Below are 57,671 nucleotides of genomic sequence, written 5' to 3' on the forward strand. Positions count from 1 at the left end.
TGAATCAGGACTATTACAGCGGTCAGAAGTATTGGCGCGACGAGTATCGCCTTAATGCTCTTATGAGTCGTTATCCAAAGCCGATAATCGCCTTTATGAACGGTATTGTTATGGGCGGGGGCGTTGGCATATCGGCGCACTGTTCGCATCGCATTGTTACAGAAAAAACAAAGATTGCATTGCCGGAATGTGGGATTGGTTTGGTTCCTGATGTCGGAACCACATCGCTGCTTACGCACGCACCGGGTTATCTTGGCGAATATCTTGGACTGACAGGCTATCGTATGAATGGCGCAGACGCGATTTACTGTGGATTTGCAGATTGGTTCGCACCAAGTGATACTCTTGCCGAGATCAAAAAGACACTTTGTGAAAGCGGTGAATTTGCCGACATTGAACGGTATTTCAAGAAATCCTCAAAGTCAGAATTGTCGTCAATTCAATCCGATATCAGCAAAGTGTTTTCGCGCGGTCGCCTAGAAGATGTGATGAGCGATCTGGCACAATCCCAAGCCGATTGGGCTGCTGATGCGCGTGAGAAAATTGAACGTGGTTCGCCGCTGTCCTGTCAGGTGACTTTCGAGCTTATTCGCCAGGCGCGCGATGAGCCGGGCATTGAAGAGGCGTTGAAACGCGAGTTCTGCTTTGTCTCGCGCGCAATGAAATGCGGTGACTTTCTGGAAGGCGTTCGTGCGGCAGTTATTGACAAGGACCGCAATCCGCAATGGCGCCACGCATCGATCAACGATGTTACATTAACACAGATACATTCAATGCTTCGAACGCCCGAAGGTGGCAGTTTAAAGCTATAAGGGAGGGAGTGATTATGCGCGTTGGTTTTATTGGTCTTGGTAATATGGGCGCTCCGATGGCGGCTAACCTCGCCAAGGCGGGGCATGACGTTTTTGGTCTTGATGCTGCAGGCGCTACCGCTGAGGGCGTAAAGCAGGTTGAGACCATTATTGATGCAGTAGTTGACATGGATTGCGTTATTACGATGCTGCCCAATGGACGTATTGTTAAAGAGGTGTGCGAGAAAGCCCTTGAACATATGGTGTCTTCAACTGTGCTGATTGATTGTTCAACCATTGATATTGAAAGCGCACGCGCTGTCCATGCGGCTTGTGCGTCGAAAGAAATCCTCAGTGTTGATGCGCCCGTATCCGGCGGTGTGGGCGGCGCTCAGGCCGGTAGCTTGACCTTTATGGCCGGTGGCAGTCAGGACGCTTTTGATAAAGCAAAAGCTCTGCTTGAGATAATGGGCGGGAAAATCGTTCATTGCGGTGAGGGCGGAGCCGGACAGGCGGCAAAAATTTGTAATAATATGATCCTCGGTATTTCGATGATCGGTGTATGCGAGGCATTCGCGCTGGGTGAAAAACTGTCGCTTGACCCTCAAAAATTATTTGATGTGGTCTCGACCTCTTCAGGTTCCTGCTGGTCTGTGAACACCTATTGTCCTGCACCCGGTGTTGGTCCTCAAAGTCCCGCCGACAATGATTATAAGCCGGGCTTTGCAGCCGAATTAATGCTCAAGGATTTGTTGCTGTCGCAATCTGCGGCCGAACTGGTAGATGCTGACACGCCAATGGGAGAGCGGGCCGCCGGCTTTTATCAGAAATTTGTCGATAATGACGGGACGGGCAAGGACTTTTCTGCCGCACTTGAATTCTTCAAATCTGCAGCGCGGGGAGATTCCAATGGCTGAACTCATAAAAATTAAACAGGATGGCCGTGTCGTTCTTGTCACTTTAAATCGCCCTGAAGCACTGAATGCGCTCAACAGTCAGGTGATGAACGAGCTTGCAACCGAGCTAAAGCCTTATGACAGAGACCCGAATGTGGGGTGTTTTGTTATCACTGGATCGCAAAAAGCATTCGCAGCCGGCGCAGATATCAAAGAGATGTCGGACAAAGACTATATGGATGTGTTCCATGAGGATTTCTTTTCAGGTTGGGATGCTTTTGCAAAGCTACGTACACCGAAAATCGCCGCAGTTTCCGGTTTCGCGCTCGGTGGTGGCTGCGAATTGGCGATGATGTGCGATATTATCTATTGCAGTGAAAGCGCAAAATTCGGACAGCCGGAAATCAAACTCGGCGTCATTCCCGGTATGGGAGGCTCGCAGCGTTTGACCAAGCTTGTCGGTAAAGTAAAATCTATGGATATGATTTTAACAGGCAAGATGATGAATGCTGCCGAAGCGCTGGAAGCCAATCTTGTTGCCCGTATTTTTCCTGATGATGCGCTTGTCCCTGAAACACTGAAAATTGCCGAAACCATTGCCGGTTTTGGCAAGGCATCCACATTGCTTGCTCGCGAAAGTGTGGAACGCGCGCTGGAAACATCATTGCAAGAAGGCATTCTGTTTGAGCGTCGTGTCTTCCATTCATTGTTTGCAACAGAAGATCAGGCTGAAGGCATGGCAGCCTTTACCGAAAAGCGCAAAGCTGCCTTTAAAGGGCGTTAGGAGATCACGATGACCGGTGTTGTTATTACGGGTGCAAAGCGCACGCCGATGGGCGGTTTTCAGGGTGCCCTTGGCAGTGTAAGCGCTCCCGATCTTGGCGGTGTTGCCATTGCCGCAGCGCTCAAAGAAAGCACGCTGTCACCGCAAAACATTGATGAAGTGCTGATGGGGATCGTGCTTCCTGCGGGGGTTGGTCAGGCTCCGGCGCGGCAAGCAAGTCTGGCTGCGAATGTGCCGATTAATATACCATGTACGGCAATCAGCAAAGTTTGCGGCTCTGGCATGAAATCTGTCACAACGGCATGCGACCAGATTGCTTCCGGTTCTGCAAAGACTGTGGTCGCAGGCGGTATGGAAAGCATGACAAGAGCGCCTTACCTGTCGCTGAACAGCCGCAGCGGTGTCCGTCTTGGTCATAGCCAGCTTATCGATCACATGTTTTTTGACGGGCTCGAAGATGCCTATGAGAAAGGCGCGCTAATGGGCAAGTTTGCCGAAATGTGCGCTTCCAAATATCAGTTGACACGTGAAGCGCAGGACGATTATGCGCTGGCATCTTTAAGCCGGGCGCAGGAAGCCCAAAGCACCGGTAAATTCACCAATGAAATTGCAAAAGTGGTTATTAAGTCACGTAGCGGCGAGATCGAATGCGTCGACGATGAACAGCCGCAAAAAGCCCGTCCGGAAAAAATACGGCAACTAAAACCTGCCTTTGCAAAAGATGGAACGGTGACCGCCGCGAACGCCTCGTCTATCTCTGATGGTGCGGCAGCGCTCGTTCTGGCAAGTACCGAGGAAGCAAAATCGCAAGGACTGGCCACACGGGCTCGTATCGTCGGTTATGCTTCCCATGCACGTGAACCGGAATGGTTTACAACAGCACCCGTCGGCGCAACTGAAGCGCTTTTGAAAAAAATCGGGTGGTCTGTTCAGGACGTGGACCTGTGGGAGGTTAACGAGGCCTTTGCTGTTGTGCCGATGGTCTTCATGCAGCACTTTTCGATAGAACATCAAAACATGAATGTGAACGGAGGAGCCTGTGCTTTGGGACATCCCATCGGTGCGTCAGGAGCGCGTATTATCGTTACACTTTTAAATGCACTTGAAGAGCGTGATTTAAAGCGCGGCATCGCATCGATTTGTATCGGTGGCGGCGAGGGAATGTCGATCGCGATCGAACGTTAGGGCGATGGCATTCAAAGAGCAGATCGCAACGCCCATTGATGCGGCAACAATTATATTGCTGCGTGACGGTGCTGGTGGGTTGGAAACCTATATGACTGTTCGTGCCGCCACGATGGATTTCCAACCTAATGCCTTGGTCTTTCCCGGTGGCAAAGTTTCACCAGGCGATATGGAAGTTTTGCCAGATGACCCGCTTGGTCACTTCAAAACAGCGGCGATACGCGAGACTTTTGAAGAGGTCGGTGTGTTACTTGCCAAAAGAGGTGGGCAGCACTTGTTAGAGCAGGATATTACGGCTCTTTCTACGTGGCGCAAACAGCTTGTCGCGCACGCTGCAAATATCGGTCAATTTGCCGCTGGTAGCGGTCTGGTTTTTGATTTTGAAGCACTGCATTTAATCTCGCGCTGGGTTACGCCAAAAGCTATGCCAAAGCGTTTCGATACCTATTTCTTTCTTGCCGAATTTCCGAAATATCAGGTTCCTGCGCCAGACAATTATGAGGCTGTTCAGGCAGGTTGGTTCACGCCAAACGAGGCTTTGGCAAAGAGCGCGCGGGGCGAGTACCTGCTGGTGCCACCGACGTATTGGACGCTGAAAGATTTGCTTGAATATAACTCAGTGAGTGAAGCTATTAGCGGTTTGGCGCGCGGCAGTGTTCAGCCCGTTGAGCCGGTTGTCGTCAAAAAAGATGGCAAAACCATCATTAAGGTGCCGGGCAGAAACGCCAGCTAAAGTCAGTTTACCCATTCAACATTGGCAACAAACATATAGCCGCCGCCATATACAGTCTTGATAAACTTGGGTGACTGCGTGCTTTCGCATAATTTCGAGCGTAAACGTGAGATACGCACATCAATCGACCTGTCAAAATTCTGGTCAGGATCGAGTTTTAAATTATCTAAAATTTGTGCGCGGGAAAATAGGCGGTTGGCCCCTTCGAGAAACATTTTCATAATGTCCATCTCTGCCATGCTCAATTGTGTGCTGGTTCCATCCTGATGCGCCAGCGTGTAATTGATCATATCAAGGGTCCAATTATCAAATTTTGCCTTAGATGGCTGGAGCGCTTGGTCGTTCGTACGGCGGGCTTTATTGATGCGGCGCATCACCGTGCGAACACGTGCAACCAGTTCTGCGGTCTCAAAGGGTTTGGAAATATAGTCGTCTGCGCCCATTTCCAGACCGACGATTTTATCGGTTAAAGCGCGCCTTCCAGAAATAATGATACTGGCAACATCGGCGTTGTCATTGAGTTTTTTGATGACATCCAGTCCGTTTTGATCGGGCAGGCCAAGGTCGACCAAACATAGGTCCGGCTTCATGCCATCAATGCCGTCATAAAACTCAGAGGCGCTTGCAAAGATTTTGCAATCAAATCCATAGTCATTCAATGCAACCTGAATGTTCGCGGCAATATCTTTATCGTCCTCGATGATTGCAATCTTACCTTCGGCGGGATTTGTCATTTTTCAACCATCAGCTAGCTTGTGAGAACTTTTATGAGTGTCTTCTTGAATACATCTTTATCAAACGGTTTGCGTAAAACCTCGTGATTTTCACGCGTAGACTGAACCAATTTATGTTGGCGCGGCAAACCGGTTATCAACAGGATTGCCAGTGTTGGATGATATTGCCTCCATTGAGCGGCCAAGTCGACACCTGTTAAATTTCCCGGCATGATAATGTCGCTGACCACACCGGTAATTTCACCAACTTGTTTGACGAGCGTCAATGCCTCCTCTGCACCATCTGCCTCCAGACAGGGCAATCCCAAATCGCCAAGATAATTGCGTATAAGTGTCCGCATTTCAGGGTCATCGTCAACAATAAGAATTAGCTGGCCTTCAGCATCAAACGGAATTTGATCATGGGCCGTCACCTTTTCGTCGTTGCGCTCCATCGGAATATACAGTTCGACTTGACCGCCGCCATTTTTCGCATTTTTGAGTTGCAGCCATCCGCCTGATTGCTCAAGAAAACCATGAACCATCGAAAGCCCCAAACCTGTTCCTTTGCCTTGAGGTTTGGTCGTGAAAAATGGCTCTGTGCCTTTTGTAATGGCATCTTCTGAAAAGCCATGTCCGGTATCTGTAACAGAAATCAGAATGCCGGATTGTAATTCTGGTGAGACCATCAATTGCGCCGCAACTGTGATAGTGCCTTCGCCATCGTGCGTTTCAATGGCATCGCGCGCGTTAAATAACAAATTGAGGAGCGCGTCTTGAAAGGCACCTTCATCAAGCTGCAGGACAATGTCTTCTGCTTCAATATCAAGCTCAATGGAAATTGAACTGGACAAAGAAGACGCAAATAGACGGATAAGATTGCGAAGCAATCTCGAAATATTTGTGGGTTTTGGCTCTAGTTTTTGGCTGAACACATAAGACATCAGATTGTCGATGATACGCGTCCCGCGCCGGGCGGCCTGTTCTGTCGAGTGTAAGAGCTCTTTAAGTGGCGCATCCAAATCTTTGCCCAAGCGCTCAAGATTGCCCAGAATAACAGTCAGAATGTTCGAAAAGTCATGAGCCAGACCGCTGGTCAGTTGGTTTGTCGTTTCCAGTCGCTTGGCGCGCAACTGAATCTCGGTGGCGGCCATCTCGGCCGAAACATTAAGCGACTGTACAAAAGCACCTTGTGCCTCTCCGGACTTTCCAAAATCCGGTGAGAATGTTGTGCGTACAGATTGTATCTCGCCTCTTACATTCTCGACTTCATAGCTGAACGTTACCGTTTTGCCCGCAAAGGATGCTTTGAGTTGCGGGATGATGAGATTGGCAATCCGCTTTGGAAACACTTGCGAAATTGTTTTGCCAACAAGGTCATGACGATCAATACCCATAACGCTGGAGAAACGGTTATTGGAAAACTGATAGGTAAAATTAGTGTCGATATAAGCGATATGTGCCGGTACAGCGCGCGTAATCGCCCGTATTCGGTTCTCTGAATCTTCAAGCTCCGATTTTGCTTTTAAGAGCGCTCTGTTGGTTGCTTCCAATTTGCGGTTTGTCTCGGAAAGCTGGCCTGTGCGGCGGAGCAGTTTATCGGACAGTTCGTCACTTCGTGCCCGCAATACCTGCTCGTTTCGCCAAGCTTCGGTAATATCGGAATAGATTGTAACCCAGCCACCATCGTCCAACGGGTGGCCTTCAACAGAAATTCTGCGATTGTTCGGACGCGAACGCTCGAAGTAGTGAGCCTCAAAACGGCTTGCGCGTTCCACACGGTCACGCGCCAGTTCAACAGGGTCGCCCGGTCCAAATTCACCGCGCCGCGCCAAAAATAAAGTTAGGTCTGCAAATGAAAGACCGGGAAAAATCATTCCTTCCGGCAAGTCAAACATTTCTATAAATCGTTGATTATAAACCAGCAATTTCATGTCGCGGTCAAAGATAGAGAGGGCTTGCTGAATAAGCTGTATACCCTGCTGAACGACAAGATTTTCAGCAGTTAAATTCCGTGCTTGTTTAGAATTATCAGCGTGCACGTGTGCGAAACTCCTTTGAGGCGACCTGCGTATGATGTCACACTTACATGGAAAATGCTCGATTTACAGAGCAGTTTTCGGGCTGCAACATTTCGTAATATTCGTGAAATTCTTATGCAATGTTAACTGCGTATTACAGGTTTAAGTTTGGGAGGACTTGGTCATATGCTCTTGCAGGTTGACAATATTTCTTTGTCATTTGGCGGTATTAAAGCGCTTCAAAATGTCAGCTTTTCAGTCGATGAAGCTGAGCTGTTTTCCATAATTGGCCCTAACGGGGCCGGCAAAACATCAATGCTCAATTGCATATCAGGACGTTACACGCCTGATGAAGGGTCAATCAAATTTGCGGGTGAAGAACTGCTCGGTCGCAAAACGAGCGAACGGCCTGAAATCGGCATCGGCCGCACATTTCAAAACCTTGCTCTTTTCGACCATATGACAGTTCTCGATAATATTATGGTCGGTCGTCACCACCTTCTGAAAAACAATTTTCTTACCGGTATGGCCTATTGGTTTGGCGCGCAAAAAGAAGAGTTGGAACATCGGCGCCATGTTGAGGATATTATTGATTTCCTTGAAATCCAGCATATTCGCAACGCGCAGGCAGGCACGCTTTCTTATGGATTGCGTAAGCGCGTAGAGCTTGCCCGGGCAATCGCTTTGGGCCCGAAACTTGTTCTTCTTGATGAGCCAATGGCTGGCATGAATATGGAAGAAAAAGAGGATATGGCGCGCTTTGTTGTAGACCTCAATCAGGAACTCGGCATGACTGTGATCATGATCGAGCATGACATGGGCGTTGTCATGGATATTTCTGACCGGGTTATGGTGCTCGATTTTGGCGCGAAAGTCTGTGATGGCTTGCCGGATGAGGTGATGGCCAATGATCACGTTCAAAAGGCTTATCTTGGCGCTGAATTTGATGACGACATCGAAGCCGATACACAAAAAGAGGTGGCATGATGAACGCAGTCGCTACCAAAAGAAACGGTCTTGATACACTTCCAAAATTACTTGCAGACAATGCAAAGCATTTTCCTTCTGAAACAGCTTTGCGCGAAAAGACTTTTGGCATTTGGGTGAGCCAGAGTTGGGGCGAATACAATACCAATGTACGGCGTATTGCTCTGGGGCTTACAAAGCTGGGCATCAAGAAAGGCGATGTTGTCGGCTTGATCGGCGACAACCGTCCCGACTGGGTTGCCGGCGAAATCGCTGCGCATGCATGCGGCGCTTATACTTTGGGTCTTTACCGTGATCTGATGGAGAAGGAGCTTGCCTATCTCGTCAATTATGCCGGCGCACGTTTTATCTTTGCTGAAGATGAAGAGCAGGTCGACAAGTTTTTGAACCTTGCGGGCGAGTGCCCGTCAATTGAAAAAATCATCTATGAAGATCCGCGTGGGATGCGCAAATATGATGATCCGCGCCTGCTGCCTTTGGAAGAACTGCGCGAGCTTGGTGATCAACTCCACGCAGAAGCTTCAGGCCGTTACGATGAAATGGTCGCGCAGACGAATGGTGATGATGTTGCAATTTTATGCGCAACATCGGGCACGACATCCAATCCTAAGCTGGCAATGCTGTCCGCACGCAGCGTAATTGATCACTGCCATGACTATTTGAGCGTCGATCCGAAAAGCCACATGGACGAATATGTATCCACACTGCCTATGCCTTGGATCATGGAGCAGATTTACGCTGTGGGAATGTCGCTCATTTCACGCATGAAGGTTAACTTCGTTGAATCGTCGGAAACATCGATGTCGGACCTGCGTGAAATTGGTCCAACCTTTGTGCTGTTTGCTCCACGTGTATGGGAAGACATTGTGGCAACCGTGCGCGCGCGCATGATGGATTCATCCTGGGTCAATCGCGTGCTTTATGATTACTTTTCAAAACGCGGCATCAGTAAGTTCGAAGCGGGTAAAAACTCCACACTGGCCAAAATTGGTTTGTTTAATGCGTTGAAAGACCGACTTGGATTAAGCCGCGTAACTTCGGCTGCAACGGGCGGTGCCGCGCTTGGCCCTGATACATTCAAATTCTTCCTTGCGATGGGTGTGCCTTTGCGCCAGCTTTATGGCCAGACTGAGCTTCTGGGTGCTTATACCATTCACAGGCAGGGCGATGTTGATTTCGATACCGTCGGCGTCCCGTTCACCGATGATATTAAAGTTGAGATCAAAGACCCCGATGCTGAAGGCATTGGTGAGATTGTCACCCGCCACAACAATATGTTTCTGGGATATTATAAAAATGAAGAAGCATCCAAGAAAGACATGGTCGATGGTTGGATGCAAACAGGGGACGCCGGTTATTTCAATGGCAACGGTCATCTTGTCGTAATCGACCGCATTGTCGACTTGGCCGAAATGAACAGCGGCTTGCGGTTCTCTCCGCAATTTATCGAAAATAAATTGAAGTTCTGCCCTTATATCGGCGAAGCGGTCATTCTTGGCGCAGGGCGCGATCATCTGGCTGCGATCGTTTGTATCCGCTACTCTATTCTGGCCAAATGGGCGGAAAAACGGCGTATATCTTTCACCACCTACACGGACCTTTCATCACGGCCTGAAGTGTATGAGTTGATCGAAAACGAAATCAACGAAATCAATAAGACACTTCCTGAAGCGCAGCAGATTAAAAAGTTTGTCTTGCTCTACAAAGAGCTTGATGCCGATGATGGCGAATTGACACGCACACGTAAGGTGCGCCGTTCTGTGGTTGCTGAAAAATACGCCGACATTATCGACACGATTTACTCGGACAAAGGCTATGTCGATATCGACACAATGATCACCTTCCAAGATGGCTCCCAGCAGCGCATCCAGACCAAAATAGCCGTTCGCGACTTGCCTGGTCAGGATGTGCCTGTCTTGCCCGTGGCAGCGGAATAGGAGAATGACATGAACTGGTTTCTGCTCACACAATTGCTGGCTAACGGATTGATCGTTGGCATGCTTTATGGCGTTGTCGCGATGTGTTTTGTGTTGATCTACAAGTCCACACAGGTCGTGAATTTCGCACAAGGTGAATTTCTGGTTTTAGGCGCTTGGGTATGTCTGGCGATGGTCGTTAAGGCCGGACTGCCATTTTACATCGCCTTTCCGTTCACACTCGTTTTCATGACGATTTTTGGCATCCTTATACAAACAGTAATTTTGCGCCCATTGATCGGCGAGCCGATCATCTCAATCATTATGGTGACTATCGCTCTTTCGATTATCATGCAATCGATCCTGAACTGGACTTTTGGTAATTCAAGCGCCAGCTTTCCGCAGATATTCCCGGTCGAGAACGTATCTTTATTCGGCTTGCAGGTTGAAACGGCCTATATCATGAGCTTGGTTCTTTCCGTCTTCGTGATGGCGCTGTTCTACGCATTTTTCCAATATTCAAAATATGGACTTGCGATGCGTGCAACGGCTTATGACCAGCAGGCTGCTCAAAGCCTTGGTGTGTCGGTCGGGCAGGTATTTGCAATGAGCTGGGCTATTTCAGCGGTGGTGTCCGGCATTGCCGGTATTATCATCGGCATTGTCAGCGGTGTATCCTCGTCGCTTGCTGTCATCGGCATCAAGGTGTTCCCCGCTGTCATTGTGGGCGGGCTCGATTCTATTGTCGGTGCGATTGTAGGCGGTGTCATTATCGGGCTGTTGGAAAATCTGGCCGAGTTTGTTGATGGCCAATATCTGCAATGGGGCAATCTCTACACGATTGCGCCGTTCTACGTCCTAATCATCATTCTGGTTATCAAGCCTTACGGTCTGTTTGGCACCCGCGACATTGAGAGGATCTGATCATGGCATCGACAGCACTTCGCCCGTGCGGTGATTTTCGGACAACATATAAAACCGACCAGTATTTATTCCAAACCAAGATGATCGGTTGGACTGCCGCTGCCGCCCTTCTTGTGTTGATTTTGGCACCGGTTCTCGCCAGCAGCTATGTCGTCAATTTGCTTATTCTTGTCGGTATTTCTGGCATCTCTGCACTGGGTCTGAATGTCCTTGTGGGCATGACCGGCCAGATCAGTTTGGGTCACGCGGCGTTTTACGGCTTTGGTGCATTTTCATCGGCCTATCTCGCCAATAATTATGGCGTGCCGGTGTTAATCGCCATTCCGGTTGCAGGTGTCATGACCGCAATTGTGGGCATGATATTCGGCTTGCCTGCAGCACGCATCAAGGGGCTGTATCTGGCGATCGCAACTCTGGCTTCACAGTTCATTCTGGTTGACTTCTTTGCGCGCGCGACTTGGTTCACCAATGGCTATGGTGTTGATGCGTCAAAGCCGGAATTCTTTGGCATTCCCCTCGATACCGATGAGAAATATTTCTACGTTGTGCTCGCTTGGGCTGTCATCTCCATGATCGCGGTGGCTAATCTAAAGCGCTCGCGTGACGGGCGTGCACTTGTTGCCGTGCGTGATCATTATTTGTCGGCTGAGATCATGGGCATCAATCTGACCAAATACCGTATTCTTGCCTTCGGTATCTCGTCATTTTTTGCCGGTGTCGCGGGCGCTCTATACGCGCACTACATTGAATTTGTGTCGGTTGAGACTTTCTCGATATCGCTTTCAATCAACTTTTTGGCGATGATTATTATCGGCGGATTGGGCTCGGTTCCCGGTGCTTTTCTGGGTGCCATGTTTATCGAGCTTCTGCCTCAGCTTGTTCAGCTTATCAGCGGATTTTTAATCACCATTGCGCCGACTGTCTTTGGGCTTATTGAAAATGGCAAAGCCTATATCGAGCAGATTACGGTGGGTACCGTCATCATTTTATTCTTGATTTTCGAGCCGGAGGGGATCGCACATCGCGTCGGCCAAACTCGTAAATCGATAAAGCTATATCCGTTCTCTTATTAAAACGGATTTCACCGGCGGCGACTTGGGAGAATTGTCGCCACCTAAATGCACAATGGGAGGATATCTTGAAAAAGTTTTCAATTATTATGGCTGGTCTTGCATCAGTAACAATGTTGGGTGGTATTACTGCTAACGCGCAGAGCGGTCCCGACAGCATCTTCGTGGGCAATCTGGTTGATTACACCGGACCGACAGCGTTCGTAAGTAAATTCTATGGACCAGGCATCAAAGACGCGGTTGAATATATCAACAAAAATGGCGGTATTGACGGAACTACTATTGAGCTTGATCAGATCGACTATGCTTACAAGGTGCCGCAAGCGATTGCGACATATAAGCGTTGGACATCAGACGGGAAAATGGTCGGTTTGCAAGGTTGGGGGACCGGCGATACCGAGGCATTGATTTCATTTGTCGCGAAAGACAAAATTCCAACATGGTCTGCATCTTATTCCGGGCATCTAACAGATCCGACCGGCATCAATCCGAAGACAAAAAAGCCTGCGCCTTATAACTTCTTCTATGGCCCAAGCTATTCGGATGCGTGCCGTGCGATGGTGCAGTGGGCCAAGGCTGACGCTGACGAAAAAGGACTGGAAAAGGCCAAGTTTGTTCACTTGGGCGACAACCATCCTTATCCAAATGCGCCCAAGGAAGCATGTGCAGAATATGCGGCAGAGCTTGGTCTTGAAGTGCTTAACCCAATCGTCGTCCCGATGGCACCGGGTGATTTTAAAGCACAATGTCTGACCATTAAGGACTCAGGCGCCAACTATGCTTTCGTAGCCAATTTGGGCGGCTCCGTCGTCTCATTGTTGAAGTCATGTAAAACTGTCGGTGCGGACGTTACTTACATGGCCAATATCTGGGGCGGCGATTACCTGACCATCGAGGCTTCAGGCGCTGTGGATTATATCTTTCCGACAGCCTCTCCATTCTGGGAAGCGGATGCACCGGGAATGGATTTGGTTAGAAAGATCTATGAGGAAGGCTCGTCCGACAAGTCGCAGAAGCCGACACACCACTACATTCGCGGCGTTTGCAGCGCTTTCTATATGAAAGAGGCAATGGAGTGGGCCAAGGCAAATGGCGGCCTTACCGGCGAAAACATCCGTGATGGCATGTACGCAAAAACTGACTGGGTTCCAGCCGGATTGGAAGGCGTATGTGAGCCGTCAACATGGACTGAAAAAGATCACCGCGGCACGACGACCGTCTCTGTGAACAAAGGTTCGCTGGTCGACGGCGAGGTGCAAATCGAGAAAATTTCCACGGTTGAGCTTCCACGCCGTGACGATTGGATTGGTTACTAAAACATCGATCTGCGGCCGGATATTCCGGCCGCAGCACTCTCTTACAACCCGGAGCAAGTGAAATGCTACAGGTCGCCACTGAGCCGAAGAAAGCAGTCGCCATGGAAAATGATACCTTATTGGCAGTCGACAACATTGAGGTTGTCTATAACGAATATGTGCTCGTGCTTCGTGGATTGAGCTTGGAAGTTCAGCGCGGCTCAATCACCGCCTTGCTTGGCGCTAATGGTGCCGGAAAATCGACCACGCTAAAGGCAATTAGTGGTTTGCTAAAGTCGGAAGACGGCAAAATTACACGCGGTGATATCAAGTTTGACGGCCAGATTATAAGCAATCAGGAACCTGACACGACTGTACGCTCCGGCATTTCTCAAGTCATGGAAGGGCGGCGCATTATTCAGGATATGACTGTGCTGGAAAATCTGAAGTTGGGCGCATTTACGCGCACGGACCGCGCCAATATCGCCGATGATATCGATCTTGTTTATTCTTACTTTCCGCGCTTGAAAGAGCGTACCGGTTTGGCCGGATATCTTTCCGGCGGCGAGCAGCAAATGTTGGCGATTGGCCGCGCGATGATGGCTCGCCCGAAACTCATTTTAATGGACGAACCGTCGATGGGTTTGTCGCCGCTTCTGGTCAAGGAAGTTTTTGGCATCATTAAAAAGCTGAACCGGGACTTCGGTGTCACGATATTGCTTGTCGAGCAAAATGCGGCAATGGCGCTTAGTTGCGCTTCGCATGGTTACATCATGGAAAACGGTAAGATCGTGCTTGATGGCACTGCAGCGGAATTGCGCGAAAACGAAGACATCAAAGAATTTTATCTCGGTGGTAGCGGCGAGCGCAAAAGCTTCAAAAATATCAAGTCGTTCAAACGCCGCAAGCGTTGGCTTTAAGGGGAAATCATGGAAACGTTCAGAAAAGTAGTGCCCATGGATGTGGAGACACATGACCCGCGCGAGTATCGCCCTCAAGAGGAAAGGCGTGCTGCGCAATTTAGTGCGCTTATAGCAAAATTAGCCAAGCTGGCTGATAATAATTATTATGCCCGCGCATATGGCGAAGAAGCTTCTCTGACAGGCTGGTCTGATTTGCAGAACCTCCCTATTTTAAGAAAAGAAGATTTGATTACGATCCAGCGTGACGATGCTCCTTTTGGCGGGATTGTCGCCAATGGTACTGTTGCTGATTATCTATTTGTTTCCCCTGGTCCAATACATGAGCCGGGCTTTATGAAGCCCGAATTTTGGCGCGCGTCACGTGCAATGATAGCAGCTGGCTTTAAGGCCGGTGACATTGTGCACAACACGTTCTCTTATCACCTAACTCCCGGAGCGTGGATTTTCGATTCCGGGGCCCGTTCAATCGGCTGCTCTGTGATACCGGCCGGTAACGCGCAGCTAGAGCAGCAAATTACTGCGATCTTTCAATATGGCGCTGTTGCATATGCCGGCACGCCGGACTTTTTGAAAACACTGCTTGAAGCCTGCCAGGCGGCTGATCGCGGTCCGGTGCCGATTAGAAAGGCTATCGTTAGCGGGGGCGCGCTAACACCGGGTTTGCGGGAGTTTTTCGATAAATCAAACGTCAGTGTGCGCCAATGTTATGCAACAGCAGAACTTGGTCTGATCGGCTATGAAGTCGATACCAGCGGTCAGCTGATTGTCGATGAAGATGTGATTGTGGAGATCGTTGACCCTGAAACAGGCGAAGCGATGCCATTCGGTGCGGTTGGAGAAGTCGTTGTAACGACATTGCGTGAGGATTATCCCCTTATTCGTTTTGGTACAGGCGATCTTTCCGCATTCGTGCAGCCAGAAGATCGAAGCGACGCAATTGGCGCAAGAACAGGGCCGGTTCTGGCCGGATGGCTGGGAAGAGCAGACCAGACCTCAAAAGTGAGGGGCATGTTTGTTCGCCCGACCCAATTGAATTATCTGTGCCAGTCGGTTGAGGGCCTGCAGCGGGTGAGATTGGTCATTGATCGTGATAATGAAAAAGATGACATCATGTTGTTCTGCGAACTGGAAAACCGCCTCACAGAGACAGCTGAAGCGGATGCAATCGAGACAATCTCGAATTTGTTCCGCGAGATTTGCCATGTGAAAACCAAAGTAACTTTAGTTGACCGCGGAACAATTGCCGACGATGGCAAATTCATCGTGGATATGCGCTAACACACAGCAAGCGTGCTATTGGCCAGCGCTGCAATTGCTTGACACATGTACAATTACGAATTAATTTAACGAACGTTCATTTAATTGTAGGTTTTACTATGGCGCGTAAGGTCGGCTCGGTTGGAAGCGTTACGGCAGAGGCTATACTCACTGAAGGCTGTAAGCTTTTTGCACGTTTTGGGTATGCGGCCGTGTCCATGCGCCAGATCGCTGCCGCGGTTGGTGTGCAGGCAAGCGCGATTTATCAGCATTACCCCAACAAGCAGGAAATTCTGGTCGCTATATTAAACGCGCATATGGATGCGTTGTTAAAGGCTTGGGACGATGAAGTGTGCGACGAGGATGCAGCGGCAGCGCTTGAGCGTTTTGTAAGGTTCCATATCCGCTACCATATTAGCAGGCCTGATGAAGTGTTTCTGTCCTATATGGAGCTTCGGTCGCTGGAGGATCAGGGATTTCGTATAATCGAGCGCAAGCGCCACACTTATGAAAGTGTTGCCAAAACAATTTTACGGCATGGCACGGAGGATGGTACTTTTAGCGTATCTGATCCGCATGTCGCGGCAATGGCAATACTGGCGATGTTGACGGGCGTTAACACTTGGTACCGCTCTGACGGACGGTTGTCACAACAAAAAATCGAAGAACTTTATATTGGCATGGTCATGGGGTCGGTTGGTTTGACTGCCGCACCAAAAGAATAACGGGAGAAGATGATGTTTAACCAGACAATGGATTTCGGCTTGGGTGAAGACATTGGTACGCTGCGCGATATGGTCCGGCGTTTCGCGCAGGACGAGATAGCACCGCGCGCGGCGCAAATAGATGCTTCCAATGAGTTTCCATCTGACTTGTGGGAAAAATTGGGGGCGCTTGGCCTTCATGGCATCACCGTGCCGGAAGAATATGGCGGCTCTGATATGGGCTATCTTGCACATGCGGTCGCCATTGAAGAGATCAGCCGAGCATCAGCTTCAGTTGGCCTGAGTTATGGCGCACATTCCAATCTCTGCATCAACCAGATTAACCGCTGGGGTACAGATGAGCAGAAGAAGAAATATTTGCCAAAGCTGATTTCAGGCGAACATGTCGGCTCACTGGCCATGTCCGAACCGGGCGCGGGTTCTGATGTTGTTTCAATGAAATTACGTGCTGAAAAGCGGAATGATAAGTTCATTCTCAACGGCAATAAAATGTGGATCACCAATGGTCCCGATGCCTCAACGCTCGTTGTGTATGCAAAAACCGATCCCGATGCGGGGCCAAAAGGCATAACAGCTTTCCTGATCGAGAAAGACATGGTCGGATTTTCAACTGCCCAGAAGCTCGACAAACTTGGAATGCGCGGTTCCAACACCTGCGAACTGGTGTTTGATGATTGCGAGGTACCGTTCGAAAATATTCTCGGAGAGGAAGGCAAGGGCGTTAATGTTTTGATGTCCGGACTTGACTATGAGCGCGTTGTGCTTGCTGCCGGACCGGTTGGCATTATGGCCGCTGCGCTGGATATTGTTATGCCTTATGTTCACGAACGTGAGCAGTTCGGAAAACCCATCGGTACTTTCCAGCTCATGCAAGGCAAGCTTGCTGATATGTACACGACAATGAATGCCTGCCGCGCCTATGTTTATGCGGTGGCACAAGGTTGCGACCGCGGCGAAACCAGCCGCAAGGATTCAGCGGGATGTATTCTTTACGCTGCTGAAAAAGCAACACAGGTCGCCCTTGAAGCAATCCAGTGTCTGGGCGGCAACGGTTATATCAATGAATATGCGACCGGCCGGTTATTGCGTGATGCAAAACTGTATGAAATCGGCGCAGGCACAAGCGAAATTCGCCGCATGTTGATTGGCCGCGAACTCTTTGCAGAAACGGCGTAATCATGGCCATTCTTTCATCCAAAGCAATGCCCAGCGAGGACAATGCAGCCGCCATGCAGGCGCAGTTTGATCTTGTGGCCAAAGAAGCTGCGCGCATCATCGAAGGTGGTCCTGCGCGCGCTAAAGAGCGGCATGTGAAGCGCGGCAAGCTTTTGCCGCGTGACCGTATTCAGGGTTTGTTGGATCCGGGATCGCCTTTTTTAGAAATCGGTTTGTTTGCAGCCAAAGATGTTTACACCGATGATATTCCGTCTGCGGGCGCCATTGCCGGTATCGGCAAAGTAGAAGGCCGCGACTGCATGATCGTCTGCAATGATGCGACGGTTAAGGGTGGCACATATTACCCATTAACGGTCAAGAAACATCTGCGCGCACAGGAGATAGCTGAAGAAAATCGCCTTCCATGTCTGTATCTGGTGGATAGCGGCGGCGCCAATCTGCCCAATCAGGATGAAGTGTTTCCGGACCGTGATCATTTCGGACGTATTTTTTACAATCAAGCGCGTATGAGCGCCAAAGGTATCGCACAAATTGCCGTGGTGATGGGTAATTGTACTGCTGGTGGTGCCTATGTTCCAGCGATGTGTGACGAGACAATAATGGTCAAAGAACAGGCCATGATTTTTCTTGCAGGCCCGCCGTTGGTTAAAGAGGCAACAGGTGAGGAGGTTGACGCTGAAACGCTCGGTGGTGCGGATACGCACACACGCCTTTCAGGTGTTGCAGACTATCTTGCCGAAGATGATGCCCATGCGTTGGCGCTGGCTCGTCAGATCGTGCGCACATTAAGCAAAGCACCGGCAACGAATGTGAACATCTCAAAAGCTAAAGCGCCTGATTTTCCGGCAGAAGACATAATGGGTCTTATCCCTGCGGACGCTAAACAACCCTATGATGTGCGCGACATCATTGCGCGTATTGTTGATGGCTCCGAATTTGATGAGTTCAAAGCCCGCTATGGCACCACGCTGGTAACCGGCTTTGCACATATTGAGGGCGTTCCGGTAGGCATTATCGCTAATAATGGTGCCCTATTTTCTGAAAGCTCTTTGAAGGGCGCACACTTTATTGAGCTCTGCTGCCAACGCAAAATACCGCTTCTGTTCCTCCAGAATATTACCGGCTTTATGGTTGGCTCAAAAGTAGAGGCAGGCGGTATCGCCAAAGACGGTGCAAAGCTCGTCAACGCGGTCTCAACGGCAAATGTCCCGAAGATAACCGTTATTATCGGTGGCTCCTACGGCGCAGGCAATTACGGTATGTGCGGACGGGCGTTCGGGCCGCGCTTTGTCTGGATGTGGCCGAACGCACGCATCTCGGTTATGGGCGGTGCGCAGGCGGCAGGTGTGCTGGCGACCGTCACTCGGGCGGGCAAGGAAGCGCGCGGTGAAAAGTGGAGCAGTCAGGAAGAGGTAGCATTCAAGCAGCCGATACTTGATCAGTTCGAAGAGCAGTCTCATCCCTTTTATGCGTCTGCCCGCCTTTGGGATGACGGTATTATTGACCCGCGAAAGACCCGTGATGTCGTCGCGCTAAGTTTGAAAGCGTGTCTGAATTCACCGGTAGAGGAGACAAGCTTCGGCTTGTTTAGAATGTAAGATGTTTTCTAAAATCCTTATTGCCAACCGTGGTGAAATTGCTTGCCGTGTTATGCAAACCGCATCGCAGATGGGCATTAAAACGGTCGCTGTTTACTCCGATGCGGATGCTGCTTCGCGCCATGTGGCTATGGCGGACGAGGCGGTGCATATTGGTCCTGCACCGGTTGGTGAAAGCTATCTGAAAGGCGATGTTATTATTGCGGCAGCGCTCAAAACCGGCGCGCAGGCAATCCATCCCGGCTACGGCTTTTTGTCCGAAAACCCAGATTTTGTAGAAGCTGTTGAAGCCGCTGGGCTGACATTTATCGGTCCAAGCGCGAAAGCCATTCGCGCAATGGGGCTGAAAGATGCGGCAAAAGCTTTAATGGTTAAGGCGGGCGTTCCGGTGGTGCCGGGCTATCATGGTGAAAATCAGGATGCCGCATTTCTCAAAGAACAAGCAGATGAAATTGGCTATCCGGTTTTAATCAAGGCACGTGCCGGCGGTGGCGGCAAAGGAATGCGCTTGGTTGAAAAACCGGCGGATTTTGCTTCGGCACTGGAAAGCGCTGCGCGGGAAGGAAAAAGCGCATTTGGAGACGCCGCGGTTCTCGTCGAAAAATTTATCACTTCACCGCGCCATATTGAAGTTCAGGTATTTGGCGACAGTCACGGCAATGTCGTGCATCTGTTCGAACGTGACTGTTCATTACAGCGTCGGCACCAAAAAGTTATTGAAGAAGCGCCTGCGCCGGGCATGAACGAAGAAGTGCGCGATGCAATGACCAGCGCAGCCGTCAAAGCTGCACAAGCAATCGATTATGTCGGTGCTGGTACAATTGAATTTATCGTTGATGGTTCGGGCGATCTTCGTGCCGATGGCTTCTGGTTTATGGAAATGAACACCCGTCTTCAGGTAGAGCATCCCGTAACAGAGGCGATTACCGGGCAGGATTTGGTGGCTGCTCAATTGTTGGTGGCTTCAGGCGAAACTTTGCCGTTCAAACAGGAAGACTTGTCGATTACCGGTCACGCATTTGAAGCGCGTTTATATGCCGAAGATGTTCCGGCGGGCTTCTTGCCTGCAACAGGTCACATTGCGCATCTGGCATTTTCAGATATGGCCCGCAACGATAGCGGTGTTCGTTCAGGTGACGATATCACACCCTATTATGATCCGATGATTGCCAAAGTCATCACACATGCGCCTAATCGTACTGAAGCGTTATCACGCCTGAATGCGGCACTTGGCGAAACACATGTAGCGGGCACTGTAACCAATCTTTCTTTCCTTCAGGCATTAGCGACCCATGAGGGCTTTAAAAAAGGAGAGGTCAATACAGGTCTTATTGCTGATGAGATAGACCAGTTGACTGTTCCTGCTTCTTTAACTGATGAAGTGGTTGCTATTGCTGCGCTCGCGGCTTTGAAGGTCAATCCGCAAAAAGATGGCTGGCGGCTATGGGGAGAAGCTTCACACGCTGTTTCTTTGCGCTATTCGGATGAAGTGCTTGACCGGAAAATTATCATATCTAACGCGGGTGCTGTTCGCTTAACAATGCCGGACGGTACGCCATGTATTGCATTGGATAATGTTACGCCTACGCAAGGCGGTTTTTCTTTTTTGATGGAAAAACATAAGCGTTCTATGCGTGTCATTACATTTCATCGGGGCAATGAAACGCTGGTCTCCGTCCATTTTAATGGAAACACATTTGAATTCACGCGCCCCGATCCTTTGTCGGGACGCGGAGATGATAAACTAAGCGCCTCTGCTGTAATCGCGCCGATGACAGGTGTGGTTCGCTTGGTGAATGTGAGTGAAAATTCCAAAGTAAAGGCAGGCGAACGGGTCATCGTCATCGAAGCCATGAAAATGGAAATGGCACTTGAAGCACCGCGCGATGGAATTGTCTCTGCCATTTCATGCAAGGTCGGCCAGGCGGTTGAAAGCGGGTCTATCCTGCTGCAGCTTGAAGAGGATGAATGATGGACAAGGTTCGCATTTACGAAGTCGGGCCGCGCGATGGTTTGCAAAATGAAAAGACAATCGTGCCGACGCAAACCAAAGTCGCATTAATTGACCTTCTTTCAAATGCCGGTTTTAGCCATATTGAGGCAACGTCTTTTGTGCCTGCAAAATGGGTGCCGCAAATGGCCGATGCCGCTGAGGTGCTAAACGGTATTACGCGCGCAAAAAGCGTAATTTACGCCGCGTTGACGCCGAACATTATCGGCTATGAAAAGGCTCATGCTGCCAAGGCAGATGAAGTTGCAATATTTGCAGCGGCTTCTGAAACGTTCAGCCAGAAAAATATCAATTGCAGTATCGCTGAAAGCATTGAGCGCTTTGTACCGGTCATTGAACGCGCACGCGCCGACAATATACCTGTCAGGGGGTATGTCTCATGCGTTGTGGGTTGCCCTTACGAGGGTGAGATCGACCCTGAAGCGGTCGCTAAAGTTGCTGCAAAACTGCTGGATTTAGGATGCTATGAAATCTCACTTGGAGATACAATCGGGTCCGGTACACCGGCAAAGATAAACGCGATGCTCAAAGCAGTGAAAGAATATGTGCCGGCTGAACAGCTGGCCGGTCACTATCACGACACTAACGGTAATGCGCTTGATAATGTAAAGGCAAGTCTGGCCGAAGGTTTGCGAACCTTCGACAGCGCCATTGGCGGTCTTGGCGGATGCCCCTATGCGCCGGGCGCAAAAGGCAATGTATCGACAGTAAAACTGGCGCAAATGCTTGATAGCGAAAACTATTATACAGGTTTGGATTTTGACGTTTTGGCACAAGCCGAAACGCTGATATCAACGCTGGGGGAACACCATGACAGATAACACGCTTGCTGCTTTTGAAACGCTGGCGGTAACGCTGGATGCGCGCGGCATTGCAAACCTCGTTCTTGATCGTCCGGATAAGCATAATGCGATGAATGCGACCATGATTGATGAGTTGCATACTGCTGCAAGTCTTCTGGCAGTAGATGAGCGCGTGCGGGCTGTCGTCTTGTCTGCAAACGGCAAAACATTTTGTGCGGGCGGTGACTTAGGCTGGATGCAGGATCAGGCAAAGAAAGATCGCGCAGGTAAAATTGCCGGAGCGCGCAAACTCGCTGACATGCTGTCTGCGCTGAACGTCTTGCCAAAACCATTGATTGGCAAAGTCCATAGCAATGCCTTTGGCGGCGGTGTCGGTTTGATGTCTGTCTGTGACATCGTTCTTGTTGTGGAAGGTGCCAAATTTGGTCTTACAGAAACGAAGTTGGGCTTGATACCGGCAACCATTGGACCGTTTGTGGTTGACCGTATGGGTTCGGGGTATGCACGGCAGGTATTCTTTACAGCCAAAAGCTTCGATACGGATTTTGCATTGCGATCGGGTTTAGCTTCAAAAATTTCAAGCGATCTGGATCAGGATGTTGAGGCGGAACTGGCTGCAATTTTGCAAACCAAGCCGGGGGCAGTCGCCAGTGCAAAGGCTTTGTGTCAAACGCTTTCAGGTGAAATTACGCCTGAAACAATTGAGCAGACAATTGAAGCTTTGGCAGACCGCTGGGAAAGCGAAGAAGCACGCGAAGGCATTGCTGCATTTTTTGAAAAAAGGTCCGGTTGATACGGTTTGAGAAGCAGCTTCATGCCCAACTGGATATAAGTGTCGTTTGTCTAAACGAGGACTTTGCCTTCAAAATTTAGAAGTTCTTAAAGCGTCAAGGTTAGAAAGGTCGTTTTGTATATCCAAGTGTCTGAATGAAAAAATACGTCAATATTAGCATCATAAGTCTGTTGGGAATTTGTACAGCGATTTTATGGACCCAGCTTAATAGGCGTTTTCTGGAGAAGTATCCCATTACGTGGACACCATCCGATTGGCAGGCTGTCGAAACGCCGCTTTTATTAACATCACTGGCTTTGTCAGGGTTTCTTGCTTGGCTATTAGCGAAGGCCGTTTTCAAATCCAGAAGCACCGCTCTGGAGTTCGATGTACTGTCGGCAGTTTTACTTGCGGGCGGCCTATTCATAGTTGGCCTAAGTATGTATCTGGTGGTTTTTGACCGTGAATATATAGCCATACATGTTAGAGAGCTGGGCCATATTGCTCTTGCTCAAGAGGGCTTTATTCTATGCGCTTTGGTTTTGTTTACCCTTACATTTTTCCGTGGTTCTGTTGGTAACACGGGAAGCATATTATTCCTTCGCTTCAGGCACATACTCGGTCTGATTACCTGCGCCATATTTTTGTTGCTGATGGAGGAAATTTCATGGGGGCAGCATATTTTTAAATGGGCGACGCCTGAAGAGTTTGAAGGTAATTTACAAGACGAAACCAATTTCCATAACTTCTATACCAATCGCTTTGAATTCGTATATTATTCGCTGGCCTTTTTTGCTTTTGCAATTTTACCTTTGATATTGGTCACGCAGCATTCCGGGCTTGCCGATCAAATTCAGTTTTATGTGCCCCCTGTATCGTTTGGGATTGCGGCTCTTCCTGTTGTGACATTGATGTTTGAAAATTGGGCTATATTGCCATTTCAATTATATCTCATGGTGGCCGTATTCTTGTCCGCTTTTATAATACCGCACACGCGCGGTATTCACCGCTATGCCTCTATGCTTTTGTTGCTTCTATTGGTCGTTCAACAGCCGGTTGGATTGTATTACGGGCATCTGCTCCATTTGAGTTTTGAACTGAGCGAAATGAGAGAGTTGATTATCGCATTTGTGTTGATGATGTATTCTATCTGGCTTTACATAAAAGTGCGAAACTCCGCACAACATAATGCTACGTAACTGCAAAGAACTAGCCGGTTGAGATGATTTGGTCAGCTTTCAAAAACATCGCATTAAGTGGCCATGGCACTGGTCAACCAATTGGCGAACGTAGCGAATGGCTCTTTTCCCACCTTGTCATCTTTGATGGCAAGCTGATGCTGACCGTCTGGTTGTAGCCGAGCTTTCCCCAAAGCAATCAGTCTTCCGTCGGTTAAGGGGCGTTGTAGAAGGCTTTTCCAGCCAAGCGCGACGCCATCATTATTCATCGCTGCATAGGCTGCATCAGAATAGTTGCTGAACTCCAGCCTCGGCCGGATTTTCAAAGATGGCTCGCCCATCCGGGCAAACCATTGCGACCAGTTTAGCCAGCTTGGAGCGTTTTTTTCCCCTTCAATCAGTGGCAATTGTGCCAGTTGCCGCATGTCGATATCATCCGTGCTTGAAATACCGAGTTGCCTGGCAAAGTCCGGAGAGCAAACGGGAAACACATCATCAGGCAAAGCGCCAATTATTGTGCGACCTTTCATCGTACCTTCACTGTAACGCAAAACCAGATCCAAATCTTCGTCCAGATCGCTTGTCCAACTGTCTTGTGAAACAACACGAATATTGATGTTGGGGTGCAGATTATGGAAGGTCGACAATGAGGGCAGCAGTCTGAAATGCGCGAAAGCAAACGATACGCCGATCGTGACGATATCTGTTTCTTCAAGCTCCTTGATAGATTTTACGGCGTCATTAATCTTGGAAAATGAGGCGTCTACGGCGCCCATCAATATCTGACCGGCAGGTGTGGACTTTACGCTGCGATTGGCGCGGATAAACAGCGTTGTACCCAATTCAGACTCAAGTTCTTTTATCCGCCGGCTCACGGCTGCTTGCGTCACGCCAAGCTCTTGAGAGGCGGCAGTAAAACTCATCAGTCTCATTGCGGCTTCAAATGTAATAAGAGCGCCTAAATTGGGTATTTTTCGTCGAATTTCATGCATTGGAGCTCTGTTTCAATCCGAATTTAAAAATAATACATAATTTAATGTAATGTATAGCGGTGAATTTTGTGCAGTTGAAAGTCGTAAGTGTCAAGTTACAGTCAGCAAATGTAATCGCATGGGAGGCGCTTTATGTTGCACGCTAAACTCGACAGCGGGGATACTGCTCTTGTGTCGGAACTGCTTCGTTCCCGTAAGGCTGGACATACATTGCCGGCGCAACTCTATACGAGCGAGGCAGCGTATCAGGCCGACTGCGATGCAATTTTCTCCAGACATTGGATTGCTGTCGGCGTTGATTGCGATGTTGAAGAACCCGGTGATGTTATCGCGGTCGATATTGGTACATCATCAATTTTGATCCTACGCGATGACGAGATGAATATCCGCGCATTCCATAATGTTTGTTCGCACCGTGGTGCGCGCCTTGTGCCGCCGGGGCGGTCTGTTGTGGGCAAACTTGTCTGCCCATACCACCAATGGACCTATGACCTTGATGGAGCATTGGCGCTTGCGCCGCATATGGGTTTGGATTTCGAGCGCGATCTTCATCATTTAAAGCCGGTGGCACTGCAATCGGTTGGCGGCATTTTATATGCCTGTCTGAGTGATGATCCGCCCGAGGACATATCAGACCTCATCAACATCGTTGGCGAGCGTTTAAAACCGTATGATCTGCAAAATGCAAAAATTGCCCATGAAACGGAAACGATCGAAGATGGCAATTGGAAGCTTACGATGGAAAATAACCGCGAATGCTATCATTGTGCATCCAATCACCCCGAATTGAGCCTTTCCTTCCATTCTGCTGACTTTGGATTTGATCCGGAGGGTTTGAGCCCTTCTGAACGCGCTGAGGCAGAAACTTTAGCAAATGCCTATGCGGAAAAAGCGCTTGTGTGGGAAGGTGCAGGCTTGGATCATGCGCCCATCGAGCACACGGTCGGTTTTCCGACTAATTTCAGAACACAGCGCCTGATTATTGCCGGCCTTGGTGAGTCTCATACAATGAGCACTCGTGCGGCAAGTACGATACCGCTGGGGCAAATGACAATGCCCGGCGCAGGTGACCTTCATCTATGGGGCATCAATTCCTGGAACCATGTGATGAATGATCATGCTGTTATTTTTACGGCTATGCCGATAAGTGCCGACAAGACCTTGGTCAGAACAAAATGGCTGGTGCACAAGGATGCTGTCGAAGGAGAAGATTACGACCTTGAAACCCTGACGGCGGTCTGGAACGCAACCAACAAGGAAGATGCACATCTGGTCGCCATCGCCCATCAAGGCGTATCGTCACAAGGATATCGTCCTGGGCCTTACTCCCGATATACAGAGCGGGCACTTGATGAATTTGCTTCCTGGTATGTAGAGCGCATGACCGCAAACGGATATGGCGCATGATTACCGCAAACCCGTGGGCACCGCAGCGCAAAAGAACTTGGCTAAGCGACCGGTGGGGAAGCCTTGCATGTAAAGCCGTGTGGGATGAAACAAGCGATGTCCGTACATTCCTGCTTGCTCCTGTTGATGGCGCACGTATTGCCCATACACCCGGTCAATACATGACGTTTCGAATTGAAGATGGTGACGCATTGGCGTTCGAGCGTTGCTATACGATTGCGTCTTCCGCTGCGCGTGACGGGGCAATTGAGGTAACAATCAAGCGTCAGCAGGACGGGCTAGGCTCATCGCTGATGCATGATCAGTTGACGGTTGGCAAAACTATTGAGGCCTTTGGACCATCGGGCCAATTCTGCCCTGTTGATGATGTTGAAGCGCGCTATGCGCTGATTGCTGCAGGTAGCGGTGTAACGCCGATGCTCTCCATATTGCGGACGGCAGCGGATCGCGGAATTGAACTCGATGCGATCTTCATTCATGTCGCAAGAACAGTAGAAGACGCGATTGCCGTTGACGAACTTCCAATATTGCAGCGCCGGATACCAAAACTGGTCTACAGTGTTTTGCCTAGCCAAGGGGCGGATAAATTCAGGCTCACCGGTGATGTTCTTTTGCGTATGGTGCCTGACTTGGCAGACCGCACGGTGCTGTGTTGTGGCCCGACATCCTTTATGGATATGGTGTGGGAAACATCACAGTCTGCTGGTGTGGCGCTTGAGAACTATTTTCAGGAAAGTTTCGATTTCGCCTCAGGGCTGGAGGCTGAAGAAGTATCCGAAGATGCGCCACTTCGGCGCATCACATTTGTTAAGTCGGGCGTTTCTTTCGATTGCCCCGAGGGTGTGAACATTTTGCGAGCGGCGAAGGATGCAGGTGTCGCAATGCCTTCGTCATGCTCAAAAGGTGAGTGCGGCACATGCAAAACCTTTAAGCATTCCGGCGAGGTGAACATGCAGAATGAAGGCGGCATACGCCAGCGCGAGATAGACAGAGGCTTTATCCTGCCATGTGTCAGCCGTCCGCTCACTGATATTGCTCTTGATCGTTAGAAGGATTGTTCAAATGCGAAATGACCCCTTACTGCAGCCTTACAAACTCAAACATCTAACGCTCAAAAACAGAGTTATGACGACCAGTCATGAACCGGCATACCCTGAAGATGGCATGCCTAAAGAGCGCTACCGTGTTTACCATGAAGAGCGTGCGAAAGGCGGTGTAGCGCTGACGATGACGGCCGGTTCTGCAGCGGTGTCCCGCGATAGCCCGCCCGTGTTCAATAATATTCTGGCATATAAAGACGAGGTGGTTCCGTGGATTAACGAACTGACGGATGCTTGTCACAACCATGACTGCGCCGTCATGATTCAGCTTACGCATTTGGGTCGCCGTACCAATTGGAACAAGGGTGACTGGCTTCCGTCTGTTTCACCCGGTTACCATCGCGAGCCCGCCCACCGCGCATTTCCCAAGAAACTGGAAGACTGGGATATTGAGCGTTTGATTGAAGATTATGCGACTGCTGCAGAGCGCATGCAGGCAGGCGGCATGGATGGCATAGAACTGCAAGCCTATGGTCATTTGATGGACCAGTTCTGGTCACCGCTCAGCAATTCGCTTGATGGGCCTTATGGCGCTGATACGTTGGAAAACCGTTTGCGTTTTACCACCGATGTCCTAGCTGCCATCCGCAAACGTGTTGGCGAGGAGTTTATTGTCGGTGTTCGCTATACCGCTGACGAGACGCAAGCAGGCGGTATTACGCCTGACGAAGGCATCAAGATTTCAAAGATGCTGCGCGATACGGGCATGGTTGATTTCCTAAATGTCATCCGGGGCCGTATTCACACCGATCCGGCAATGACAGATGTCATACCTATTCAAGGGATGAAGAGCGCACCGCACCTTGATTTTGCCGGTGAAGTGCGCCGCCAAACCGGCATGCCGACATTTCATGCTGCAAAAATTCAGGATGTCGCAACAGCGCGTCATGCGATTTCCGAAGGGCTTCTGGATATGGTCGGCATGACGCGCGCGCATATGGCTGATCCCCATATCGTCCGCAAGATAATGTCTGGCGAGGAACATGCAATTCGCCCATGCGTCGGGGTCAACTATTGTCTTGACCGAATATATCAGGGCGGCGAAGCCCTGTGCTTGCACAATCCTGCAACCGGCCGTGAATTAACGATGCCGCACACAATTGAAAAAGCGCCGACACGCCGCAAAGTGGTTGTTGTGGGCGCAGGGCCGGCGGGTATGGAAGCGGCGCTGGTCGCCGCGCAGCGCGGTCATGAGGTCGTTATTATTGAAGCTGCTGATAGTGCCGGCGGACAAATACGACTGACTGCGCAAAGTCCGCGCCGCGCTGAAATGATGCAGATCATAGATTGGCGGGTCGCACGATGCGAAGACTTGGGCGTTAAGTTCCGCTATAATGTATTTGCTGAAAGCAGCGACGTGCTCGAAGAATTTCCGGATCTAGTGATCATCGCAACCGGCGGCATGGCCAATATCCAGCTTTATGAAACCTATGAAGATTTAAACCATGCCGTTTCTTCATGGGATATAATTTCAGGTGATGTAAAGCCTGCCCAGTCCGTATTGATCTATGATGAAGCGGGCGACCACGCTGGTCTGCAGGCAGCGGAAATTGCGATGAAGGCAGGCGCTACAGTCGAAATTATGACGCCTGACCGCACCTTCGCACCCGAAGTAATGGCAATGAACCTGACGCCCTATATGCGTACGCTGCAATCAGAAAATGTCACCTTTACCGTTACCCAGCGCCTAAAGGCGATTCATGCTGCGGGGAACAGGCTTGAGGCTGTTATCGGTACAGATTATTCGGATCGCACAATTAAGAAAACCTATGATCAGATCGTTGTAAATTATGGCACTTTGCCGATGGATGATCTGTACTTTGATCTAAAGCCCCTGTCATCAAATGAGGGTGCGTTAGATCAGGCTGCTTTTATTGAGGGTAGGGCGCAGAAAATTGTCCGAAATCCATCAGGTAAATTCCAGTTGTTTCGTATTGGAGATGCCGTTTCGGCGCGTAATACGCACGCGGCCATTTATGATGCGCTACGTTTGGTGATGGCTGCTTAAGAAAGCTTATGGCCATGCTTAGCCATCACTTGTGATATTGATTTCGCAATTTTCGGCAATTCACGGGCTCTTGAATGCTAGCCAAAATTTTTTTCGCTTTACTTTGCTCTATTGTGAGAAAATAATATTATATTAGAGCGATTTAGGCAGCTTTGGCAGCTATAACCGGAACTGAGATAACAACAGGTTCCGCTGTCGCTTAGCCCCTAATATCGGGGTCAAATCCACATTTTCACGCATCTGAGGAAGTTAAAACCTGTTGACTCATGTTTGAAATTTCTATTAGTTCGGTAACTAGACGAACTAATTGGAGCAAGTTGTGTCAGACTCAACAAACCTATCTCGGCGATTGACGATGAGTTCGATTGTGCAGGCGATAACGACCTATGGGCCGATCTCCCGTGCGAGCGTTGCCAAGATGACGGGCTACTCCAAACAGACTGTTTCCGAGATTGTCGGATCACTGGAACAGGACGGTTGGGTTCAAACCGTTGGCCGTACAGAAGGCAGTGTTGGTCGCCGTGCAGTTGTATATGAAATCGTTCCTGATGCTGCCTTGGTTGCCAGTATCGATCTGGGCGGTACCAAAGTGCGCGTTGCATTGTGCAATCTTGCCGGTGCAGTCGTTGTCGAAAGCACCGAGCCGACGACGCAGGAGGGCGGTCAGGCTGTTGTTGACCAGATTGCGACGATAATAGTGAACACTGCGCGCATGAATAATATCGCGAGTGAAAAGGTACGGGTCGCCGTCGTCGGCGTGCCGGGTGTTCTGGATGCCAAAACTGGCAACATTAAATTTGCTCCTAATATTCAAGGTATTGATAAAATTGATTTTATCGGCAGCTTGCAGGAGCGCTTGGGCATTGAGGTTCTTGTTGAAAATGATGTGAACCTTGCCGCACTTGGTGAGCATTGGATGACACGCCAAGGCGAAAGAGACGATCTGGTATTTCTGTCTATCGGTACCGGCATCGGCGCCGGTTTGGTTATTGGAGGACAACTCGTTAGGGGCGCAACCGGCGCAGCTGGCGAAATCGGATATATCCCGTTTGGTGCTGATCCCTATGAAGCTGAAAGCAAACAGGTAGGCGCGCTTGAACGGGTAACCGCTACGCGCGCCATCCTTGATGAATATGCAAAGCTGAGCGGTAGCACAAAGACAGTTCCTGAAATTTTTGAAGCAAGTTTAAAGGGCGACACGGTCGCCACTGATGTGTTGCGAAGTGCCGCAAGCTATATTGCGCGTGCAGTCGCATCAATTGCTGCGGTTGTTGATCCGGCCTGTGTCATAATTGGTGGCTCCATCGGTTCGCGATCTGAATTGATTGAGATGATTGAAGCGGAAATTAACCGGTGTTTCCCGCGCCTGATACCTGTTGAAGCATCTGTACTCGGCAACCATGCGGCGCTTGCGGGCGGCGCTTCGATCGCCCTGTCGAGGCTACATATTTCTTTGTTTTCCGGCGGGCTTGCCGGTGCTGAAATCATAATTCCGCCGCCGGCTTTAAAAACATATCAGGAGTATGCGGTGTGAGCAGCGATTTGAAAAAGAAGCTGCTGGATGCGCAGGATAAGGAGGCGGATATTGCAATGCTTCGCGCGGCAATCGGCAGGCAGAGTGTTACCGGTGACGAGCATAATTTCGTAAACTTCCTGTCTGAGACTATGGCCGATATGAAACTCGCTCCATGTACCGGAGAGTTTTTGCCAGAGCGGCCAAATGTATGGAGCACTGGGTCAGGCAATGCTGACGGGCCCAATATCATGTTTGTCGGACACACCGACACGGTGCATGTGCGCGGTTGGGCGGAAAACTGGAAAGGAACCGAACGCGAGGATCCGTTCGCGGCCCCGATAATCGACGGTGAGATTTGGGGGCGTGGAGCCTGCGACCTGAAAGCCGGTATATGCGCTGCATTGGGCGCAAAGCGTCTTCTGGATACCGCCGGCATAGAGCTTGAAGGCAATGTATCATTTGCCTTTATCGGAGATGAGGAAAGCGGCGAAGAAGGAACGGGCGTCAGTGCTGGCGCTAAGGACTTAGTTACCCGTATCAAAAGCGGCGAAATCGCAAAGCCGGATTTTGTTATTTATGTCGAGCCGACAAAGCTTGATGTTTATACCGCGCAAATTGGCTTCTTTATCGCAGACGTTAAAATTACCGGAAAATCTGCATATTTCGGAACGCCCCATGAAGGTGTTGATGCGCTGAAAGCGACGCATAAAATTCTCTCAGCTATCTGGAAGCATGGCGAGGAATTGACCCAAGGCGACAGTCACGCATTTCTCGGTACGTCAGATATTTTGGTAACCGGAATAAACGGCGGTGGCTATATCGCTGTGCCCGGTGAATGCAATATATCTCTCATCAGAAAGCTGCGGCCGGGCGAACAGCTGGATGAAGCCGTGGCGGCTTTTGAAGCAGCGGTTCATTCAGTTGAGGCTGAAGAGGGTATCGCAGTTTCGATTTCATATCCTGCCGGACGGGATCATAGCCATGGTGGGTCTCCGGTTGAGATTTCACCGGACCATCCTGCAGCACTCAATCTTGCTGATTGTATCAAAGAAATTTGCGGAGATCGCGGCGTTATTGGCGGCGCACCCTATTGGTCAGAAACCCCTTTCTTCGTGAACGAGATCGGGTGCCCGGCGATCTATTGCGCACCGGGAGATATCAGCGTCGCGCACACGTTCGAAGAGCGGGTCAATGTTGATGAATATTTGGCAGCGATACGCGCTTTTGCGCTGTTTATTGCGCGCTATTGCGGAACAAAAATCTAAAGGAGGAAACGAATGAAACATCTTGTTAAAACGATCTTGTGTGGTGCGGCAGTCATGCTGACGCCGATGATTGCCCAAGCCCAAACCATTGGGCCGAAAGGTGAAGCAGCAACACCGTCATCTGAAATTGTCGTTTCAGACAGCAGTGCTGAAACTTTGAAGAATGGTAATTACACGGCAGCGCTGCTTTGGCACGATCAATCTGATTTTGTGAATGCTGTCACGGCAGGCGCAACCGCAGAATTTGAACGCTTCGGCGTTGAGGTTGTTGCAACAACAAGTGCCGGATTTGATGCTGCAAAGCAACGCAGCGATATTGAAACAGCGCTCACCAAGAAGCCGAGCATCATTTTGTCATTGCCCCTTGACCCTGTAACGTCAGCTGCGGCTTTCAAAGAAGCAAAAGACGAAGGCGTGAAGCTGGTATTTTTATCTAACCTGCCTGCCAATTACGAACATGGCACAGATTATACAACTGTTGCCACAGATGATCTCTTTCAAATGGGCAAACAGGCCGCTGATGCGCTTGCAGCATCAATGGAAGAAAAAGGCACTGTTGGCTGGATTTATCACGATGCTGATTATTACGTGACGAACCAGCGCGACAATGCGTTCAAGACAACCATTGAAAATGATTATCCCAATATTTCAATTGTTGCAGAGCAGGGTATCAGCGATCCTGCACGTGCTGAGGAAATCGCGAACGCGATGCTTCTTCGTAATCCTGATCTGGGTGGCATTTATGTAACTTGGGCGGGGCCGGCTGAAGGTGTGCTCGCGGCTCTACGCGCGAACGGAAATAAGACAACAAAAATCGTAACGCTCGACCTTTCAGAACCTGTTGCACTCGATATGGTGCGCGGCGGAAATGTTGCGGCGATCGTGGCGGACGAAGCTTACGAACTGGGCCGCACAATGGCCGCTGCCGCAATGCTTGATCTGCTGGATCAAGACGTGCCGCCATTTATCGTGGCACCGGCCGTCACAGTTACCGCGGACAATGTGAGCGAAGGTTGGATGCAGTCCTTGCGCGTGGAAGCGCCTGAAAGTCTACGGTAAACGCCTTAATCCGTGGGCCTGTATCAACAGGTCCGCGCACTTTACTCACACAGCGAAAGTTTGAAATGATGTCCTTACGCTCGCGCCTGCCCAGTTTCGATTTCCAACAAATGGTCGTCTATATTGGCTTTATTGCGATCTTTTTGTTCTTCGCAGTCACACTGTACGACGATGGCTTTTTAACTCAGCGTAATCTGACCAATATATTGCTGCAAACAGCACCTGCAACGATTATGGCGATCGGCTTGGTGTTTGCTCTATCGGCCGGCGAGATAGATTTGAGCTTTGGCTCCATCGTTGCTGTTTCCGCACTGACTGTAGCTGTTGTTCTGCAAGACTATCCGCTCATTGTTGGCGTTGCAGCCGGGCTTGGCGTAGGTGTTGCTATCGGTGCATTGAATGGCGTTTTGGTTGCCTATTTAAAGCTTCCGTCATTTCTGGTGACGCTGGCAACGATGGGGCTTTTTGCCGGTATTGCCCGCTCAATGACCGATCTGCGCTCTGTTCCGGTTATGAACGAGACATTCACTGGAATATTTGGATCAGGCAAACTCTTTTCGCTGCCTTCTCTTGTCATCTGGACGGCTATTGGCGTTGGGGTCGGACACCTTGTTTACCGTCAGACACGATTTGGCGCCCATGTCCTGGCAACGGGTGACAACCCCAGAGCTGCATTGGTAACCGGTATTAAAGTTGCGCGTATTCGCCTTTATGTTTTGATGATCAGCGGCTTTACCGCTGGTATGGCCGGCTTGCTTTACGCCGGACGTTTGCAGGCTGCCAAATACACATTGGGCGAAAGTGATCTGATGACCGTTATTGCGGCTGTTATCGTGGGCGGTACAGCGCTGAATGGCGGCAAAGGCTCTATCATAGGTGCGTTGCTTGGCTCCTTGTTGATGGGGATGCTCAATAATGGACTCATTCTGATGAATTTGCGTGTTTCGGATCAGATGATCGTACGCGGACTGATTATCCTGCTCGCCGTTGCCGTGTCGCTGCGCGACAGCAAACGCTAAAAGGAGAGTACAATGTTTTTAGATGTTTTGATGCGCAGAAATCCCCGGTTTATTGAGGCCGCCATGGCATTGCATCAGCAAGGTTTTATTCCGCCGAACTCCTATGTTCTTGATCTGGATATGGTGGAGAAAAATGCAAGAGTTTTCTCTGAGAAAGCGTCAAAGCTGGGCTTGAAAACTTTTGCCATGACCAAGCAGGTCGCGCGCCACTCTGGCTTTTGCGCTGCGATTATGCGCGGAGGCATCAACCGTTCTGTCGCTGTGGATATGGACTGTGCAATTAGCTGCCATCGCGCCGGATTGAAAACAGGTCATTTAGGACATTTGGTTCAAGTGCCGCGCGGGGATGCGGATTTTGCAGCCGCGCAATTGCAGCCGGACTATTGGACTGTATTCAGCCATGAAAAAGCTAAGGAAGCTGCACAGGCTGCCCACAAAGCCGGTCGTGTTCAAAATTTACTTGCCCGCATTCAAATGGAAAATGACACTTTTTATCGTGGTCATGAGGGCGGATTTTCAGCATCAGATATTTGTGAAGTAGCCGATCAGATAGACGCACTAAACGGTGCTAAATTTGCCGGTGTGACAACATTTCCAGCGCTTCTGTTCGATCTGGAAACACGCAAGGTAAAAGCAACACCTAATCTTGATACTCTGGCGCGCGCATCAGAGGCGCTGGCAGCAGCAGGCCGGTCGGATATTGAAGTCAATGCACCGGGCACGAACTCTGCCGTCATGCTGGAGGCGCTGGCCAATGCCGGTGCAACACAATGCGAACCAGGCAATGCGCTTCACGGCACAACGCCATTACATGCGGTTGAGGATTTGCCTGAAGGGCCTGCAGTTCTTTATTTGAGCGAGGTTTCCCATCACCATGGCGATAATGCGTTCTGTTTTGGCGGCGGTCTTTATATTGATCCTGTCTTTCCAAAATATGATGTGAAGGCACTTGTGTCCTCAGAGCCGACAAGTTCGAAAAGTGCTTTATCCTCAGTTGAAATACCGGATTATTCTGCCATCGATTACTACGGCATGATTGATGCTGCCGGACCTGTAAAGCCGAATGCAGGCGATACGGTTATATTTGGTTTCCGAGGCCAGGCATTTGTAACTCGCGCCAATGTTGTTGGCGTCTCGGGTGTCGCGTCTGGCAAGCCTGTGGTTACTACCATTGAAAATATCTTCGGTCAGGTCATTGATTGGCCGGAAAGGCAATTGTGATGAGCGAACAAAAAAATCTTCTATCACTTAGAAATATTCACAAGGCCTTTGGCGGCGTAATCGCCATTCAGGATTTTTCACTGGATTTGAAAGCAGGGGAAATCGTTGCTCTTGTTGGCGATAATGGCGCTGGCAAGTCAACATTAATTAAGATTATCTCCGGCGTTTACACGCCGACATCCGGTGATATTGAACTGGATGGAGAAGCAATTTCATTTAGAGATGCCAGCACAGCACGCGCGAAGGGTATCGAGGTTGTTTATCAGGATCTTGCGCTGGCTGACCAGCAACCAGTATTTATGAATATGTTTCTTGGGCGCGAACTGACAAAGCCGCCATTTGGCCTCTTGGACAAGCAGCGTATGCGGGAGGAATCGCAGCAACTGGTTGATGAACTGGATGTTCGTATTCCCTCTGCAGCTTCTACCATCAGTGAATTGAGTGGCGGACAAAGACAAGGTATTGCCATTGCTCGGGCTACACACTGGGCAAGCAAGCTAGTCCTATTGGATGAGCCGACGGCTGCGTTGGGCGTTGCGGAAACGGCGAGAGTGGAAGACCAAATCGCCAAACTGAAGGAAAAGAACCTCGCGATCCTGATAATCAGTCACAGCTTGGATCAGGTCTTTAAATTATCAGACAGAATATGCGTTCTGCGGCGCGGCAAACAGATTGGTGTGCGTGAAACTAAGAACACTGATAAAAATGAAATCGTGTCCATGATCACTGGAGTCGCCTGATATGAATCATGCGGTTCTTGAGACGCAAATGTCCAAAGAAATCTTTTCAATACCGGAAGTGTTACATGGGCAAATTGAAGAAGGCCTCGATCTTTATTTGGAGACGGGCAGGCAGGTTGCTGCTTCCAATCCACGCGGATTTGTAACATGCGCGAGAGGAACGTCAGATAACGCGGCTACGTTTTTCAAATATATTATTGAAACGCATACCGGTCTGCCTGTCACTTCAATGGGGCCTTCAGTCGCATCGGTTTATAATGCCCGTTTGAAATTGGATGACTTTGTCTGTCTTACCATTTCTCAATCAGGTGGCAGCACGGACCTTGCGGCCTTGCAAGCCGCTGCCAGCAGGGGCGGCGCGCGAACAATAGCAATACTGAACGAGACGGATAGCCCTGTCGGGCAACAGGCAGATATTGTTTTGCCGATGCTTGCAGGTGCCGAAATAGCTGTGGCAGCGACAAAGTCGTTCGTGAGTTCCTTATTTGCAATTCTCGGTTTCGTTGCAGGATATACCAACGACAACGAACTGGAAAAAGAACTGCGCAATTTTCCGGGCACTGCGGCAAAGGCCCTTGAATGTGATTGGTCTATGGCTGATTTTGCGCTGGCGCGTGCGTCTTCTGTTTTTGCGATTGGCCGCGGGCCGGGACTTGCGGTATCAGCCGAAGCTGCGCTCAAATTGAAAGAAACGTGCCGTATTCATGCCGAAGTATTCTCAGCGGCTGAAGTGCTGCATGGCCCTGTTGTTCTGGCAGAGAAAAACTTTGCTGCTTTTGTGTTTCAGCCCAGCGATTACGCACAAGAATCTGTGCTGACTGCTGCACACTCGATGCGTGAAAAAGGGGCTGACGTATTTGCAATCACTACGCAGGCCAATACAGATAGATCGCTGATATCGCCAACGACAGATCATAGTCTTTTGATGCCGGTTGTTCAGATCATTGCATTTTACAGATTTGTCGAAGCGCTATCGAGAAAGCTAGGTGAAAACGCAGATGCGCCTGAAGGGCTTAACAAGGTAACTGTAACTGTTTGAGTTGGCTTTAAATTTAGTCTGCCTCGCCATTGTTACCGATCTTGAGCAGGTAAGATCTGAGTAGATTGTTCAAATCTGCAAACTCCTTGTCCGAAAAAGGAGCAACAAGCCGCGCCTGTGTGTTGACATGATCTGTCACGGCGTCATCGATAAGCCGCCGACCTTTTTCTGTTAAGCTGATCAGCACACTGCGCTTATCCTGCGGGTTTTGGATACGCTCTACAAGCTTTTCTTTTACCAACTGATCGATCCGGTTCGTCATTGTGCCGGATGAAACCATCATCGTTTCGAGTAGTTGATTGGGCGATAGACTATGCGGCGGTCCTGACCGTAAAAGCGTCGCAAGCACATCAAAGCTTGCAGCATTAATACCGTGACGTGAAAATGTCGCTGCCATTTCACCTGACAGATGAGTTGATACTCTGATCAACTGCCCAATCAGTTCCATCGGCTCTGTATTTAAGTCAGGTCGCTGCTTTGCCCACTGGGCTCTAATTTCTTTGATATCGAACATCGTCATATAAAATCTATAATTTATCTTGACGTCAAGATTTATTTATATATCTCTACGTCAAGATAAATTATAGGTTTGCCATGACACGTACTTTCGATCTTGCTTTGACCGCTTTTGCACCACTGATCTGGGGAAGCAGTTATATTGTCACGACACAGTTTCTTGCGAATCTGGATCCGCTTACAATCTCCTTACTGCGTGCACTGCCCGCAGGACTTTTCCTTTTGTGTTTGGTCAGACAGCTTCCGAAGGGAAGCTGGATCCCCAAAATGCTGTTGCTCGGCGCTTTGAACTTCTCGATCTTCTGGTCACTTTTGTTTTTTGCCGCTTATCGTCTTCCCGGAGGCGTGGCTGCGATCATGGGTGCTGTACAACCTCTAATCGTCATTTTTGCCGCCCGAGCATTACTTGGCTCGCCTATCCGCGCTTTATCATTGATTGCCGTTGCCACAGGCTGCCTGGGCATTACTCTGCTCATCATATCCCCAGAGTCTAAGCTTGATGCGCTCGGTATTATTGCTGGTTTGTTGGGGTCGGCCTCTATGGCATTGGGCACAGTACTTAGTCGTAAGTGGCAACCGCCAGTTTCTGCTCTGACTTTCACGGCATGGCAGTTGACTGCTGGTGGGTTGCTCTTGCTGCCCTTCGTGGTTTGGGCTCCAACACAATGGTCAACGATCACGCACACGAATGTTCTGGGACTTGGATATCTTGGCTTGATTGGCGCAGGGCTAACCTATTTTATTTGGCTGCGCGGTATCAGGAAACTACAGCCCTCAGCTGTTTCCATTTTAGGTTTTCTAAGCCCTATCAGCGCATCACTGCTTGGCTGGTTGGTGTTAAATGAAACGCTTACGCCGGTGCAGGGATTGGGCATGGTGATTGTTTTGATAAGTGTATTTGCAGGGCAGCACGCACTTAGACCCAAGACCAAGCGGAACTAGGTTGTAATTATCAAATCGAGGCAAATTTTTGTAAAGTTCGGCCGAATAGAATGCGTCGATTTGGCATCTTCGATAGGCTCTTATTTCTTATAAGGTTCTGGCTTTAAGGGGTAAGTACATGAACAAAGGACTACGGTACGCTGCCTTTGCCGAAGCGTTGACATTGCTGGTACTTGTTTTCGTTGCCATGCCTCTCAAATATGGTGCGCAGATTCCGGCGGCGACATCAATTATGGGGCCAATTCATGGCATGATGTTCATGCTTTTTATCTGGTTTGTCATTCGCTCATTGTCGGAAGGAACTTTAGATCGCGGTGAGGCTGCCCGCCTTATCATCGGTGCATTTCTCCCCTTTGGTGGTATAATCAACGAAAGATGGCTCCGTAACCGGCGCTCTGAAAGGTCAGCGAATGCTTTATGAAATTACAAAAGCCGCCCATATTATCGCGGTGGTGGTTTTAATCGCTGGCATGGTTGCAGCCACATTGTTCTTGATGCGCCCCAATATGGGTATGTCGAATCTTATAAAAAGATATGACCGGCTTGTTACGACACCAGCAATGCTGTTGGTTTGGGTAATGGGTATCCTGCTTGCGGTACAGGGCGGTTGGTTTAGCGATGCATGGCTTTGGGTGAAAATTGTATTTGTTGTCGGGCTATCAGGTTTGCACGGCACGATATCAGGCAGGCTACGGCGCTATGATGGCAGCACTGTCCCGACACAAAACTCAAGCGGATGGATTTTCCTTTCGGCTGGCTTTGCGCTTTTGATTTTGATTGTTTTACTCGTCACAACCAAAGCCTTTTAATTTTTCGAATATTGATTTGCGTCGAAGCCGCGTTTGAAATCAGATGTTTAGCCTGTACTTGCCGGTGAAGTATTGCGCGTATTCCTGAAACGAGATGCTGATACCTTCTTACATGGCCACATAAAGCACCATAGGCTTGAAAAATTGCATTAAATACCTTATCATATGATAAGGTATTAATAGTCATATGAGGTGAGTTATGTCGTTTGCAGTCGCTCACATAGCTGAGCAACCGAAGCTGGTACCCCTACAGGATAAGTCCAAGATAGCAGCTTTAATCAAAGCTGTGGTTAGAACGGCCGATAGTTGGTCATTGACCAATGCGGAAGCTGCGGCATTGTTCGATGTGCCGACAGCCACATGGAGCCGCATGAAAGCTGGCACTTACGCCGGAAAACTGGATCAGGATAAGGTTACCCGTGCGAGCTTGCTTATTGGCCTCTATAAGGGATTACGCCTGCTGTTTAACGGGCCATTGACCTATGGTTGGCCCAAAATGCCCAATAATGGACCGGATTTCATGGGGCGTACACCGATTGAACTTATGATTGCGGGCGGTATTCCGTCCATGATGCGGGTACGCCAGCACATCGATGCACTTCGGGGCGGGATGTGATTGATCCAAATCAGATTCCGGTCACACAATTTACAGCGCCTGCCACAATCCGGCTGATCTCGACGGCTTACATCGATGAGCCGGCGATGCGGCCATTGGCCGATAATTCGGACGAGTTGGCTTTTTTGGAAGAGTTGGAGGGCATGACATCTGCCCGGCATGGCAGCGTCATGCCATTACCTGCAGCCGTTTCAGCTTCTGAATTATTGACGGAGGACAGCGGGCATGGATGGACTTATGTCAACGCTGCTTTTTGCTATACGCGTTCGACAGGCAATCGCTTTAACGGTCCCGGTAGAGGCGCATGGTACGCAGGGTGGGGAGATAATGCCGTTGAGACTGCTCAAAAAGAGGTGTGCTGGCATCTAAGCCGCGAATTGGAAGCTGTCGGCGTATTTGATAACAAGACCACATACCGTGAGCTTGTCGCCGGATTACGACTGCTATGTATGATCTGCGTGGACTTCAAGAAGACGCGATTTTCCAAGCTGATCCGCAGATTGCATATCCTGCAAGCCAATCCTTGGCAGGACAATTACTAAGCATAGGCAGTAATGGCGTTCTCTACCCGTCTGTACGTCATCCAGAAGGTCAGTGTTTGGCCGCGTTCAGGCCCAATATTATTCAAAATATCAGGCAGGGCTCGACCTGGCTTTTTGCTTGGTCCGGCATTGCCGATCCTGTCATTCAAAAGGTCGGCTAGATCCGGCAATTAGATTCCATAATACGTAACAGCCTTAGGCGGGTGCACGTCCTGTAGAGCGGCCAAGTGTCAATTCTGCTTCAAGAAGTTTTTCAGGCGGTTTTACGCTTGGGCTTGCAATTATGTCGATGAGCATTGTTGCAAGCTGCCTGCCGGCTTCCCGTACCGATGATTGTGTTGCTGTAAATAGCGGCACTGAGTCATTGTCACGGAAGTAGGAGAGGCGGTCATCATGAGTGACAATTGAAATATCGTGGCCAATCGTTTTGCCTGTTTCCTGTATGGCGCGCAGGGCGCCATAGGCCGTAACGATAGACGAGATCAGCAAGGCTGTCGGCGGATTCTCTGATTTCAGCAGCTCTATTGTTCTATTGTAGCCATAGTGCTCGGTCATTTCATTCGTGGACATTATGGCAGGATCAATAGCGATGTTGTGAGACCGTAGAGAGGTTTCATATCCGTCTCTGCGTCTGTGTGCAAAATCCATGTGCTCAAGCCCGTTGAGTAGGGCAATGCGTGTGTGACCAAGATCATACAAAAAGTCGGTTGCGCGTTGAAAAGCAGACCGGTTGTTGATGTCCAGCCAGGCATAGGGAATATCACAGTCGGTCGCTCTGCCATGAACGATGAACGGCAGCCCTAAATCATTAAGAAATGAAATGCGGCCATCGTTAACCGTTGGGCTTTGAAGAACAACGGCGTCAACCACGCTTTGAGCCTTCATGTCTCTGTAAACTTGGTATTCATCCTCATGAGGCGGGACAATAGACATACTCATCTTGTAGCCGTTGGCAGAATAAACTTCTCCTACGCCTGCAACAAAGTCAGCAAAAACCGGGTTGAGCATCTCATTTTGATTGGATGTCGAAATAACGTGGCCGATTGTAAAAGTCTGACCCATCGCCAAGCCGCGAGCGGATTTGTTGGGCGCATAATTGTTTTGCTTGGCAACGCGCTGCACACGCTCACGCGTACGTTCTGAAACCTCAGGAAAGCCGTTTAGTGCGCGGCTGACAGTGGTCTGGCTTAGGCCCAAAAGTTCGGAGAGCTCTTTCAAATTCATAATCAATTTTTATTCAAAGCGCTTTAAAATTACAACTGAAAAACGTGATTTTCCAAGTTTAATGTCAGTTTCGACGCCGGTGCGTTTGTAATTGAAATCAAAATTTTATGGTTTTTAGGTAGCCCCTTGACAGTATGGCCGCATAGGCTGTTAGTATGAGAAAATCCAAAGCGCTTTGAAAAATGATAGTTCTAGTCTATCGGCGATTGGCAGTGACTAATCTGGGAGGAGAAATTATGGAAACGGTATTTAAACGGGTTATGCTGGCAGGGGTTGCGTCGCTGACCGTTGCAGCGGCAGCAAAAGCTGAGCAGCTTACAGTGTTTGGTCCATGGCTTGGGCCGGACCAGAAAAACATCGAAACAGTGTTGGCCGACTTTGCGGAAAAGTCGGGTCATGACGTTCGTTATGTTGGTTCGGATAGCTTCGAACAACAGATCGTCATTGACGCGGAAGCAGGTTCGGCGCCGAATATTGCGGTGTTTCCACAGCCAGGCTTGGCCGCCGGCATGGCTGAGCGCGGCTTTTTAACGCCTTTGAAAGATGGCGTGGGAGACTGGATAAAAGAAAATTATGCCGCCGGTCAGTCTTGGGTTGATCTCGGCACGTTCAAAAACAAAGAAGGCGAAGACGATCTTTTCGGGTTCTTTTACAAAGTCGATGTGAAATCATTGGTCTGGTACAGCCCTGAAAACTTCGAAGATGCTGGCTACGAAGTTCCTGAAACAATGGAAGACCTGAAGGCTCTGACGAAGCAGATCGCGGAAGACGGGGAAACGCCTTGGTGTATCGGTTTAGGCTCTGGTGGAGCGACCGGCTGGCCTGCGACCGACTGGGTCGAGGATTTAATGCTTCGCACTCAAGCGCCGGATGTCTACGACAAATGGGTTTCAAACGAAATTAAATTTGACGATCCGGCGGTAGTCGGCGCTATCGAAGAATTCGGCGAGTTTGCGCGTAATGATGATTATGTTGCCGGCGGCAGCGGCGCAGTTGCTTCAACCGATTTCCGCGATAGCCCGAAGGGTTTGTTCTCGTCTCCGCCGCAATGCTATATGCACCGGCAGGCTTCATTTATTCCGGCATTCTTTCCTGAAGGAACGGAAATCGGAGCCGATGCGGACTTCTTCTACTTTCCGGCCTATGAAGGGAAAGACCTCGGCTCGCCGGTTCTTGGCGCTGGCACAGTTTGGACAATCACAAAAGAAAATCAGGCTGCGCATGACCTGATAGAATATTTGCAGACCGTTCCTGCACATGAAATTTTCATGGGGCTAGGCGGGTTCCTAACACCGCACAAAGGTGTTGATCTGTCAAAATTCTCAACGGACGCTGCTGCCAAGATGAATGAAATTCTTCTGGGTGCAACAACGTTCCGTTTTGATGCTTCCGACCTTATGCCGGGCGGTGTCGGAGCCGGTTCATTCTGGACGGGTATGGTGGACTATGCAGGCGGTAAAGACGCCTCAGCTGTCGCATCCGACATACAGAAGAGCTGGGACGCGCTTAAGTAAAATCTCAATATTATGCAGCCCGGCTCGCCGGGCTGTTGTTGCCGTCTGAACGTAAAGTTCAGGTGCGGGCGTTTTCTGGGAGGGATAAATGGAAGCTGCGTATAAAGGAATACTCACAATATTTTTGGGCGTTGGGGGATGCCTGCTTTATTACTATTTGTCCAACCAGTTCCTCGATAAGGTTTTATATCCGGCAAAAGGCGAAAAAGCCGGACAAAATATCAATCGGGCAAATATGATCCGCCCGTGGCTTTTCATTTTACCTGCTATGCTCGCATTAGGGCTCTACCTTGCTTATCCCGTTGTGGCGACGCTGTGGTATTCACTCACAGACAGAAATCAGGGTGGCGCATTTATCGGTCTGGCGAATTACCAGCAGATGATGAATGAGCCCAAGTTTTGGGAAGCCATGCGCAATAATATGTTGTGGCTGATCATCGTTCCGGCTGCTTCGACTGCCTTCGGCCTTCTGGCGGCTCAACTGACAGACCGTATTAAATGGGGATCTGTCGCCAAGTCGCTCATCTTCATGCCGATGGCGATCTCTTTCGTCGGTGCTGCGGTCATTTTCAAATTGATTTACGACACGCGTCCGGTTGATCAGGCGCAGATCGGTGTTCTCAATGCTGTATGGTTACAGTTTGAGGGTGGAATCGGCTCCTGGTTAATCCTTCGTCTATTGCCGGCATTGCTAATGCTGTGTGGTGCTGCGATTTCCATTTACGCAGCATATGGTGTGTTTTCAGCAATCCGTGAAAAAGGCGGTGCGGTATTGCGAAGCATTGCCGTAATTTTTCTGGCATTTATTGGCTATTCCTTTTTATCGCTCGCTGCAGGAGCGTTTACCGCTGTGCATGAATATGGCGTTCCGCAAAACTGGCTTACAATTCCCGGCTGGAATTCATTTCTATTGATGGTCGTACTCATCTGGATACAAACAGGTTTTGCGATGGTTATTCTGTCGGCAGCCCTGCGCGGTATCCCGGAGGAGACAGTCGAGGCGTCAATCGTCGATGGTGCAAACCCGTTTCAGGTTTTCTTCAAAATTAAAATCCCACAGATTTCCGGAACCATAGTCGTGGTTTGGACCACGATCACTCTGGTCGTTTTGAAAGTCTTTGACGTGGTGTTTGCGATGACCAACGGCCAATGGGAAACGCAGGTTTTGGCCAACTACATGTTTGATAAATTGTTCAGAGCCAATGACTGGGGTGTCGGCTCCGCATCGGCGATGGTGATTATGCTTTTGGTCAGCCCAATTCTGATCTGGAACGTTTACAACGCGCGCAAGGAAATGAAGTGATGGATAATATCGCTGGTAAAAAGTCCGGCTTGGGCTGGGTTGTACAAATCTCTGTCATCGCGCTGGTTTTGCTATGGTTGTTTCCGACTGTGGGCCTGCTTGTGTCTTCTTTCCGGACAGCAGATCAAATTTCTGAATCCGGCTGGTGGCGGGCATTGTTTCCGACACAGCAAAACATGACATTGCGCGCCGCTGATCCAGATGACGAGGGCGCGCAGGCATTGGTCGGCGATCTCTACGTGATCGAAGGCAATCTCTTCGAAGAAGATACTGAAGCCACTATCAGTGTCTGGGGAACCTCATCCCGCGCTATCGACGCCTATAAGGCAGGCGAAACAGCGGAAATGAATGATGGTGAAATCATCACGGTGCAGGAAAATGGTGACTATCGCTGGACGAGCCCTGAAGAACTCTCAGGGCGCGGGCAGCGCGTTTTTGTAACAGCAACAACGCCAGCCGAGTTTACATTAAGCAATTATCAAAGAGTATTGTTCAGTGATGACAGCACCGACAGTATGGCCAACGCATTCTTCAACACGTTGACCGTAACCATTCCGGCGACAATTATCCCGATCGTCATTGCAGCTTTCGCCGCCTATGCGCTGGCATGGATGGATTTTCCGGGCCGTGCGATATTGATTGCGATGGTCGTTGGATTACTCGTCGTGCCGCTGCAATTGGCGCTCATTCCTCTGCTTAGGCTGCACTTAGGCATCGGAATCGGGAAGGGCTATTTGGGTGTATGGCTTGCCCATACCGGTTTCGGATTACCGCTCGCCATATATCTTTTGAGAAATTATATGGTCGGCCTACCGAAAGATATTATTGAAAACGCCCGTGTTGATGGCGCGACGGATTTTCAGATTTTCACCAAGATAATCCTTCCCCTGTCATTTCCAGCATTAGCATCATTTGCAATTTTCCAATTCTTGTGGACCTGGAATGATCTGTTGGTCGCGAAGGTTTTCCTGATTGACGCGACAGGAGAAACAACAGTTATGACGAACCAGATTGTCGAACTGCTGGGAACCCGCGGCGGTAATTGGGAAATATTGGCAACAGCAGCATTCGTATCGATTGCAGTGCCGCTATTGGTCTTCTTTATGATGCAAAAATACTTGGTGCGCGGTCTGCTGGCCGGTTCCGTAAAATAGAAAATTGAAAAATGATTATAGCTACAGCGCAAAAACTAGATAATGCAATAGATCGTGATTGGTGGCGGGGTGCCACAATTTACCAGATCTATCCGCGCAGTTACCAAGACAGCAATGGCGATGGAATCGGCGATTTGGCGGGTATTACAAAGCGTATGCCCTACATTGCGTCACTGGGCGTAGATGCAATCTGGATATCGCCTTTTTTCCGTTCGCCGATGAAAGACTTTGGCTACGATGTCAGTGATTACTGCGATGTCGATCCGATGTTCGGCACGCTCGCGGATTTTGACGCTGTTGTGGATGCTGCCCACCGTTCAGGTATTCGTGTGATGATTGACTTGGTGTTGAGCCACACCAGTGACAAACATGCTTGGTTTGCGCAAAGCCGCCGCGATAAAACCAACTCCAAGTCGGATTGGTATGTGTGGGCTGATCCTAAGCCGGACGGTACGCCTCCCAATAACTGGCTGTCCATTTTTGGTGGTTCCGCATGGCAGTGGGATGGTCGGCGCGAACAATATTACCTGCATAATTTCCTGACGTCGCAACCGGATTTGAATTTTCATAATAGTGAAGTTCAGGACGCTTTGCTGGATGTGGCAACCTTCTGGTTAAAACGCGGTGTTGACGGTTTCCGGCTCGATACCATCAATTTCTATTTTCACGATGCGGAGTTGAGAAGCAATCCTGCTTTGCCGGTCGAGCGGCGCAATGCGTCCATCGCACCATCCGTTAATCCGTACAATCACCAGGAACATTTATACGATAAGAACCGTCCGGAAAATCTCGCCTTCCTGCGTCGCTTGCGGGCCGTCATGGAGCCTTATGGCGCCGCGGCTGTTGGAGAGGTTGGCGATGCCCAATATGGCTTGGAGATACTTGGCCAGTACACCAGCGGCGATGAGCTAATGCACATGTGCTACGCATTTGAATTTCTCGCGCAGGACAAGCCGACAGCAGAGCGGATTGTCAATGTACTGCAAAAGGTAGATGAAGTTGCCAGCGATGGATGGCCGTGTTGGGCATTTTCAAACCATGATGTTCAACGTCATGCTTCGAGATGGAATTTACAGCCTTTTGCACAGCGCATGTTTGCAACGCTGATCATGTGTTTGCGCGGTTCGGTTTGCATATATCAGGGTGAAGAACTTGGTCTTGACGAAGCACGTGTCGAGTTCGAAGATTTGCAGGATCCCTACGGCATCGAATTTTGGCCGGAATATCAGGGCCGTGACGGTTGCCGTACGCCAATGGTTTGGACAACGGACAATAGGAATGGCGGTTTTTCAGAAACAAAGCCTTGGCTTCCGGTTGCACCTGAACAACTGGCCAAATCGGTCGCCGCACAGGAAGCTGATCCTCATGCGATCCTACACCATTACCGGAAGGCAATTAAGTTCCGTCACGCCTATCCGGCGTTGGAAAGCGGGCAGCACAGCGGCCTGACGGTTGAAAATGATGTTTTGTCTTTTTTCCGGCACCTGAATGACGAGACCATTTTGTGCGCGTTCAACGTCAGCAATTCGCCAGCAGAATTTACTCTGCCTACCGGGGATTGGCTGCCGATTGGCGAGGATTTGGGAAGTGCTCAAGCTTCTAAAGATGGTCGCGTAGAGCTGGCACCTTGGCAGGTTTGCCTGCGGCTAAAACAGTAACAGTTAAAACCAAGAGGCTATTCCATGGCAAATGTTAGATTGAAAGATGTGGGTAAGACCTACGGCGGAACTGTTGCTGTTCTTAAAGATATTAATTTGGACATTAAGCAAGGCGAACTGATTGTTTTCGTCGGCCCTTCCGGCTGCGGAAAGTCAACTTTGCTCCGGATGATTGCAGGTTTGGAAACAATTACGGAAGGCACGTTGGAAATTGGCGACAGGGTGGTCAACGATATCCCGCCTGCGCAACGCGGCATTGCAATGGTGTTTCAGTCCTATGCGCTTTACCCTCATATGACTGTGCGTGAAAATATGGCCTTTGCCTTAAAGCTTGCCAAGAAATCACAAACTGAAATCGATGAGGTAATCAGCCGCACAGCCAAAACTCTGCAATTGGAAGAATATCTGGACCGTTTGCCCAAGGCGCTTTCCGGTGGACAACGGCAGCGTGTGGCAATCGGCCGGTCTATTGTTCGCGATCCGCAGGTTTATTTGTTCGATGAGCCATTATCGAACTTGGACGCTGCATTGCGTGTGGCGACCCGTATTGAGATTGCCCAATTAAAAGAAGCAATGCCCGAAAGCACTATGATCTATGTGACACATGATCAGGTGGAAGCCATGACATTGGCATCGCGAATAGTGGTTTTGGCGAATAAAGGAATTGCTCAGGTGGGCACACCGCTTGAGCTGTATGAGCGGCCGGAAAATGAGTTCGTTGCTCAATTTATCGGTTCGCCCGCAATGAACCTATTGCAGGGTGAAATTATCAAAACCGGTATGCAAACGACTGTAAAACTTGCCAGTGGCGGTACAGCAGTCTCTTCGATACCGACGAAACCTGAAGACAAGGGGTTGCAGGTTAATGTCGGCGTTCGGCCGGAAGACATGATCGAAACAAGCGATGATTTCATTTATGAAGGCACCGTTAAAATTCAGGAAGCGTTGGGTGAGGTCACGCTGCTGTACTTTGAAAAGTCCAGCAATGGTGAAAGCGTGATTGGGAAACTTCCGGGAATCCACACCGGTTTGCGCGGCAATAAAATCCGTGTAACCGCCAACCCGGATAAGGTTCAAATATTCCATAATGGGCAATCACTTTACTACCGCTGAATTCGCCCATGCCTCCTTAGGAACAAACTCGCGCGGGTGTAGGTTCTGCCTGTTGGGGTTCTCTCAACCTTTGGCTTCACTGGAAAATTGCCAACTCGGGCTGGATTAACGCCTTTTTCCGTTTGGATTGCTCTATAAACTGCCTTTCAGCGCAAGAATGTTCCAAAATTAAAGGGATTTTCCTTGACCTTCCAGCAGGTGGAAGCTCCACCTTGGAGTTAACTGTTTACGTTTTGCTGTCGGGGACGTTGGTCAGCGCCGATTGTACCAACTGTTTTTCAGCATCATTTATTGGCGGCATTTTGTATGCATAATAGGCAGGGCACAAACATTTTTTGTTATGAACGCTGATAGTTAACTGGGATAATAGATATGAAAACTCTTTTGACCACATTGATTAGTTCCGCAATTTTACTCGCGACATCATCGTCATGGGCCCATTCTCCTATGGAAACCACCATTCCGATAGATAAAGCGCAGTTAGAGACGGTGCCAGGACGATTACAAATGAACTTCAAAAGTCCGGCGCGTATTTTAAAAGTCGTGATGACTCATTCGCTTGATGGAACCTCGCGCGAAACACGTTTGGATTTGCCGACACGTAAAGCCATAAAAAAAATTGAATTTACTCCTGAGTTCATGGGCGCTGGAGAGTATAAAATTGAATGGCGTGCCCTAGGAACTGATGGCCATGTCATCAAAGGTGATTTCTCATTTGAAGTGTCAGGCTAAAAACCTTGCAAGACGTCGTGTCATTCTGGAGTGTTTTACAAGCAACCTTGCTTACGCCTTGGGGCATTGCTGCTAGCGTAACCAAATTATTTCTATATGTCGCCAGCTTGTTATCTGTAGGTATGTTCCTATTTCGCATGGCGCTGCCCCGCGCTGGGGATGAGGTGTCAAGTGCCTTAAAGCCGCTGGCACTGATTGCAATCATTGTAGCGATGTTGGTTACTGTTATCCGTGTGCTCGTACAGGCGGGCCGCATGATGGATGACGGTATTGTTGGCATGCTGGATCCGGAAATTATTTCAATCAGCTTGGAAGGGCCTCTAGGGCAATCAACCTATCTGAGACTTGGCGGCCTTTCTCTGCTTCTAATAGCAGCTTTATCAAGACCGCTACGTGTGCCGGCAACGCTGTTCGGCGCTATCATGGTGACAGGTTCTTTTGCGTTAACCGGCCACGCAACGCGCGATCCGCAGCTGCTTCTTGGCGGGCTGATAATGTTCCATCTTTTGGCTGTAAGCTATTGGCTGGGAGCGTTGCCTGCACTTTATCTTTTGGCTCACCCAAAACGGAGTTTCGCTCAAGCCGCTGAAGTGGCCGACAAGTTTGGAAAGCAAGCAAGCGTGATTGTCCCGATGCTAATTATCGCCGGCGCAACCTTTTTATGGTTGCTATTAGAAAACCCGTTTAAGCTCTTCGACACTAATTACGGCATCGTCATGTTGGCTAAGATCGGTGGTGTCTCGATTGTATTGCTGTTTGCAGCATTGAACAAACTGAAATTTGTTCCGGAGCTGGCAAGAGGGGCTCCCGGAGCCGCCGCCCGCTTCCGCAAATCTTTGCGGTTTGAGGTCATGGCATTTCTTTTGGTTTTTATGGCTACGGCAGTTCTAACCACGTCATTCACAGTTCCGGTATAGGGCAAGGTATCATGGTATCCAGACGTAATATTTTGAAGGGAATAGCTGGTGTTGCAGCGTCAATTCAACTGCCGAAGTTTGCATTGTCGCAAACAAGCGATGGCGTCTTTGAACTGGTTGCCGGTCCTTCAAGGCAAAAGCTCTATAGCAATGAGGGGGTGGAATCTGACTTATGGTCCTACAATGGATCAACGCCCGGGCCGGAAATTCGTGTCAAAAAAGGTGAACGCGTTCGTATAAAATTTGTAAACAATCTTGAAGAGCCAACTTCTGTCCATTGGCATGGAATTCGTATCGATAATGCAATGGATGGTGTTTCGGGTTTAACACAGGAGCCTGTTCTACCAGGGGACAGCTTTATTTATGATTTTGTCGCGCCAGATGCAGGCACCTACTGGTATCATGCCCACAACAAGAGTTGGAACCAAGTCGCGCGCGGGCTTTATGGACCTCTTATAGTCGATGAAATTGAACCGCTGTTTGATGATCAGCATGACCTAACTCTAATGATTGATGACTGGCGCCTTGCGGGAGAAGGAGCAGTCGATCTCGCAAGTCTCGGATCTTTAATGGACTGGTCTCATGCTGGTAGATTGGGTAACTGGCTGACCGTAAACGGACAGCCAGTGCCAACCCTAAAATTGAAACGCAACGACGTTTACCGGTTACGTTTAATTAATGCTGCCAATGCGCGAATTTTCGAAATTGATCCCGCCCGCATTAATGCAAGAGTGATTGGCTATGATGGGCAGTCTTTGAAAGATGCTGTAACGTTGAATTACGCGCCTTTGATGATTGGACCGGCCCAACGTGTAGATTTGATCGTCACCCCCAAGAATGATTTTACTCTTGATGAGATTTCAGGCGATGAACCTTTTCCGATGATTAATTTTGAAGTGGGTATCGAAAGCGGTAATGAATCCGATCCAGTCAAGCTAGTAGCAAATGACCTACCTGAACCAGATTTGGAAAATGCCAAGACCTTTACCCTCGATATGACTGGCGGTGCGATGGGCGGGTTTGTCGAAATAGTTTATCAGGGTGAGAAGCTGAAGGGTGAAGCATTTCGCACATCGCGGCAGGTTTGGGCATTCAACGGTGTCGCAAATCTCGCTGAATCGCCCTTTTTCGATGTCAATCAAGGTGAGACCGTTATCATTGAGACGATCAATAATACTGGTTGGGTACATGCAATGCATATACATGGTCACCACTTTAAAATTCTAAGCAGGTCAGGCGCGACTGTCGATGAAGGAGAGATGTGGCGGGACACATTTTTAATTGGACCCGAGCAGAAAACCAAGATTGCTTTTGTGGCCGACAATAAAGGTAAATGGCTATTTCATTGTCATATGCTGGAGCATGCGGCGGCCGGTATGAATACATGGTTCAATGTGACATGAGCTCTATCGTTCTATAAACAGACTTTTAAAGTTTGGCTAAATCGTGTTTTCAATGAATGCGGCCCGACTTTAACAGAGAAAATTCTATGGATGCCTTCGGCTTAATTTCGCTCAAAAGCGCGTATCTTCAAGCCACAGTGATGCCTTTCGGCGCGACACTGGTTGATTTGCGAATTAAAGGTGCCGAGAAGTCACTTATCCTCGGTTGGAGTAACCCGGAAGATTACGCGGCGAACTCTTATGTTTTTGCAGGTGCTGTTGTTGGCCGCTATGCAAATCGGATTGCATATGGCCGAGCTCAAATCGACGGTCAAAATCTGGAGCTGGAAATTAACAGCCCGCCGCACCATTCCCATGGCGGCAATGTAGGTTTTTCCTCACAGAACTGGACGCTCGTTTCTCAGACACACTCATCGGTCGAATTTTTATTGCACAGTCCTGATGGAGCAGGCGGGTATCCGGGTAATCTGGATGTGCGGTGTGTTTATGAAATCGTCAGGGACAATATTTTGCGGCTTGTTTTTGAGGCGAAAACAGACAAGCCGACATTTTTGAATATGTGTCATCACCCGTACTTTAATCTTAAAGGACAGGGCGACATCCATGATCATAAACTTGAAATTGCCGCTAACCACTACTTGCCGCATGATGGGTCGGTATTGCCTACCGGAGAAATTTATCCCGTAGCAGATACGCCCTTTGATTTCCTGCAGGAACGTCAGGTCAAAAGCGCTGAACAATCTTCCCCGCATTCGTATAACCATACTTATGCGTTGGCGCGTAAGAGCCGGCAGGTGCCGCATTTTGCGGCGCGCTTATCCGCGCCTGATAGTCCGGTGATGGAAGTGTGGACCACACAAACCGGATTGCATTTTTACAATGGCTATAAAATTCCAAATCTCGGCGGGGGGCTCGACGGCCGCTCTTACTATCCGTATTCCGGCCTTTGTTTAGAGGCGCAAAATTGGCCTGATGCGCCAAATAATGAAGGTTTCCCCAGCGCAAAACTTCTGCCAAACGAGACTTATAGAGAAGTAACCGAATACAAGTTCTATTGATATTATAATGGCTTAACGGAAAGCTGAGTGGTGTTCTCCGCTGGGGCTTTACATGATATTTTTTGTAATATATTACATAAAATATGAAAACAGATATTATAGAAAACAAGTCACTTGCCGATAAGGCTTATTACGTTCTGCGGCGCGCAGTGCTGACGAACGTTCTGGTCGCGGAGTCGCTGTGGTCAGATCGTGAGCTATGCGAAAAGTTTGATCTGAGCCGGACACCCGTCCGCGAGGCGATTTTGCGCTTGCAGCTTGAGCAGCTTGTGCAAATCGTGCCGCGAAAAGGCATGCGGGTCATGCCTCTGCGCCTGGAGGATGTGCGCGATATTCATCAGGTTACCAAGGCTTTGGAATTGGAGGCCGCGTTACTGATCGCCAAAAGTGATGATCGCGATGAGGTGTTGGCAAAGATCAAAGATTCTGTCGAAGAGATGGAGCGCGCAATGGAGGCTGAAGATCGCGATGCCTGGGTGTTGGCCGATACACGCTGCCACTTTGCAGTTGTTGATATGTGCGGAAACAAACGGCTTGCGGACATGTACCACGCGCAGCGCGGCCTGACAGATCGCGCACGGTATTTTGCGCTGCATATTCGCGAACTACCGATGCAGTCCACGGTAGAGCACCGGCAGATGTATGAGGCTTTGCTGAAACGGGATTCACAGGAGCTGGAGAAATTGTATCGCCAGCACTGGGATAGGACCACAGAAGAAATGCTCACCATTATTGAGCGTCACACAAGTGGTCTTGCGAATACGACGCTCAAAATGAGCGCCGGGATATGAAGCAATAATTCATATCCGAAAATTCACAATCTAATGGGAGGAAGTTGAAATGAAACTCAAAGTATTGAGCGTGGCGTTGCTCGCGGCAACTGCAATGACAGGGCAGTCACTTGCCGCAGAAATGGTGATGAAAATCGGCACCGTGGTGTCGGGTGATCATCCGGAAAATGTTGGTGCCCGCGAAATCAAGCGCCTTGTTGAAGAGCGCTCCAACGGCGACATTGAAGTGCGCGTGTTCACGGACAGCCAGCTTGGAAACCAGCGTGAAATGGTCGAGCAGCTACGCTCCGGCACATTGGAAATGACATGGGTGACAACCGGCTTTTTCGGCTCTTGGGTTCCTGAAATGGGCGCGCTTGAAATCGGTTATCTGTTTAAAGACCGTGAGCATTCGTTCCGTGCGTTTGGCGGCGAGCTCGGGCTGGAAGTGGCTGACAAAGTAGGCGAACATGGCGTTGAATTGCTCGGCTATTTCGAAGCCGGCATGCGCCATCTGACGAACTCGAAAGCCGCCATCAACGGTCCGGATGATCTTCAGGGGCTGAAGATCAGAACGCCAAAGTCGACTTACCACTTGCGTACGCTGGAAATGATGGGTGCCAATGCAACGCCAATGGCCTTCAACGAGCTTTATACGGCGATGGAACAGGGCGTTGTCGATGGACAGGAAAATCCACTATCGAACATTTACAACGCCAAGTTTTCAGAAGTGAACGACCATTTGGCACTAACAGGTCACCTGCACCTGACGCATATGGTTCTTTATTCCGAGCAGCTTTGGGATCAGGTGAAGCCGGAATATCAGGATATTATACGCCAGGCGGTTTTGGATGCTGCTGTTGTGCAGCGCGAAAAAGTCGCTTCGGATGATGCCTCCTTGCTTTCCGAGTTGGAAAAAGAGGGCATGCAGGTAACACGTCCGGATCGTGATGCATTTGCAGCCAAAGTGGCGCCATTGCGCGAAGACGCCATTAAAGAGTTTGGTGACGGTGCAAAACGCTGGATCGAACTCATCGATTCCGTACGTGATGACGGTTAAGTAAAAATGTCTTCTCCAAATAAGAACGGTTTCTTCGGCACGCTTATGCGTGTCGAAGAAGCGATCATCTCATGCATGAAATGGTGCATCATTCTGGGAATGGCGGGAATGGTGCTGGTTGTTTTCCTGCAAATCACGTCGCGCTATTTATTTTCTTTTTCACTTGGATGGTCTGAGGAAGTCGCAAGACTGCTCTTCATTTGTATCGTCTTTTTAGGCGCCGCTATATTAGCGCGCCGCGAACAACATCTTACCGTGACAATTTTTACCGAAATGTTTCAGGGGCGTTTGCGCCATTTTGCGGCGGCCTTTGCTTCTTTTGTTGCGCTGGTCTGCAGCTATTATTTGGTGCGTGGCGGATACGCGACTTTGATCAGAGAGTGGGATCAGCGCACGCCCGGTTTGCAGTTTCCGATGGGGGTCATTTTCACAGTCATTTTCATTTCCGTAACGCTGATGGCTATTTGGCTTTTCGTCGTCATGATTAAACACGGCCGCCAAATCTTTATAGGTGATGAAACATGAGTTCCTTGATTGTTTTATTTGGCGTTTTCTTTGTTCTCTTGTTGCTTGGAACACCGATTATTTTCAGCCTTGCCGCTGCGGCTATGGTCGTTCTTGCATCGATAGATCTGTTATCTCCGCAATTGGTCATGCAGCGCGTTTATGCGGGACTGGACAGCTTTCCAATGCTGGCTATTCCCTTCTTCATGGCCGCTGGAGCTTTGATGGAGCATGGCGGTATCTCACGGCGTCTCGTTAATTTCTCCTCCTATCTGGTGGGATGGATTTCCGGCGGGCTTGGTCATGTTGCTGTGATTGCATCAACGATATTTGCCGGCATATCCGGTTCTGCGGTTGCAGACACGACTGCAATTGGATCGACAATGATCCCGATGATGAAACGGCGTGGTTACGATGCTTCTTTCTCCGCATCTGTCGTCGCTGCAGCGGGTGTGATTGGCCCGATTATCCCGCCATCCATTCCATTGGTTCTCTATGGTGTGGTCTCAGGTGTGTCGATTGGTGCGCTCTTCATGGGGGGAATTATTCCCGGCCTTATGATGACAGTCGGCTTGATGGTGCTGATCTATCTGAAAGCAAAACGCAGCAATTGGGAAATTGAGGCTGAGCCGTTCACCTATGCCGGATTGTGGCAATCTTTTAAATCAGCCGCGGGCGCGCTTGTTATGCCGCTTATTATTGTTGGCGGAATTTTGGGCGGTGTATTTACAGCGACAGAAGCTGCTGTTGTGGCAACTGTCTATGCGTTGCTGGTTGGACTTTTTGGGTACCGCGAATTGAAGTTCAGTCAATTGCCTGAACTGTTTTACTCGGCCGGACTTAACACGGCTGTCGTTATGGTCATCGTTGGCGTGGCCAATCTGGTCGGTTATGTGCTGACGATTGAACAACTTCCGCTTTTGCTGTCCGAGTGGTTTTCAGACCATATTACCAATGTTCTGATATTGCTGCTGGTTATCAACATTTTGCTTTTGATCGCAGGCTGCTTTCTGGACGGTGGCTCGGCCATTATCGTTTTCACACCGGTATTGCTGCCAGTAATAAAATCATTTGGCATCGACCCGGTATTCTTTGGTGTGATGATGACCGTGAACCTGATGATCGGTACAGTCACGCCGCCGGTAGGTCTGTCGCTATACATCGCAAGCGGCATCGCAAACATATCGATCACTCAGATCTGCAAGGCTATTTTTCCGTTTCTTTTGGTGCAGTTGGTGGTTCTCACCCTAGTCACTCTGTTCCCGGAAATTGTCCTGCTCGTTCCAAAACAATTTTATAGTTTCTGACATCTAAAGGATTATTATGTCTTATAAAAACTCTATACTTCTCGGTACAATTGGCGGCTATCGTGACCGTTTCCACCAATATCAGGTGGATCGTAGCTTTGAAGAGCGTTTGTCTATCGCCAAATCCATTCCGCGCACGCATGGCGTTGAGCCAGTGTACCCGCAAGATTTGGGGCATGATGGCTCCGGCGTAAAAGTGTTGAAAGAAAGCGGTCTGGCTGTCTCAGCCGTCAATGTGAATGTTAAAACCGAAGATAAATTTCGCGATGGCTCGTTCACAAATCCTGATGCCGCGATTCGCGAAGAAGCGACGCAATATGTAATGACAGCGATGGATCTGGCAGCAGAGCTGGGCGCTGAAATGGTGACCGTCTGTCCTCTGATCGACGGTTGGGACTATGCGTTCCAAGTAGACCATATCAAACAATGGCGCTGGATGATTGAGTGTTTTGCAAAAGCCACAGCCCACCGCGACGATATTAAAGTTTGTATCGAGTATAAGGCGTATGAATCCAAGAACCACATTATTCTTCCGTCAATGGGGCGCACCTTGCACTTCTGTGACCGCGTCGGCGCGAAAAATCTTGGTGTGACGATGGATGTCGGGCATGCGTTGATTGCGGGTGAAAGCCCGGGCTCTGAAATTGCCGTTGCCAACGAAGCGGGCCGTCTTTTCTATATCCATTTTAATGACAATGATCGCGGCGCTGACTGGGATATGCTGCCGGCATCGGTTCATCTTTGGGAGACGCTCGAGACGCTGCATTATATGCGTGAAATCGGTTATGACGGTTGGGTCGCCTATGATGTCTTCACCCGTTCCGGTGATAATGCTGAGGCTATTGCTTCGACATTTGAGATTATGGAAGACTTGGATTCTCTTCTCGATAAAATTGGCAAGGACAAGCTCCAACAGCTTATCAAAGGCGGTCGTCCTCAGAGCACTTATCGCGACCTGATCAAGGCTCTATTATGAAGATAGGACTAGGAACTTATTGTTTCCGTTGGTCAATCGGGCACAAGGATCGTGTGCCCGAAAAACCAATGACGGCAATGGAGATTTTGGATTTTGCCATTGCAGAAGGTTGCGCTGTTGTACAATACGCGGACAATTTGCCTTTGGATAAATTGTCATGTGAAGAAATAGATGCGCTGGCCAAAAAAGCGCGCCAGAACAATGTCGTTCTGGAATTAGGCACCCAGTCTTTTAATGCAAGTCAGGTGCGTGTCTATCTTGATATTGCCAAACGCATTGATGCCCCGATTTTGCGTATAGCTCTGGATGGTGAGGATGCAGCTACATCGATTGAAGATCTGGCCGCTGCCTTTAAGCCACTGCTCGTAATCGCGCGTGAGATTGGGTGCAAGATCGCGATCGAAAACCACTTTAACTATCCGTCACAGC

55 protein-coding genes and 2 pseudogenes (2 of these 57 only partly in view) are annotated in these 57,671 nt (G+C 49.4%); 50 read left to right on the forward strand and 7 right to left on the reverse strand.

Annotated features, from left to right (window positions below; genetic code table 11):
• The 5 genes in view from SU32_RS02575 to SU32_RS02595 are tightly spaced (at most 11 nt apart) and all read left to right on the forward strand, a layout consistent with a single transcriptional unit that may run on beyond the window.
• On the forward strand, positions 1 to 812 hold the 3' portion of the coding sequence (locus tag SU32_RS02575) for an enoyl-CoA hydratase/isomerase family protein (RefSeq protein ID WP_053997754.1). 220 nt of this gene lie to the left of the window's left edge; 812 of the gene's 1,032 nt are visible here — the last part of the coding sequence; the start codon falls outside the window, past its left edge; the stop codon is at positions 810 to 812.
• Positions 813 to 823: 11 nt separating this feature from the next.
• The gene (gene mmsB / locus SU32_RS02580) at positions 824 to 1,708 is read left to right on the forward strand and encodes a 3-hydroxyisobutyrate dehydrogenase (RefSeq protein ID WP_245625481.1); all 885 of its coding nucleotides are present in this window, start codon (positions 824 to 826) and stop codon (positions 1,706 to 1,708) included.
• Positions 1,701 to 2,471 (forward strand): enoyl-CoA hydratase, encoded by a 771-nt coding sequence (locus SU32_RS02585; protein WP_053997756.1) that lies wholly within the window; start codon positions 1,701 to 1,703, stop codon positions 2,469 to 2,471. The genes mmsB and SU32_RS02585 overlap by 8 nt, the downstream gene beginning before the upstream one ends.
• A gap of 9 nt (positions 2,472 to 2,480) precedes the next feature.
• The gene (locus SU32_RS02590; protein ID WP_053997757.1) at positions 2,481 to 3,656 is read left to right on the forward strand and encodes a thiolase family protein; all 1,176 of its coding nucleotides are present in this window, start codon (positions 2,481 to 2,483) and stop codon (positions 3,654 to 3,656) included.
• A 4-nt stretch (positions 3,657 to 3,660) separates the two neighbouring features.
• Complete coding sequence (locus tag SU32_RS02595; RefSeq protein ID WP_053997758.1) at positions 3,661 to 4,389, forward strand: NUDIX hydrolase; 729 nt, start codon at positions 3,661 to 3,663, stop codon at positions 4,387 to 4,389.
• 2 nt (positions 4,390 to 4,391) lie between these two features.
• Here the strand turns inward: SU32_RS02595 and SU32_RS17630 are convergent, their stop codons facing one another.
• From SU32_RS17630 to SU32_RS02605, 4 genes and pseudogenes are all read right to left on the reverse strand, one after another.
• Entirely contained in the window at positions 4,392 to 4,763 is a 372-nt protein-coding gene (locus SU32_RS17630; protein WP_425394258.1) for a winged helix-turn-helix domain-containing protein, read from the reverse strand.
• A pseudogene (locus SU32_RS17635) lies at positions 4,754 to 4,856 on the reverse strand (DNA-binding response regulator); the annotation flags it as partial. The gene SU32_RS17630 and the pseudogene SU32_RS17635, both read right to left, overlap by 10 nt.
• Positions 4,830 to 5,123: pseudogene (locus SU32_RS17640) on the reverse strand (response regulator transcription factor); the annotation flags it as partial. The pseudogenes SU32_RS17635 and SU32_RS17640, both read right to left, overlap by 27 nt.
• A gap of 14 nt (positions 5,124 to 5,137) precedes the next feature.
• Complete coding sequence (locus SU32_RS02605; RefSeq protein WP_053997760.1) at positions 5,138 to 7,144, reverse strand: PAS-domain containing protein; 2,007 nt, start codon at positions 7,142 to 7,144, stop codon at positions 5,138 to 5,140.
• A 165-nt stretch (positions 7,145 to 7,309) separates the two neighbouring features.
• Between SU32_RS02605 and SU32_RS02610 the strand changes: the two genes are divergently transcribed.
• From SU32_RS02610 to SU32_RS02675, 14 genes are all read left to right on the forward strand, one after another.
• Complete coding sequence (locus SU32_RS02610; RefSeq protein WP_053997761.1) at positions 7,310 to 8,110, forward strand: ABC transporter ATP-binding protein; 801 nt, start codon at positions 7,310 to 7,312, stop codon at positions 8,108 to 8,110.
• Positions 8,107 to 10,047, forward strand: a complete 1,941-nt coding sequence (locus SU32_RS02615; RefSeq protein ID WP_425394256.1) for an AMP-binding protein — start codon at positions 8,107 to 8,109, stop codon at positions 10,045 to 10,047. Before SU32_RS02610 ends, SU32_RS02615 begins: the two co-directional genes overlap by 4 nt.
• 9 nt (positions 10,048 to 10,056) lie before the next feature.
• Complete coding sequence (locus SU32_RS02620; protein WP_053997762.1) at positions 10,057 to 10,950, forward strand: branched-chain amino acid ABC transporter permease; 894 nt, start codon at positions 10,057 to 10,059, stop codon at positions 10,948 to 10,950.
• Between the two features lie 2 nt (positions 10,951 to 10,952).
• A complete protein-coding gene (locus tag SU32_RS02625; RefSeq protein WP_053997763.1) occupies positions 10,953 to 12,023 on the forward strand; it encodes a branched-chain amino acid ABC transporter permease in 1,071 nt (356 codons plus the stop codon).
• Positions 12,024 to 12,109: 86 nt separating this feature from the next.
• Positions 12,110 to 13,336 carry an ABC transporter substrate-binding protein gene (locus SU32_RS02630; RefSeq protein WP_053997835.1) on the forward strand — a complete coding sequence of 409 codons (1,227 nt, stop codon included), beginning with the start codon at positions 12,110 to 12,112 and terminating at the stop codon, positions 13,334 to 13,336.
• 62 nt (positions 13,337 to 13,398) lie between these two features.
• Positions 13,399 to 14,235, forward strand: coding sequence for an ABC transporter ATP-binding protein (locus tag SU32_RS02635; RefSeq protein ID WP_053997764.1), 837 nt, complete (start codon positions 13,399 to 13,401; stop codon positions 14,233 to 14,235).
• A gap of 9 nt (positions 14,236 to 14,244) precedes the next feature.
• Positions 14,245 to 15,516 (forward strand): phenylacetate--CoA ligase family protein, encoded by a 1,272-nt coding sequence (locus tag SU32_RS02640; protein WP_144421010.1) that lies wholly within the window; start codon positions 14,245 to 14,247, stop codon positions 15,514 to 15,516.
• A gap of 98 nt (positions 15,517 to 15,614) precedes the next feature.
• Complete coding sequence (locus tag SU32_RS02645) at positions 15,615 to 16,220, forward strand: TetR/AcrR family transcriptional regulator (protein WP_053997766.1); 606 nt, start codon at positions 15,615 to 15,617, stop codon at positions 16,218 to 16,220.
• A gap of 12 nt (positions 16,221 to 16,232) precedes the next feature.
• Positions 16,233 to 17,396, forward strand: a complete 1,164-nt coding sequence (locus SU32_RS02650; protein WP_053997767.1) for an isovaleryl-CoA dehydrogenase — start codon at positions 16,233 to 16,235, stop codon at positions 17,394 to 17,396.
• A 2-nt stretch (positions 17,397 to 17,398) separates the two neighbouring features.
• The gene (locus tag SU32_RS02655; protein WP_053997768.1) at positions 17,399 to 18,994 is read left to right on the forward strand and encodes a carboxyl transferase domain-containing protein; all 1,596 of its coding nucleotides are present in this window, start codon (positions 17,399 to 17,401) and stop codon (positions 18,992 to 18,994) included.
• A 1-nt stretch (position 18,995) separates the two neighbouring features.
• A complete protein-coding gene (locus SU32_RS02660; protein WP_053997769.1) occupies positions 18,996 to 20,966 on the forward strand; it encodes an acetyl/propionyl/methylcrotonyl-CoA carboxylase subunit alpha in 1,971 nt (656 codons plus the stop codon).
• On the forward strand, positions 20,963 to 21,826 hold the full coding sequence (locus tag SU32_RS02665; protein ID WP_053997770.1) for a hydroxymethylglutaryl-CoA lyase: 864 nt from the start codon (positions 20,963 to 20,965) through the stop codon (positions 21,824 to 21,826). The genes SU32_RS02660 and SU32_RS02665 overlap by 4 nt, the downstream gene beginning before the upstream one ends.
• Positions 21,816 to 22,601 (forward strand): crotonase/enoyl-CoA hydratase family protein, encoded by a 786-nt coding sequence (locus SU32_RS02670; RefSeq protein ID WP_053997771.1) that lies wholly within the window; start codon positions 21,816 to 21,818, stop codon positions 22,599 to 22,601. The genes SU32_RS02665 and SU32_RS02670 overlap by 11 nt, the downstream gene beginning before the upstream one ends.
• Before the next feature lie 134 nt (positions 22,602 to 22,735).
• Positions 22,736 to 23,779 carry a hypothetical protein gene (locus tag SU32_RS02675; RefSeq protein WP_053997772.1) on the forward strand — a complete coding sequence of 348 codons (1,044 nt, stop codon included), beginning with the start codon at positions 22,736 to 22,738 and terminating at the stop codon, positions 23,777 to 23,779.
• Between the two features lie 53 nt (positions 23,780 to 23,832).
• Here the strand turns inward: SU32_RS02675 and SU32_RS02680 are convergent, their stop codons facing one another.
• Positions 23,833 to 24,750 carry a LysR substrate-binding domain-containing protein gene (locus SU32_RS02680; RefSeq protein ID WP_053997773.1) on the reverse strand — a complete coding sequence of 306 codons (918 nt, stop codon included), beginning with the start codon at positions 24,748 to 24,750 and terminating at the stop codon, positions 23,833 to 23,835.
• A 132-nt stretch (positions 24,751 to 24,882) separates the two neighbouring features.
• Here SU32_RS02680 and SU32_RS02685 point away from each other — a divergent pair, with 132 nt between their 5' ends.
• The 10 genes from SU32_RS02685 to SU32_RS02730 all read left to right on the forward strand — a co-directional run bounded on the left by SU32_RS02685 (position 24,883) and on the right by SU32_RS02730 (position 37,124).
• On the forward strand, positions 24,883 to 26,157 hold the full coding sequence (locus SU32_RS02685) for an aromatic ring-hydroxylating oxygenase subunit alpha (protein WP_053997774.1): 1,275 nt from the start codon (positions 24,883 to 24,885) through the stop codon (positions 26,155 to 26,157).
• Positions 26,154 to 27,206, forward strand: a complete 1,053-nt coding sequence (locus SU32_RS02690; RefSeq protein ID WP_053997775.1) for a flavin reductase family protein — start codon at positions 26,154 to 26,156, stop codon at positions 27,204 to 27,206. Before SU32_RS02685 ends, SU32_RS02690 begins: the two co-directional genes overlap by 4 nt.
• Positions 27,207 to 27,219: 13 nt before the next feature.
• Complete coding sequence (locus tag SU32_RS02695) at positions 27,220 to 29,265, forward strand: NADH:flavin oxidoreductase (protein ID WP_053997776.1); 2,046 nt, start codon at positions 27,220 to 27,222, stop codon at positions 29,263 to 29,265.
• A 355-nt stretch (positions 29,266 to 29,620) separates the two neighbouring features.
• Positions 29,621 to 30,799: an ROK family transcriptional regulator gene (locus SU32_RS02700; RefSeq protein WP_245625477.1), complete on the forward strand. Its 1,179-nt coding sequence runs from the start codon at positions 29,621 to 29,623 to the stop codon at positions 30,797 to 30,799.
• The gene (locus tag SU32_RS02705; RefSeq protein ID WP_053997778.1) at positions 30,796 to 32,046 is read left to right on the forward strand and encodes a M20 family metallopeptidase; all 1,251 of its coding nucleotides are present in this window, start codon (positions 30,796 to 30,798) and stop codon (positions 32,044 to 32,046) included. Before SU32_RS02700 ends, SU32_RS02705 begins: the two co-directional genes overlap by 4 nt.
• Positions 32,047 to 32,058: 12 nt before the next feature.
• On the forward strand, positions 32,059 to 33,105 hold the full coding sequence (locus SU32_RS02710) for a substrate-binding domain-containing protein (protein ID WP_053997779.1): 1,047 nt from the start codon (positions 32,059 to 32,061) through the stop codon (positions 33,103 to 33,105).
• A 65-nt stretch (positions 33,106 to 33,170) separates the two neighbouring features.
• Entirely contained in the window at positions 33,171 to 34,124 is a 954-nt protein-coding gene (locus SU32_RS02715; protein ID WP_053997780.1) for an ABC transporter permease, read from the forward strand.
• A 12-nt stretch (positions 34,125 to 34,136) separates the two neighbouring features.
• Positions 34,137 to 35,345 (forward strand): alanine racemase, encoded by a 1,209-nt coding sequence (locus tag SU32_RS02720; RefSeq protein ID WP_053997781.1) that lies wholly within the window; start codon positions 34,137 to 34,139, stop codon positions 35,343 to 35,345.
• Positions 35,345 to 36,085 carry an ATP-binding cassette domain-containing protein gene (locus SU32_RS02725; protein ID WP_053997782.1) on the forward strand — a complete coding sequence of 247 codons (741 nt, stop codon included), beginning with the start codon at positions 35,345 to 35,347 and terminating at the stop codon, positions 36,083 to 36,085. The genes SU32_RS02720 and SU32_RS02725 overlap by 1 nt, the downstream gene beginning before the upstream one ends.
• 1 nt (position 36,086) lies before the next feature.
• The gene (locus tag SU32_RS02730) at positions 36,087 to 37,124 is read left to right on the forward strand and encodes an SIS domain-containing protein (RefSeq protein WP_053997783.1); all 1,038 of its coding nucleotides are present in this window, start codon (positions 36,087 to 36,089) and stop codon (positions 37,122 to 37,124) included.
• Between the two features lie 13 nt (positions 37,125 to 37,137).
• Here SU32_RS02730 and SU32_RS02735 read toward each other — a convergent pair whose 3' ends face one another.
• A complete protein-coding gene (locus SU32_RS02735) occupies positions 37,138 to 37,638 on the reverse strand; it encodes a MarR family winged helix-turn-helix transcriptional regulator (RefSeq protein WP_144421016.1) in 501 nt (166 codons plus the stop codon).
• Positions 37,639 to 37,718: 80 nt separating this feature from the next.
• On the opposite strand from SU32_RS02735, the gene SU32_RS02740 reads away from it, so the two are divergent.
• The 6 genes from SU32_RS02740 to SU32_RS17695 all read left to right on the forward strand — a co-directional run bounded on the left by SU32_RS02740 (position 37,719) and on the right by SU32_RS17695 (position 40,710).
• On the forward strand, positions 37,719 to 38,582 hold the full coding sequence (locus SU32_RS02740; RefSeq protein WP_053997785.1) for an EamA family transporter: 864 nt from the start codon (positions 37,719 to 37,721) through the stop codon (positions 38,580 to 38,582).
• 118 nt (positions 38,583 to 38,700) lie between these two features.
• The gene (locus SU32_RS02745) at positions 38,701 to 39,003 is read left to right on the forward strand and encodes a DUF3817 domain-containing protein (RefSeq protein ID WP_053997786.1); all 303 of its coding nucleotides are present in this window, start codon (positions 38,701 to 38,703) and stop codon (positions 39,001 to 39,003) included.
• Complete coding sequence (locus SU32_RS02750) at positions 38,993 to 39,391, forward strand: CopD family protein (protein ID WP_053997787.1); 399 nt, start codon at positions 38,993 to 38,995, stop codon at positions 39,389 to 39,391. Before SU32_RS02745 ends, SU32_RS02750 begins: the two co-directional genes overlap by 11 nt.
• A 199-nt stretch (positions 39,392 to 39,590) precedes the next feature.
• Positions 39,591 to 40,007, forward strand: a complete 417-nt coding sequence (locus tag SU32_RS17490; RefSeq protein ID WP_053997788.1) for an antitoxin Xre-like helix-turn-helix domain-containing protein — start codon at positions 39,591 to 39,593, stop codon at positions 40,005 to 40,007.
• On the forward strand, positions 40,004 to 40,549 hold the full coding sequence (locus tag SU32_RS17690) for an RES family NAD+ phosphorylase (RefSeq protein WP_053997789.1): 546 nt from the start codon (positions 40,004 to 40,006) through the stop codon (positions 40,547 to 40,549). The genes SU32_RS17490 and SU32_RS17690 overlap by 4 nt, the downstream gene beginning before the upstream one ends.
• Positions 40,453 to 40,710, forward strand: a complete 258-nt coding sequence (locus SU32_RS17695; RefSeq protein WP_082376355.1) for an RES family NAD+ phosphorylase — start codon at positions 40,453 to 40,455, stop codon at positions 40,708 to 40,710. The genes SU32_RS17690 and SU32_RS17695 overlap by 97 nt, the downstream gene beginning before the upstream one ends.
• A 34-nt stretch (positions 40,711 to 40,744) precedes the next feature.
• Here the strand turns inward: SU32_RS17695 and SU32_RS02765 are convergent, their stop codons facing one another.
• Positions 40,745 to 41,773 carry a substrate-binding domain-containing protein gene (locus SU32_RS02765; RefSeq protein ID WP_053997790.1) on the reverse strand — a complete coding sequence of 343 codons (1,029 nt, stop codon included), beginning with the start codon at positions 41,771 to 41,773 and terminating at the stop codon, positions 40,745 to 40,747.
• A 260-nt stretch (positions 41,774 to 42,033) separates the two neighbouring features.
• Here SU32_RS02765 and SU32_RS02770 point away from each other — a divergent pair, with 260 nt between their 5' ends.
• From SU32_RS02770 to SU32_RS02840, 15 genes are all read left to right on the forward strand, one after another.
• Positions 42,034 to 43,287: an ABC transporter substrate-binding protein gene (locus SU32_RS02770; protein ID WP_211097666.1), complete on the forward strand. Its 1,254-nt coding sequence runs from the start codon at positions 42,034 to 42,036 to the stop codon at positions 43,285 to 43,287.
• Between the two features lie 88 nt (positions 43,288 to 43,375).
• Positions 43,376 to 44,590 (forward strand): carbohydrate ABC transporter permease, encoded by a 1,215-nt coding sequence (locus tag SU32_RS02775; protein ID WP_053997792.1) that lies wholly within the window; start codon positions 43,376 to 43,378, stop codon positions 44,588 to 44,590.
• On the forward strand, positions 44,590 to 45,744 hold the full coding sequence (locus tag SU32_RS02780; protein ID WP_053997793.1) for a carbohydrate ABC transporter permease: 1,155 nt from the start codon (positions 44,590 to 44,592) through the stop codon (positions 45,742 to 45,744). The genes SU32_RS02775 and SU32_RS02780 overlap by 1 nt, the downstream gene beginning before the upstream one ends.
• An 11-nt stretch (positions 45,745 to 45,755) precedes the next feature.
• The gene (locus SU32_RS02785) at positions 45,756 to 47,402 is read left to right on the forward strand and encodes an alpha-glucosidase (RefSeq protein ID WP_053997794.1); all 1,647 of its coding nucleotides are present in this window, start codon (positions 45,756 to 45,758) and stop codon (positions 47,400 to 47,402) included.
• Positions 47,403 to 47,426: 24 nt separating this feature from the next.
• Complete coding sequence (locus SU32_RS02790; protein WP_053997795.1) at positions 47,427 to 48,515, forward strand: ABC transporter ATP-binding protein; 1,089 nt, start codon at positions 47,427 to 47,429, stop codon at positions 48,513 to 48,515.
• A gap of 372 nt (positions 48,516 to 48,887) precedes the next feature.
• Positions 48,888 to 49,247: a copper resistance CopC family protein gene (locus SU32_RS02795; protein WP_144421011.1), complete on the forward strand. Its 360-nt coding sequence runs from the start codon at positions 48,888 to 48,890 to the stop codon at positions 49,245 to 49,247.
• 5 nt (positions 49,248 to 49,252) lie between these two features.
• Positions 49,253 to 50,164, forward strand: a complete 912-nt coding sequence (locus SU32_RS02800; protein ID WP_144421012.1) for a copper resistance D family protein — start codon at positions 49,253 to 49,255, stop codon at positions 50,162 to 50,164.
• A gap of 83 nt (positions 50,165 to 50,247) precedes the next feature.
• Complete coding sequence (locus tag SU32_RS02805) at positions 50,248 to 51,567, forward strand: multicopper oxidase family protein (RefSeq protein WP_245625479.1); 1,320 nt, start codon at positions 50,248 to 50,250, stop codon at positions 51,565 to 51,567.
• Between the two features lie 86 nt (positions 51,568 to 51,653).
• Positions 51,654 to 52,625 carry an aldose epimerase family protein gene (locus SU32_RS02810; protein ID WP_160316283.1) on the forward strand — a complete coding sequence of 324 codons (972 nt, stop codon included), beginning with the start codon at positions 51,654 to 51,656 and terminating at the stop codon, positions 52,623 to 52,625.
• Between the two features lie 83 nt (positions 52,626 to 52,708).
• Positions 52,709 to 53,416, forward strand: a complete 708-nt coding sequence (locus SU32_RS02815; protein WP_053997800.1) for a GntR family transcriptional regulator — start codon at positions 52,709 to 52,711, stop codon at positions 53,414 to 53,416.
• A gap of 49 nt (positions 53,417 to 53,465) precedes the next feature.
• Positions 53,466 to 54,455 (forward strand): sialic acid TRAP transporter substrate-binding protein SiaP, encoded by a 990-nt coding sequence (locus SU32_RS02820; RefSeq protein ID WP_053997801.1) that lies wholly within the window; start codon positions 53,466 to 53,468, stop codon positions 54,453 to 54,455.
• 6 nt (positions 54,456 to 54,461) lie between these two features.
• Complete coding sequence (locus SU32_RS02825; RefSeq protein WP_053997802.1) at positions 54,462 to 54,980, forward strand: TRAP transporter small permease; 519 nt, start codon at positions 54,462 to 54,464, stop codon at positions 54,978 to 54,980.
• Entirely contained in the window at positions 54,977 to 56,266 is a 1,290-nt protein-coding gene (locus tag SU32_RS02830; RefSeq protein ID WP_053997803.1) for a TRAP transporter large permease, read from the forward strand. The genes SU32_RS02825 and SU32_RS02830 overlap by 4 nt, the downstream gene beginning before the upstream one ends.
• A gap of 16 nt (positions 56,267 to 56,282) precedes the next feature.
• Entirely contained in the window at positions 56,283 to 57,242 is a 960-nt protein-coding gene (locus SU32_RS02835; protein ID WP_053997804.1) for a sugar phosphate isomerase/epimerase family protein, read from the forward strand.
• A protein-coding gene (locus tag SU32_RS02840; RefSeq protein WP_053997805.1) for a sugar phosphate isomerase/epimerase family protein crosses the window boundary here: on the forward strand, positions 57,239 to 57,671 show its 5' portion. The gene runs 377 nt beyond the window's last position; only the first 433 of its 810 coding nucleotides appear in the window; the start codon lies at positions 57,239 to 57,241; its stop codon lies off the right edge, out of view. Before SU32_RS02835 ends, SU32_RS02840 begins: the two co-directional genes overlap by 4 nt.

It is taken from the genome of Ahrensia marina, assembly GCF_001293565.1.
GTDB lineage: Bacteria > Pseudomonadota > Alphaproteobacteria > Rhizobiales > Rhizobiaceae > Ahrensia > Ahrensia marina.

What these genes read in the sequence shown, in the direction of transcription:
- SU32_RS02655 (WP_053997768.1), top strand. Translation starts at nt 17,399, where the DNA reads ATGGCCATTCTTTCATCCAAAGCAATGCCCAGCGAGGACAATGCAGCC.
- SU32_RS02730 (WP_053997783.1), top strand. Translation starts at nt 36,087, where the DNA reads ATGAATCATGCGGTTCTTGAGACGCAAATGTCCAAAGAAATCTTTTCA.
- SU32_RS02660 (WP_053997769.1), top strand. Translation starts at nt 18,996, where the DNA reads ATGTTTTCTAAAATCCTTATTGCCAACCGTGGTGAAATTGCTTGCCGT.
- SU32_RS02610 (WP_053997761.1), top strand. Translation starts at nt 7,310, where the DNA reads ATGCTCTTGCAGGTTGACAATATTTCTTTGTCATTTGGCGGTATTAAA.
- SU32_RS02780 (WP_053997793.1), top strand. Translation starts at nt 44,590, where the DNA reads ATGGATAATATCGCTGGTAAAAAGTCCGGCTTGGGCTGGGTTGTACAA.
- SU32_RS02635 (WP_053997764.1), top strand. Translation starts at nt 13,399, where the DNA reads ATGCTACAGGTCGCCACTGAGCCGAAGAAAGCAGTCGCCATGGAAAAT.
- SU32_RS02770 (WP_211097666.1), top strand. Translation starts at nt 42,034, where the DNA reads ATGCTGGCAGGGGTTGCGTCGCTGACCGTTGCAGCGGCAGCAAAAGCT.
- SU32_RS02830 (WP_053997803.1), top strand. Translation starts at nt 54,977, where the DNA reads ATGAGTTCCTTGATTGTTTTATTTGGCGTTTTCTTTGTTCTCTTGTTG.
- SU32_RS02735 (WP_144421016.1), bottom strand. Translation starts at nt 37,638, where the DNA reads ATGTTCGATATCAAAGAAATTAGAGCCCAGTGGGCAAAGCAGCGACCT.
- SU32_RS02810 (WP_160316283.1), top strand. Translation starts at nt 51,654, where the DNA reads ATGGATGCCTTCGGCTTAATTTCGCTCAAAAGCGCGTATCTTCAAGCC.
- SU32_RS02765 (WP_053997790.1), bottom strand. Translation starts at nt 41,773, where the DNA reads ATGAATTTGAAAGAGCTCTCCGAACTTTTGGGCCTAAGCCAGACCACT.
- SU32_RS02685 (WP_053997774.1), top strand. Translation starts at nt 24,883, where the DNA reads ATGTTGCACGCTAAACTCGACAGCGGGGATACTGCTCTTGTGTCGGAA.
- SU32_RS02740 (WP_053997785.1), top strand. Translation starts at nt 37,719, where the DNA reads ATGACACGTACTTTCGATCTTGCTTTGACCGCTTTTGCACCACTGATC.
- SU32_RS02785 (WP_053997794.1), top strand. Translation starts at nt 45,756, where the DNA reads ATGATTATAGCTACAGCGCAAAAACTAGATAATGCAATAGATCGTGAT.
- SU32_RS02700 (WP_245625477.1), top strand. Translation starts at nt 29,621, where the DNA reads ATGAGTTCGATTGTGCAGGCGATAACGACCTATGGGCCGATCTCCCGT.
- SU32_RS02690 (WP_053997775.1), top strand. Translation starts at nt 26,154, where the DNA reads ATGATTACCGCAAACCCGTGGGCACCGCAGCGCAAAAGAACTTGGCTA.
- SU32_RS17490 (WP_053997788.1), top strand. Translation starts at nt 39,591, where the DNA reads ATGTCGTTTGCAGTCGCTCACATAGCTGAGCAACCGAAGCTGGTACCC.
- SU32_RS02650 (WP_053997767.1), top strand. Translation starts at nt 16,233, where the DNA reads ATGTTTAACCAGACAATGGATTTCGGCTTGGGTGAAGACATTGGTACG.
- SU32_RS02645 (WP_053997766.1), top strand. Translation starts at nt 15,615, where the DNA reads ATGGCGCGTAAGGTCGGCTCGGTTGGAAGCGTTACGGCAGAGGCTATA.
- SU32_RS02630 (WP_053997835.1), top strand. Translation starts at nt 12,110, where the DNA reads ATGGCTGGTCTTGCATCAGTAACAATGTTGGGTGGTATTACTGCTAAC.
- SU32_RS02825 (WP_053997802.1), top strand. Translation starts at nt 54,462, where the DNA reads ATGTCTTCTCCAAATAAGAACGGTTTCTTCGGCACGCTTATGCGTGTC.
- SU32_RS02745 (WP_053997786.1), top strand. Translation starts at nt 38,701, where the DNA reads ATGAACAAAGGACTACGGTACGCTGCCTTTGCCGAAGCGTTGACATTG.
- SU32_RS02835 (WP_053997804.1), top strand. Translation starts at nt 56,283, where the DNA reads ATGTCTTATAAAAACTCTATACTTCTCGGTACAATTGGCGGCTATCGT.
- SU32_RS02665 (WP_053997770.1), top strand. Translation starts at nt 20,963, where the DNA reads ATGATGGACAAGGTTCGCATTTACGAAGTCGGGCCGCGCGATGGTTTG.
- SU32_RS02715 (WP_053997780.1), top strand. Translation starts at nt 33,171, where the DNA reads ATGATGTCCTTACGCTCGCGCCTGCCCAGTTTCGATTTCCAACAAATG.
- SU32_RS02680 (WP_053997773.1), bottom strand. Translation starts at nt 24,750, where the DNA reads ATGCATGAAATTCGACGAAAAATACCCAATTTAGGCGCTCTTATTACA.
- SU32_RS02585 (WP_053997756.1), top strand. Translation starts at nt 1,701, where the DNA reads ATGGCTGAACTCATAAAAATTAAACAGGATGGCCGTGTCGTTCTTGTC.
- SU32_RS02820 (WP_053997801.1), top strand. Translation starts at nt 53,466, where the DNA reads ATGAAACTCAAAGTATTGAGCGTGGCGTTGCTCGCGGCAACTGCAATG.
- SU32_RS17695 (WP_082376355.1), top strand. Translation starts at nt 40,453, where the DNA reads ATGTATGATCTGCGTGGACTTCAAGAAGACGCGATTTTCCAAGCTGAT.
- SU32_RS02595 (WP_053997758.1), top strand. Translation starts at nt 3,661, where the DNA reads ATGGCATTCAAAGAGCAGATCGCAACGCCCATTGATGCGGCAACAATT.
- SU32_RS02590 (WP_053997757.1), top strand. Translation starts at nt 2,481, where the DNA reads ATGACCGGTGTTGTTATTACGGGTGCAAAGCGCACGCCGATGGGCGGT.
- SU32_RS02725 (WP_053997782.1), top strand. Translation starts at nt 35,345, where the DNA reads ATGAGCGAACAAAAAAATCTTCTATCACTTAGAAATATTCACAAGGCC.
- SU32_RS02620 (WP_053997762.1), top strand. Translation starts at nt 10,057, where the DNA reads ATGAACTGGTTTCTGCTCACACAATTGCTGGCTAACGGATTGATCGTT.
- SU32_RS02775 (WP_053997792.1), top strand. Translation starts at nt 43,376, where the DNA reads ATGGAAGCTGCGTATAAAGGAATACTCACAATATTTTTGGGCGTTGGG.
- SU32_RS02615 (WP_425394256.1), top strand. Translation starts at nt 8,107, where the DNA reads ATGATGAACGCAGTCGCTACCAAAAGAAACGGTCTTGATACACTTCCA.
- SU32_RS02625 (WP_053997763.1), top strand. Translation starts at nt 10,953, where the DNA reads ATGGCATCGACAGCACTTCGCCCGTGCGGTGATTTTCGGACAACATAT.
- SU32_RS02790 (WP_053997795.1), top strand. Translation starts at nt 47,427, where the DNA reads ATGGCAAATGTTAGATTGAAAGATGTGGGTAAGACCTACGGCGGAACT.
- SU32_RS02720 (WP_053997781.1), top strand. Translation starts at nt 34,137, where the DNA reads ATGTTTTTAGATGTTTTGATGCGCAGAAATCCCCGGTTTATTGAGGCC.
- SU32_RS02675 (WP_053997772.1), top strand. Translation starts at nt 22,736, where the DNA reads ATGAAAAAATACGTCAATATTAGCATCATAAGTCTGTTGGGAATTTGT.
- SU32_RS02710 (WP_053997779.1), top strand. Translation starts at nt 32,059, where the DNA reads ATGAAACATCTTGTTAAAACGATCTTGTGTGGTGCGGCAGTCATGCTG.
- SU32_RS17630 (WP_425394258.1), bottom strand. Translation starts at nt 4,763, where the DNA reads ATGCGCCGCATCAATAAAGCCCGCCGTACGAACGACCAAGCGCTCCAG.
- SU32_RS02670 (WP_053997771.1), top strand. Translation starts at nt 21,816, where the DNA reads ATGACAGATAACACGCTTGCTGCTTTTGAAACGCTGGCGGTAACGCTG.
- SU32_RS02695 (WP_053997776.1), top strand. Translation starts at nt 27,220, where the DNA reads ATGCGAAATGACCCCTTACTGCAGCCTTACAAACTCAAACATCTAACG.
- SU32_RS02750 (WP_053997787.1), top strand. Translation starts at nt 38,993, where the DNA reads ATGCTTTATGAAATTACAAAAGCCGCCCATATTATCGCGGTGGTGGTT.
- SU32_RS02795 (WP_144421011.1), top strand. Translation starts at nt 48,888, where the DNA reads ATGAAAACTCTTTTGACCACATTGATTAGTTCCGCAATTTTACTCGCG.
- SU32_RS02815 (WP_053997800.1), top strand. Translation starts at nt 52,709, where the DNA reads ATGAAAACAGATATTATAGAAAACAAGTCACTTGCCGATAAGGCTTAT.
- SU32_RS02640 (WP_144421010.1), top strand. Translation starts at nt 14,245, where the DNA reads ATGGAAACGTTCAGAAAAGTAGTGCCCATGGATGTGGAGACACATGAC.